64 protein-coding genes and 1 pseudogene (1 of these 65 running past the window's edge) are annotated in these 54,898 nt (G+C 63.4%); 55 read left to right on the forward strand and 10 right to left on the reverse strand.

The window, feature by feature from the left end; all coding sequences use genetic code 11:
- From tuf to EN862_RS22100, 38 genes and pseudogenes are all read left to right on the forward strand, one after another.
- Positions 1-134: pseudogene (tuf, locus tag EN862_RS21915) on the forward strand (elongation factor Tu); the annotation flags it as partial.
- A 68-nt stretch (positions 135-202) separates the two neighbouring features.
- The gene (gene rpsJ / locus EN862_RS21920; RefSeq protein ID WP_006205468.1) at positions 203-511 is read left to right on the forward strand and encodes a 30S ribosomal protein S10; all 309 of its coding nucleotides are present in this window, start codon (positions 203-205) and stop codon (positions 509-511) included.
- A gap of 61 nt (positions 512-572) precedes the next feature.
- Positions 573-1,292, forward strand: coding sequence for a 50S ribosomal protein L3 (rplC, locus tag EN862_RS21925; RefSeq protein WP_127867963.1), 720 nt, complete (start codon positions 573-575; stop codon positions 1,290-1,292).
- A complete protein-coding gene (gene rplD / locus EN862_RS21930) occupies positions 1,292-1,912 on the forward strand; it encodes a 50S ribosomal protein L4 (RefSeq protein WP_127230326.1) in 621 nt (206 codons plus the stop codon). The genes rplC and rplD overlap by 1 nt, the downstream gene beginning before the upstream one ends.
- Positions 1,909-2,202, forward strand: coding sequence for a 50S ribosomal protein L23 (locus EN862_RS21935; RefSeq protein WP_040983033.1), 294 nt, complete (start codon positions 1,909-1,911; stop codon positions 2,200-2,202). The genes rplD and EN862_RS21935 overlap by 4 nt, the downstream gene beginning before the upstream one ends.
- Before the next feature lie 22 nt (positions 2,203-2,224).
- Positions 2,225-3,058, forward strand: a complete 834-nt coding sequence (rplB, locus tag EN862_RS21940) for a 50S ribosomal protein L2 (RefSeq protein ID WP_126084116.1) — start codon at positions 2,225-2,227, stop codon at positions 3,056-3,058.
- Positions 3,059-3,074: 16 nt separating this feature from the next.
- On the forward strand, positions 3,075-3,353 hold the full coding sequence (gene rpsS / locus EN862_RS21945) for a 30S ribosomal protein S19 (protein WP_006205463.1): 279 nt from the start codon (positions 3,075-3,077) through the stop codon (positions 3,351-3,353).
- Between the two features lie 2 nt (positions 3,354-3,355).
- Complete coding sequence (gene rplV / locus EN862_RS21950) at positions 3,356-3,745, forward strand: 50S ribosomal protein L22 (protein WP_010909277.1); 390 nt, start codon at positions 3,356-3,358, stop codon at positions 3,743-3,745.
- Positions 3,745-4,476 (forward strand): 30S ribosomal protein S3, encoded by a 732-nt coding sequence (rpsC, locus tag EN862_RS21955; RefSeq protein WP_040983028.1) that lies wholly within the window; start codon positions 3,745-3,747, stop codon positions 4,474-4,476. The genes rplV and rpsC overlap by 1 nt, the downstream gene beginning before the upstream one ends.
- A 27-nt stretch (positions 4,477-4,503) precedes the next feature.
- Positions 4,504-4,917: a 50S ribosomal protein L16 gene (gene rplP / locus EN862_RS21960; protein WP_027170364.1), complete on the forward strand. Its 414-nt coding sequence runs from the start codon at positions 4,504-4,506 to the stop codon at positions 4,915-4,917.
- A 12-nt stretch (positions 4,918-4,929) separates the two neighbouring features.
- Entirely contained in the window at positions 4,930-5,130 is a 201-nt protein-coding gene (gene rpmC / locus EN862_RS21965; protein WP_042642190.1) for a 50S ribosomal protein L29, read from the forward strand.
- Positions 5,131-5,134: 4 nt separating this feature from the next.
- A complete protein-coding gene (rpsQ, locus tag EN862_RS21970; protein WP_042642192.1) occupies positions 5,135-5,374 on the forward strand; it encodes a 30S ribosomal protein S17 in 240 nt (79 codons plus the stop codon).
- A gap of 86 nt (positions 5,375-5,460) precedes the next feature.
- Entirely contained in the window at positions 5,461-5,829 is a 369-nt protein-coding gene (rplN, locus tag EN862_RS21975; RefSeq protein WP_006205457.1) for a 50S ribosomal protein L14, read from the forward strand.
- Between the two features lie 12 nt (positions 5,830-5,841).
- Positions 5,842-6,156, forward strand: a complete 315-nt coding sequence (gene rplX, locus EN862_RS21980; RefSeq protein WP_042642195.1) for a 50S ribosomal protein L24 — start codon at positions 5,842-5,844, stop codon at positions 6,154-6,156.
- Positions 6,149-6,727, forward strand: a complete 579-nt coding sequence (rplE, locus tag EN862_RS21985) for a 50S ribosomal protein L5 (protein ID WP_112129140.1) — start codon at positions 6,149-6,151, stop codon at positions 6,725-6,727. The genes rplX and rplE overlap by 8 nt, the downstream gene beginning before the upstream one ends.
- Positions 6,728-6,753: 26 nt before the next feature.
- Complete coding sequence (gene rpsN / locus EN862_RS21990) at positions 6,754-7,059, forward strand: 30S ribosomal protein S14 (RefSeq protein WP_112129141.1); 306 nt, start codon at positions 6,754-6,756, stop codon at positions 7,057-7,059.
- 12 nt (positions 7,060-7,071) lie between these two features.
- A complete protein-coding gene (gene rpsH, locus EN862_RS21995) occupies positions 7,072-7,470 on the forward strand; it encodes a 30S ribosomal protein S8 (RefSeq protein WP_040994628.1) in 399 nt (132 codons plus the stop codon).
- Positions 7,471-7,560: 90 nt separating this feature from the next.
- Positions 7,561-8,094 carry a 50S ribosomal protein L6 gene (gene rplF, locus EN862_RS22000; protein ID WP_127867964.1) on the forward strand — a complete coding sequence of 178 codons (534 nt, stop codon included), beginning with the start codon at positions 7,561-7,563 and terminating at the stop codon, positions 8,092-8,094.
- Between the two features lie 88 nt (positions 8,095-8,182).
- Positions 8,183-8,542: a 50S ribosomal protein L18 gene (gene rplR, locus EN862_RS22005; protein WP_040994632.1), complete on the forward strand. Its 360-nt coding sequence runs from the start codon at positions 8,183-8,185 to the stop codon at positions 8,540-8,542.
- 76 nt (positions 8,543-8,618) lie between these two features.
- Positions 8,619-9,188: a 30S ribosomal protein S5 gene (rpsE, locus tag EN862_RS22010; RefSeq protein WP_027046810.1), complete on the forward strand. Its 570-nt coding sequence runs from the start codon at positions 8,619-8,621 to the stop codon at positions 9,186-9,188.
- 25 nt (positions 9,189-9,213) lie between these two features.
- Positions 9,214-9,411: a 50S ribosomal protein L30 gene (gene rpmD, locus EN862_RS22015; RefSeq protein ID WP_027170355.1), complete on the forward strand. Its 198-nt coding sequence runs from the start codon at positions 9,214-9,216 to the stop codon at positions 9,409-9,411.
- Positions 9,412-9,433: 22 nt separating this feature from the next.
- Positions 9,434-9,907 (forward strand): 50S ribosomal protein L15, encoded by a 474-nt coding sequence (gene rplO / locus EN862_RS22020; RefSeq protein WP_127868120.1) that lies wholly within the window; start codon positions 9,434-9,436, stop codon positions 9,905-9,907.
- A gap of 257 nt (positions 9,908-10,164) precedes the next feature.
- Positions 10,165-11,505 carry a preprotein translocase subunit SecY gene (gene secY / locus EN862_RS22025; RefSeq protein WP_095818133.1) on the forward strand — a complete coding sequence of 447 codons (1,341 nt, stop codon included), beginning with the start codon at positions 10,165-10,167 and terminating at the stop codon, positions 11,503-11,505.
- Positions 11,502-12,092: an adenylate kinase gene (locus tag EN862_RS22030; protein ID WP_127867965.1), complete on the forward strand. Its 591-nt coding sequence runs from the start codon at positions 11,502-11,504 to the stop codon at positions 12,090-12,092. Before secY ends, EN862_RS22030 begins: the two co-directional genes overlap by 4 nt.
- A 206-nt stretch (positions 12,093-12,298) precedes the next feature.
- Positions 12,299-12,667, forward strand: coding sequence for a 30S ribosomal protein S13 (rpsM, locus tag EN862_RS22035; protein ID WP_027170351.1), 369 nt, complete (start codon positions 12,299-12,301; stop codon positions 12,665-12,667).
- 124 nt (positions 12,668-12,791) lie between these two features.
- Complete coding sequence (rpsK, locus tag EN862_RS22040) at positions 12,792-13,181, forward strand: 30S ribosomal protein S11 (RefSeq protein WP_006205444.1); 390 nt, start codon at positions 12,792-12,794, stop codon at positions 13,179-13,181.
- Positions 13,182-13,278: 97 nt separating this feature from the next.
- Entirely contained in the window at positions 13,279-14,289 is a 1,011-nt protein-coding gene (locus tag EN862_RS22045; protein ID WP_040994640.1) for a DNA-directed RNA polymerase subunit alpha, read from the forward strand.
- Between the two features lie 104 nt (positions 14,290-14,393).
- Positions 14,394-14,825: a 50S ribosomal protein L17 gene (rplQ, locus tag EN862_RS22050; RefSeq protein WP_127867966.1), complete on the forward strand. Its 432-nt coding sequence runs from the start codon at positions 14,394-14,396 to the stop codon at positions 14,823-14,825.
- A gap of 193 nt (positions 14,826-15,018) precedes the next feature.
- Complete coding sequence (locus EN862_RS22055) at positions 15,019-16,506, forward strand: DegQ family serine endoprotease (protein WP_127867967.1); 1,488 nt, start codon at positions 15,019-15,021, stop codon at positions 16,504-16,506.
- Positions 16,507-16,630: 124 nt separating this feature from the next.
- Complete coding sequence (locus EN862_RS22060) at positions 16,631-17,941, forward strand: replication-associated recombination protein A (protein WP_127867968.1); 1,311 nt, start codon at positions 16,631-16,633, stop codon at positions 17,939-17,941.
- A gap of 203 nt (positions 17,942-18,144) precedes the next feature.
- Positions 18,145-18,972, forward strand: a complete 828-nt coding sequence (locus EN862_RS22065) for an aspartyl/asparaginyl beta-hydroxylase domain-containing protein (RefSeq protein WP_127867969.1) — start codon at positions 18,145-18,147, stop codon at positions 18,970-18,972.
- Between the two features lie 246 nt (positions 18,973-19,218).
- Positions 19,219-20,187 (forward strand): GAF domain-containing protein, encoded by a 969-nt coding sequence (locus EN862_RS22070; RefSeq protein WP_245519665.1) that lies wholly within the window; start codon positions 19,219-19,221, stop codon positions 20,185-20,187.
- 141 nt (positions 20,188-20,328) lie between these two features.
- The gene (gene adh / locus EN862_RS22075; RefSeq protein WP_127867971.1) at positions 20,329-21,846 is read left to right on the forward strand and encodes an aldehyde dehydrogenase; all 1,518 of its coding nucleotides are present in this window, start codon (positions 20,329-20,331) and stop codon (positions 21,844-21,846) included.
- Positions 21,847-21,920: 74 nt separating this feature from the next.
- Positions 21,921-22,277, forward strand: a complete 357-nt coding sequence (locus EN862_RS22080; RefSeq protein WP_127867972.1) for a DUF779 domain-containing protein — start codon at positions 21,921-21,923, stop codon at positions 22,275-22,277.
- 125 nt (positions 22,278-22,402) lie between these two features.
- Positions 22,403-23,383: an RluA family pseudouridine synthase gene (locus EN862_RS22085; RefSeq protein WP_127867973.1), complete on the forward strand. Its 981-nt coding sequence runs from the start codon at positions 22,403-22,405 to the stop codon at positions 23,381-23,383.
- 2 nt (positions 23,384-23,385) lie between these two features.
- Positions 23,386-24,303, forward strand: a complete 918-nt coding sequence (locus EN862_RS22090) for a DMT family transporter (RefSeq protein ID WP_245519666.1) — start codon at positions 23,386-23,388, stop codon at positions 24,301-24,303.
- 10 nt (positions 24,304-24,313) lie between these two features.
- Positions 24,314-25,105, forward strand: coding sequence for an ATP12 family chaperone protein (locus tag EN862_RS22095; protein WP_127867974.1), 792 nt, complete (start codon positions 24,314-24,316; stop codon positions 25,103-25,105).
- A 185-nt stretch (positions 25,106-25,290) separates the two neighbouring features.
- Positions 25,291-27,177, forward strand: coding sequence for an MFS transporter (locus EN862_RS22100; RefSeq protein WP_127867975.1), 1,887 nt, complete (start codon positions 25,291-25,293; stop codon positions 27,175-27,177).
- A gap of 83 nt (positions 27,178-27,260) precedes the next feature.
- Here the strand turns inward: EN862_RS22100 and EN862_RS22105 are convergent, their stop codons facing one another.
- Positions 27,261-27,452 (reverse strand): DUF2735 domain-containing protein, encoded by a 192-nt coding sequence (locus tag EN862_RS22105; protein WP_127867976.1) that lies wholly within the window; start codon positions 27,450-27,452, stop codon positions 27,261-27,263.
- A gap of 307 nt (positions 27,453-27,759) precedes the next feature.
- Here EN862_RS22105 and EN862_RS22110 point away from each other — a divergent pair, with 307 nt between their 5' ends.
- Complete coding sequence (locus tag EN862_RS22110) at positions 27,760-28,797, forward strand: glutamine synthetase beta-grasp domain-containing protein (RefSeq protein ID WP_127867977.1); 1,038 nt, start codon at positions 27,760-27,762, stop codon at positions 28,795-28,797.
- Between the two features lie 275 nt (positions 28,798-29,072).
- On the opposite strand, the gene glnA is transcribed toward EN862_RS22110, so the two are convergent.
- Positions 29,073-30,482 (reverse strand): type I glutamate--ammonia ligase, encoded by a 1,410-nt coding sequence (glnA, locus tag EN862_RS22115; protein WP_042642240.1) that lies wholly within the window; start codon positions 30,480-30,482, stop codon positions 29,073-29,075.
- Positions 30,483-30,542: 60 nt separating this feature from the next.
- On the reverse strand, positions 30,543-30,881 hold the full coding sequence (locus EN862_RS22120; RefSeq protein ID WP_018428041.1) for a P-II family nitrogen regulator: 339 nt from the start codon (positions 30,879-30,881) through the stop codon (positions 30,543-30,545).
- 346 nt (positions 30,882-31,227) lie between these two features.
- On the opposite strand from EN862_RS22120, the gene EN862_RS22125 reads away from it, so the two are divergent.
- Together EN862_RS22125 and EN862_RS22130 are read left to right on the forward strand one after the other, a co-directional pair.
- Positions 31,228-32,745 carry an NAD(P)H-hydrate dehydratase gene (locus EN862_RS22125; protein WP_127868122.1) on the forward strand — a complete coding sequence of 506 codons (1,518 nt, stop codon included), beginning with the start codon at positions 31,228-31,230 and terminating at the stop codon, positions 32,743-32,745.
- Entirely contained in the window at positions 32,742-34,748 is a 2,007-nt protein-coding gene (locus EN862_RS22130) for a hypothetical protein (RefSeq protein WP_127867978.1), read from the forward strand. Before EN862_RS22125 ends, EN862_RS22130 begins: the two co-directional genes overlap by 4 nt.
- Before the next feature lie 2 nt (positions 34,749-34,750).
- On the opposite strand, the gene waaF is transcribed toward EN862_RS22130, so the two are convergent.
- Genes waaF through EN862_RS22145 form a run of 3 tightly spaced genes read right to left on the reverse strand, consistent with a single transcriptional unit; the run spans position 34,751 to position 38,359 of the window.
- Positions 34,751-35,770: a lipopolysaccharide heptosyltransferase II gene (waaF, locus tag EN862_RS22135; RefSeq protein ID WP_127867979.1), complete on the reverse strand. Its 1,020-nt coding sequence runs from the start codon at positions 35,768-35,770 to the stop codon at positions 34,751-34,753.
- 60 nt (positions 35,771-35,830) lie between these two features.
- Positions 35,831-36,772, reverse strand: a complete 942-nt coding sequence (locus EN862_RS22140) for a glycosyltransferase (protein WP_127867980.1) — start codon at positions 36,770-36,772, stop codon at positions 35,831-35,833.
- Between the two features lie 54 nt (positions 36,773-36,826).
- Complete coding sequence (locus tag EN862_RS22145) at positions 36,827-38,359, reverse strand: acyl-CoA carboxylase subunit beta (RefSeq protein ID WP_127867981.1); 1,533 nt, start codon at positions 38,357-38,359, stop codon at positions 36,827-36,829.
- Positions 38,360-38,748: 389 nt separating this feature from the next.
- Here EN862_RS22145 and EN862_RS22150 point away from each other — a divergent pair, with 389 nt between their 5' ends.
- Entirely contained in the window at positions 38,749-40,206 is a 1,458-nt protein-coding gene (locus EN862_RS22150; protein ID WP_127867982.1) for a DEAD/DEAH box helicase, read from the forward strand.
- A gap of 112 nt (positions 40,207-40,318) precedes the next feature.
- Here the strand turns inward: EN862_RS22150 and EN862_RS22155 are convergent, their stop codons facing one another.
- Positions 40,319-41,308: an alpha/beta fold hydrolase gene (locus EN862_RS22155; RefSeq protein WP_127867983.1), complete on the reverse strand. Its 990-nt coding sequence runs from the start codon at positions 41,306-41,308 to the stop codon at positions 40,319-40,321.
- 83 nt (positions 41,309-41,391) lie between these two features.
- Positions 41,392-42,240: an SDR family oxidoreductase gene (locus EN862_RS22160; RefSeq protein WP_127867984.1), complete on the reverse strand. Its 849-nt coding sequence runs from the start codon at positions 42,238-42,240 to the stop codon at positions 41,392-41,394.
- Between the two features lie 191 nt (positions 42,241-42,431).
- Between EN862_RS22160 and EN862_RS22165 the strand changes: the two genes are divergently transcribed.
- The 6 genes from EN862_RS22165 to EN862_RS22190 all read left to right on the forward strand — a co-directional run bounded on the left by EN862_RS22165 (position 42,432) and on the right by EN862_RS22190 (position 47,096).
- Positions 42,432-43,466 carry a cysteine synthase A gene (locus EN862_RS22165; protein ID WP_127867985.1) on the forward strand — a complete coding sequence of 345 codons (1,035 nt, stop codon included), beginning with the start codon at positions 42,432-42,434 and terminating at the stop codon, positions 43,464-43,466.
- Positions 43,466-44,209 (forward strand): alanyl-tRNA editing protein, encoded by a 744-nt coding sequence (locus EN862_RS22170; RefSeq protein WP_127868123.1) that lies wholly within the window; start codon positions 43,466-43,468, stop codon positions 44,207-44,209. Before EN862_RS22165 ends, EN862_RS22170 begins: the two co-directional genes overlap by 1 nt.
- A 93-nt stretch (positions 44,210-44,302) precedes the next feature.
- The gene (gene sseA / locus EN862_RS22175) at positions 44,303-45,154 is read left to right on the forward strand and encodes a 3-mercaptopyruvate sulfurtransferase (RefSeq protein WP_127867986.1); all 852 of its coding nucleotides are present in this window, start codon (positions 44,303-44,305) and stop codon (positions 45,152-45,154) included.
- A complete protein-coding gene (locus EN862_RS22180) occupies positions 45,154-45,717 on the forward strand; it encodes a GNAT family N-acetyltransferase (protein WP_127868124.1) in 564 nt (187 codons plus the stop codon). The genes sseA and EN862_RS22180 overlap by 1 nt, the downstream gene beginning before the upstream one ends.
- A gap of 109 nt (positions 45,718-45,826) precedes the next feature.
- Positions 45,827-46,384, forward strand: a complete 558-nt coding sequence (locus EN862_RS22185) for an OmpA family protein (RefSeq protein WP_127867987.1) — start codon at positions 45,827-45,829, stop codon at positions 46,382-46,384.
- Between the two features lie 244 nt (positions 46,385-46,628).
- Positions 46,629-47,096 (forward strand): DUF1203 domain-containing protein, encoded by a 468-nt coding sequence (locus tag EN862_RS22190; protein WP_127867988.1) that lies wholly within the window; start codon positions 46,629-46,631, stop codon positions 47,094-47,096.
- Positions 47,097-47,558: 462 nt separating this feature from the next.
- Here EN862_RS22190 and ald read toward each other — a convergent pair whose 3' ends face one another.
- Positions 47,559-48,674, reverse strand: a complete 1,116-nt coding sequence (gene ald / locus EN862_RS22195) for an alanine dehydrogenase (protein WP_127867989.1) — start codon at positions 48,672-48,674, stop codon at positions 47,559-47,561.
- 214 nt (positions 48,675-48,888) lie between these two features.
- Here ald and EN862_RS22200 point away from each other — a divergent pair, with 214 nt between their 5' ends.
- The gene (locus EN862_RS22200; protein WP_040994689.1) at positions 48,889-49,362 is read left to right on the forward strand and encodes an Lrp/AsnC family transcriptional regulator; all 474 of its coding nucleotides are present in this window, start codon (positions 48,889-48,891) and stop codon (positions 49,360-49,362) included.
- A 31-nt stretch (positions 49,363-49,393) separates the two neighbouring features.
- Entirely contained in the window at positions 49,394-49,744 is a 351-nt protein-coding gene (locus EN862_RS22205; RefSeq protein ID WP_127867990.1) for a hypothetical protein, read from the forward strand.
- Here the strand turns inward: EN862_RS22205 and EN862_RS22210 are convergent.
- Positions 49,741-50,400, reverse strand: coding sequence for a 5-formyltetrahydrofolate cyclo-ligase (locus tag EN862_RS22210; protein WP_127867991.1), 660 nt, complete (start codon positions 50,398-50,400; stop codon positions 49,741-49,743). The two genes, EN862_RS22205 and EN862_RS22210, sit on opposite strands and share 4 nt — an antisense overlap.
- Before the next feature lie 174 nt (positions 50,401-50,574).
- Here EN862_RS22210 and EN862_RS22215 point away from each other — a divergent pair, with 174 nt between their 5' ends.
- The 5 genes from EN862_RS22215 to EN862_RS22230 all read left to right on the forward strand — a co-directional run.
- On the forward strand, positions 50,575-51,840 hold the full coding sequence (locus EN862_RS22215; protein ID WP_127867992.1) for an NAD(P)/FAD-dependent oxidoreductase: 1,266 nt from the start codon (positions 50,575-50,577) through the stop codon (positions 51,838-51,840).
- A 163-nt stretch (positions 51,841-52,003) separates the two neighbouring features.
- Positions 52,004-53,992, forward strand: a complete 1,989-nt coding sequence (locus EN862_RS22220; protein WP_127867993.1) for a bifunctional 2',3'-cyclic-nucleotide 2'-phosphodiesterase/3'-nucleotidase — start codon at positions 52,004-52,006, stop codon at positions 53,990-53,992.
- 52 nt (positions 53,993-54,044) lie between these two features.
- Positions 54,045-54,173, forward strand: coding sequence for a hypothetical protein (locus tag EN862_RS37425; RefSeq protein WP_278161972.1), 129 nt, complete (start codon positions 54,045-54,047; stop codon positions 54,171-54,173).
- A gap of 101 nt (positions 54,174-54,274) precedes the next feature.
- Positions 54,275-54,565, forward strand: coding sequence for a Dabb family protein (locus tag EN862_RS22225; RefSeq protein WP_042642267.1), 291 nt, complete (start codon positions 54,275-54,277; stop codon positions 54,563-54,565).
- Positions 54,566-54,635: 70 nt separating this feature from the next.
- Positions 54,636-54,898, forward strand: the beginning of a protein-coding gene (locus tag EN862_RS22230; RefSeq protein ID WP_127867994.1) for a VOC family protein. It continues 613 nt past the right edge of the window; only the first 263 of its 876 coding nucleotides appear in the window; the start codon lies at positions 54,636-54,638; its stop codon lies off the right edge, out of view.

The raw sequence follows: 54,898 nt of genomic DNA on the forward strand, positions 1-54,898 counted from the left end.
TGATGCCCGGCGACAACATCACCGTCGACGTCGAGCTGATCGTGCCGATCGCGATGGAAGAGAAGCTGCGCTTCGCCATCCGTGAAGGCGGCCGCACCGTCGGTGCCGGCATCGTCGTCACCATCAAAGAGTAATTGGACTGAAACGGATCTGTCGCGGGCGCGGGAGCTGCCCGCGCCGCGCCAGAACAAGGAATTGACGCATGAACGGACAGAATATCCGCATCCGCCTTAAGGCGTTTGACCACCGGGTGCTCGACGCCTCGACGCGCGAAATCGTGTCGACCGCCAAGCGCACCGGCGCCAACGTCCGCGGCCCCATTCCGCTGCCGACGCGGATCGAAAAATTCACGGTCAACCGGTCGCCCCACGTCGACAAGAAGAGCCGCGAGCAGTTCGAGATGCGCACGCACAAGCGTCTGCTCGACATCGTCGATCCGACCCCGCAGACGGTCGATGCTTTGATGAAGCTCGATCTGGCCGCCGGTGTCGACGTCGAGATCAAGCTCTAAGGGATTGAGAGCGCGGTAAGGGGCGCTGCCCCTGGCCCGGAACTCTAAAGGAATTGAACCGATGCGTTCAGGTGTGATTGCAAAGAAGGTGGGAATGACCCGCATCTATAACGATGCCGGGGAACACGTTCCCGTCACCGTTCTCCAGATGGAGAACTGCCAGGTCGTGGCTCAGCGCACGCAGGAGAAGAACGGCTACACCGCCGTCCAGCTCGGCGTTGGCCTTGCCAAGGTGAAGAACACGTCGAAGGCGCTGCGCGGCCATTTCGCCGCCGCCTCCGTCGAGCCGAAGGCGAAGCTCGCCGAGTTCCGCGTCTCCGCCGACAACATGATCGACGTCGGCGCCGAGCTGACCGTCGAGCATTTCGTCGCCGGCCAGAAGGTCGACGTCACCGGCACCTCGACCGGTAAGGGTTTCCAGGGCGTGATCAAGCGGCACAACATGGGTGGTGGCCGCGCGACTCACGGTAACTCGGTCTCGCACCGCACGCATGGTTCGACCGGTCAGCGCCAGGACCCCGGCAAGGTGTTCAAGGGCAAGAAGATGGCCGGCCACATGGGTGACACCCGCGTGACCACGCAGAATGTCGAGGTCGTCTCGACCGACGCCGATCGCGGCCTGATCCTGATCCGCGGCGCGGTTCCCGGCGTCAAGGGCGCCTGGATCCTGGTTCGCGACGCCGCCAAGGTTGCGCTGCCGGCCAACGCGCCGAAGCCCGCCGCGATCCGTGCTGCCGCTGCCGCCAAGAACGAAGCCCCGGCCACTGAGGGAGCGGAATAATGGACCTCAAGATCACAACGCTCGGCGGCAAGGACGCCGGCAAGGTGAAACTCTCCGAGGAGATTTTCGGCCTCGACCCGCGCGAGGACATCCTGCAGCGCGTCGTGCGCTGGCAGCTCGCCAAGAAGCAGCAGGGCACGCACAAGGCCAAGGGCCGCGCCGAAATCGCGCGCACCGGCGCCAAGATGTACAAGCAGAAGGGTACGGGCCGCGCCCGTCACCATTCGGCTCGCGCTCCGCAGTTCCGCGGCGGCGGCAAGGCGCACGGCCCGGTCGTGCGCAGCCATGAGCACGAACTGCCGAAGAAGGTGCGCGCCCTTGGCTTGAAGCATGCTCTCTCGGCCAAGGCCAAGAGCGCTTCGCTCATCATCATCGACGAGCTGAAGCTTGCCGAAGCCAAGACTAAGGCGCTGGCGGCGAACCTCGAAACGCTGGGGCTGACCAACGCCCTGGTGATCGGCGGCGCCGAGCTTGACCAGAACTTCAAGCTGGCGGCGACCAACATTCCGAACATCGACGTGCTGCCCATCCAGGGCATCAACGTCTACGACATTCTGCGCCGCGGCACGCTGGTCCTTTCGAAGGCCGCCGTCGAGGCTCTCGAGGAGCGCTTTAAATGACCGACCTCCGTCACTACGACGTGATCGTCTCGCCGGCGATCACCGAAAAGTCGACCATGGCTTCCGAGCAGAACCAGGTCGTCTTCAACGTCGCCAAGAAGGCGTCGAAGCCGGAAATCAAGGCTGCCGTGGAAGCTCTCTTCGGCGTCAAGGTGACGGCTGTGAACACGCTCGTCCGCAAGGGCAAGATCAAGCGCTTCCGCGGCACCGTTGGCCGCCAGGGCGACGTCAAGAAGGCGGTTGTGACGCTGGCCGACGGCCAGTCGATCGACGTCGCGACGGGTCTCTGAGCAAGGCCGCGAGGACAGGACAATGGCACTTAAGAAATTCAACCCGGTAACGCCGAGCACCCGCCAGCTGGTCATCGTCGACCGCTCGGGCCTCTACAAGGGCAAGCCCGTCAAGGGCCTGACCGAAGGCCTGACCAAGTCGGGCGGCCGCAACAATTACGGCCGCATCACGGCCCGCTTCATCGGCGGTGGTCACAAGCGCTCGTACCGCATCATCGACTTCAAGCGTAAGAAGTATGATGTCGTCGGCACAGTCGAGCGTATCGAATACGATCCGAACCGCACCGCCTTCATCGCGCTGATCAAGTATGACGATGGCGAGCTGTCCTACATCCTGGCCCCGCAGCGCCTTGCTGCCGGCGACAAGATCGTGGCTGGCGAAGCGGTCGACGTGAAGCCGGGCAACGCGATGCCGCTGGCCTCGATGCCGGTCGGCACGATCGTCCACAACATCGAGCTGAAGCCGGGCAAGGGTGGCCAGGTCGCCCGTTCGGCTGGCGGTTACGCCCAGCTCGTCGGCCGCGACCAGGGCATGGCGATCCTGCGCCTCAACTCGGGCGAGCAGCGCGTCGTGCATGGCTCCTGCATGGCCACCGTCGGCGCGGTGTCGAACCCCGACCACGGCAACATCAATGACGGCAAGGCCGGTCGCACCGTTTGGCGCGGCAAGCGTCCGCACAATCGCGGCGTGGCCATGAACCCGGTCGACCATCCGCATGGCGGCGGCGAAGGCCGCACCTCGGGTGGCCGTCATCCGGTTTCGCCTTGGGGCAAGCCGACCAAGGGCAAGAAGACGCGGTCCAACAAGGCGACCGACAAGTTCATCCTGCGCTCGCGCCATCAGCGCAAGAGCTAAGAAGAGGTAACGCCAAGTGACTCGTTCGATTTGGAAAGGCCCCTTCATCGACGGCTACCTTCTCAAGAAGGTGGACAAGGTTCGTGAAGGCGGTCGCAATGAGGTGATCAAGATGTGGAGCCGTCGCTCCACCATCCTGCCGCAGTTCGTCGGCTTCACCTTCGGTGTCTACAACGGCCAGAAGCACGTCCCGGTCTCGGTGAACGAGGACATGGTCGGCCACAAGTTCGGTGAATTCGCTCCGACCCGGACCTATTACGGTCACGGCGCGGATAAGAAGGCGAAGAGGAAATAATCATGGGCAAGGCCAAAGCTCCGCGCAGGCTTGCTGATAATGAGGCGCGTGCCGTTCTGCGCACGATCCGTATCAGCCCGCAGAAGCTCAACCTGGTTGCCGCGCTGATCCGCGGCAAGAAGGTCGCGACCGCGCTTTCCGACCTCGAATTCTCGGCCAAGCGGATTTCCGGCACGGTCAAGAAGACGCTGGAATCGGCGATCGCCAACGCGGAAAACAATCACGACCTCGATGTCGATGCGCTGGTGGTGGCGGAAGCCTATGTCGGCAAGTCGATCGTCATGAAGCGTTTCCACGCTCGTGGCCGCGGTCGCGCCAGCCGTATCGAAAAGCCGTTCTCGCACCTCACGATCGTCGTTCGTGAAGTCGAGGAAAAAGGGGAGGCCGCATAATGGGCCAGAAAGTCAATCCGATCGGGCTGCGTCTCGGCATCAACCGCACCTGGGATTCGCGCTGGTTCGCGAACACCGGCGAGTACGGCCAGCTGCTGCATGAGGACCTCAAGATCCGCAAGTATCTTGAGAAGGAACTCAAGCAGGCCGCGATCTCCAAGGTCGTGATCGAGCGTCCGCACAAGAAGTGCCGCGTCACCATCCACGCCGCGCGTCCGGGCCTGATCATCGGCAAGAAGGGCGCCGACATCGAGAAGCTGCGCAAGAAGCTGACCGAGATGACGAAGTCCGAGACGCACCTCAACATCGTTGAAGTGCGCAAGCCGGAGATCGACGCCACGCTGATCGCCCAGTCGATCGCCCAGCAGCTCGAGCGCCGCATCGCATTCCGCCGCGCCATGAAGCGTGCCGTTCAGTCGGCCATGCGTCTCGGCGCCGAAGGCATCCGCATCAACTGCTCCGGCCGTCTCGGCGGCGCCGAAATCGCGCGCATGGAGTGGTACCGCGAAGGCCGCGTGCCGCTGCACACGCTGCGCGCCGATGTCGACTACGGCACGGCCGAGGCTAACACGGCTTACGGCATCTGCGGCGTCAAGGTGTGGGTGTTCAAGGGCGAGATCCTCGAGCATGACCCGATGGCTTCCGAGCGCCGTGCAACCGAAGGCGATGCCGCGCATGGCGGCGGTGCTGGTGGCGAGCGCGAACGCGGCCGTCGTCGCGAGAACGCCTGAGACATTTGAGAATTTGGAGTTAGAACGATGCTGCAGCCAAAGCGCACAAAGTTCCGTAAGCAGTTCAAGGGCCGTATCCACGGTACCGCCAAGGGCGGCACCAACCTGGATTTCGGCGGTTTCGGGCTGAAGGCGCTTGAGCCGAACCGCGTCACCGCGCGTGAGATCGAGGCGGCCCGCCGCGCGATCACCCGCGAGATGAAGCGTGCCGGCCGCGTCTGGATCCGGGTGTTCCCGGATCTGCCGGTCACCTCGAAGCCGACCGAAGTCCGCATGGGTAAGGGCAAGGGCGCCGTCGACTACTGGGCGGCGCGCGTCAAGCCCGGCCGCATCATGTTCGAGATCGATGGCGTCAGCGAGGAGACCGCGCGTGAGGCGCTGCGTCTCGGCGCCGCCAAGCTCTCGGTCAAGACGCGCTTCGTGCAGCGCATCGCAGAATAAGGACAGCCGATCATGAAAGCCGAAGACATCCGGACAAAGACCCAGGATCAGCTGACCGACGACCTGGCCGCGCTGAAGAAGGAGCAGTTCAACCTGCGCTTCCAGAAGGCCACCGGCCAGCTCGAGAAGACCGCGCGCGTGAAGCAGGTCCGCAAGGACATCGCGCGCATCAAGACCATCGCCGCGGAAAAAGCCGCGGCCAAGAAGGGTTAAGACCATGCCGAAGCGTATCCTGCAGGGCACCGTCGTCAGCGACAAGAACGAGAAGACGGTTGTCGTCAAGGTCGAGCGTCGCTTCACGCATCCGGTGATGAAGAAGACCGTGCGCATGACCAAGAAGTACAAGGCGCACGACGAGAACAACGCCCACAAGGTCGGCGACCAGGTGTTCATCCAGGAATCGAAGCCGATTTCGAAGGACAAGCGCTGGGTCGTGGTTACCTCGGACCAAGCCTGATCTCTGGGCGTAAACAAACGAATTTTGGACAGACCGGGGAGGGGTGAAAGCACCCGTCCCGTTAGAAAAGAAGAAGGCGGCCAGTCATGATTCAGATGCAAACAAACCTCGACGTCGCGGACAATTCCGGCGCCCGTCGTGTCATGTGCATCAAGGTGCTGGGCGGCTCGAAGCGGAAGTACGCCTCCGTCGGCGACATCATCGTGGTGTCGATCAAGGAAGCCATTCCGCGCGGCCGCGTTAAGAAGGGCGATGTGATGAAGGCGGTCGTGGTTCGCACGGCCAAGGACATCCGCCGCCCCGACGGCAGCGTGATCCGTTTCGACAAGAACGCGGCCGTTCTCGTCGACAATAAGAAAGAGCCGATCGGCACCCGTATCTTCGGACCGGTTCCGCGCGAGCTGCGCGCCAAGAACCACATGAAGATCATCTCGCTCGCGCCTGAAGTGCTGTAAGGAGCCGGACCAATGCAAAAGATCAAAAAAGGCGACAAGGTCGTCGTGCTTGCCGGCAAGGACAAGGGCCGTTCGGGCGAAGTCCTGTCGGTGCAGCCGAAGGAAGACACCGCGGTTGTCCGCGGCGTGAACCTCATTCGCCGTCACCAGAAGCAGACCCAGTCCCAAGAGGGCGGGATCATCACCAAGGAAGCGCCGATCCACCTGTCGAACATCGCGCTGGCCGACCCCAAGGACGGCAAGCCGACCCGCGTCGGCTTCACCATCCAGAAGGACGGCAAGAAGGTGCGCGTCGCCAAGCGCTCGGGAGAAGTCATCAATGGCTAAGGCTGAAACCAAGCAGGCGGCTGCCAAGAACGAGCCGCGCCTCAAGAAGGTCTATCAGGAGACCATCCGCAAGGCGCTGCAGGAGCAGTTCGGCTACGACAACGAGATGCAGGTTCCGCGCATCGACAAGATCGTGCTGAACATGGGTGTCGGCGAAGCAACCGCCGATTCCAAGAAGCCCTCGGTCGCGGCCGAGGATCTCGCGCTGATCGCCGGCCAGAAGGCCGTCGTGACCCGCTCGCGCAAGTCGATCGCGGGCTTCAAGGTGCGCGAGAACATGCCCATCGGCGCCAAGGTCACGCTGCGCAAGGAACGCATGTACGAGTTCCTCGACCGCCTCGTGAACATCGCGCTGCCGCGCGTTCGCGACTTCCGCGGACTGAACCCGAAGAGCTTTGACGGCCGTGGCAACTACGCCATGGGCATCAAGGAGCACATCGTGTTCCCAGAGATCAACTACGACAAGGTCGATCAGGTCTGGGGCATGGACGTCATCGTTTGTACGACGGCGAAGACGGATGACGAGGCCAGGGCTCTGCTCAAGGCCTTCAACTTCCCCTTCCGCCAGTAACGGCAGCGAAAAAGGAAAAATCTGAAATGGCAAAGACCAGCTCAGTCGAGAAGAACAACCGGCGGCGCAAGCTCACCGGTCAGTACGCCGCCAAGCGCGCCGCGCTGAAGGCCATCATCATGGATCAGTCCAAGCCGATGGAAGAGCGTTTCCGCGCCCAGTTGAAGCTTTCGGCGCTGCCGCGCAACTCGGCCAAGATCCGCATCCGCAACCGCTGCGAAGTCACGGGCCGTCCGCGCGCCTACTATCGCAAGCTCAAGCTTTCGCGTATCGCGCTTCGCGATCTGGGCAATACCGGCCAGATCCCGGGCCTAGTCAAGTCGAGCTGGTAAGGAGACACTGAGATGTCATTGAGCGATCCTCTCGGCGATATGCTGACCCGTATCCGCAACGCCTATGGCCGCAAGAAGTCGAGCGTTTCGACCCCGGCCTCGCGTCTGCGCGCCCGCGTTCTCGACGTGCTGAAGTCGGAAGGCTACATCCGCGACTACAGTCAGACCGACTTCGAAAACGGCAAGTCGGAAATCGAGATCGAGCTGAAGTATTTCGACGGCGCTCCGGTCGTGCGCGAAATCGAGCGCGTCTCGAAGCCCGGCCGCCGCGTCTATGTCTCGGCCAAGTCGATCCCGCAGGTCGCCAACGGCCTCGGCATCGCCATCCTTTCGACGCCGAAGGGCGTCATGGCCGACCATGAAGCGCGCGAGCAGAATGTCGGCGGCGAGATCCTCTGCCAGATCTTCTGATCGGCCAAGAGATTGATGAATGGGCTTCGGTTCTCGGGATCGCGCCCGGGAACTGGAACCTGAAACCAAAGAAGTGACGAGGACAACATAATGTCTCGTATCGGAAAGAAACCCGTTTCGCTGCCGCAGGGCGTGACCGCGACCGTCAACGGCCAGACCGTGACGGCGAAGGGCCCGAAGGGCGAGCTGAAGTTCGTGGTGAACGACGAAGTGCTGGTGAAGATGGAGAACAACGAAATCTCCGTCGAGCCGCGCGACCAGACCAAGACCGCCCGTTCCAAGTGGGGCATGTCGCGCACGCAGATCGTCAACATCCTGCAGGGCGTGAAGGACGGCTTCGAGAAGAAGCTCGAGATCACCGGCGTCGGCTATCGTGCTGCGTTGCAGGGCAAGAACCTGCAACTGGCGCTTGGCTTCAGCCATGACGTGATCTACCAGACGCCGCAGGGCATCACCATCACCGTGCCGAAGCCGACCGAAATCACGGTCTCGGGCATCGACAAGCAGCAGGTCGGCCAGGTCGCCGCCGAGATCCGCGAATATCGCGGTCCGGAGCCGTACAAGGGCAAGGGCGTGCGCTATGCCGACGAGCGCATCGTGCGCAAGGAAGGCAAGAAGAAGTAAGAAGTGTAACGCCGCGGGGAGCGGCCGCGGGAGGCCTGGCCTACCGCACAAGGTTGCCCCCGTTTTCTGAAGGCAGGGAACTGACAGTATGAGCACGAAAGAAGCCACCCAGCGCCGCGCGCAGCGCATCCGCCGCCAGATCAAGAAGGTCGCCGGCGAGCGCCCGCGTCTGTCGGTGCATCGCACATCGAAGAACATCTACGTCCAGGTGATCGACGACGCCAAGGGCCACACGCTGGCCGCCGCCTCGACGCTGGAGAAGGACCTCAAGGGTTCGCTCAAGACCGGCGCCGACACCGCGGCCGCCGCCGCCGTCGGCAAGCTGATCGCAGAGCGCGCCGCCAAGGCCGGGGTCAAGGAAGTCGTCTTCGATCGCGGCCCGTACATCTATCATGGCCGCGTCAAGGCGCTGGCCGAGGCTGCCCGCGAAGGCGGTCTCAGCTTCTGATTTTAAACCGTCGGCGACCGAAATGCGGCGTCGGCAAACAGCAACCGTGCTTCCGGAAAAGAACAAGGAACAGGATATGGCACAGGAACGTAGAGAAGGCGGCCGCGGCCGCGAGCGTGAACGCGAAGAGCGTGACGACGGCATGGTGGACAAGCTTGTCCACATCAACCGCGTCGCCAAGGTGGTGAAGGGCGGCCGTCGTTTCGGCTTTGCCGCTCTCGTCGTCGTCGGCGACCAGAAGGGCCGCGTTGGCTTCGGCCACGGCAAGGCGCGCGAAGTGCCGGAAGCGATCCGCAAGGCGACCGAATCGGCCAAGCGCGACATGATCTTCGTGCCGCTGCGTTCGGGCCGCACGCTGCATCACGACGTCGAGGGCCGCTGGGGCGCCGGACGCGTTCTGCTGCGCGCCGCCAAGCAGGGTACCGGCATCATCGCAGGCGGCCCGATGCGCGCCGTCTTCGAGACGCTCGGCATGCATGACGTGGTCGCCAAGTCGATGGGTTCGTCGAACCCCTACAACATGGTTCGCGCCACCTTCGACGCGCTGAAGAGCCAGATGCATCCGAAGGATGTGGCTGCCGCGCGCGGCATCAAGTACTCGACCCTTCAGGCCCGCCGCGGCACCGCCGTTGCGGCTGAAGAATAGTCGACGCTGACCAGGGATTTCGACCATGGCCAAGAAAGCTACCAAGACCATCACCGTCGAGCAGATCGGCTCCCCGATCCGCCGGCCGAAGGAGCAGCGCGCGACGCTGGTCGGCCTCGGCCTGAACAAGATGCACAAGCGGCGCACGCTGGAAGATACCCCTTCGGTGCGCGGCATGATCGCCGCCGTCCAGCACCTCGTCCGCGTCGTGGACGAGGCCTGAACGGAAGCGCAGGAGAAGAATGATGAAACTCAACGATCTGCGTGACAAGGACGGCGCCACGCATTCCAGGAAGCGCCTCGGTCGCGGCATCGGCTCCGGCTCGGGCAAGACCGCCGGTCGCGGCGTCAAGGGCCAGAAGGCCCGTTCGGGCGTTGCCATCAACGGCTTCGAGGGCGGCCAGATGCCGCTCTACCGGCGCCTGCCGAAGCGCGGCTTCAACAACCTCTTCGGCAAGAGCTTCGCGGTCGTGTCGCTGGCCAAGATCCAGGCGGCGATCGACGCCAAGAAGCTCGACGCCAAGGCGGCCGTGACGGCCGAGGCCCTGGTTGCCGCCGGTGTCATCCGCCGCGCCAAGGACGGCGTCCGCGTGCTGTCCGACGGCGAGCTGAAGGCCAAGCTCTCCTTCGACATCGCCGGCGCCTCCAAGGCCGCGATCGAGAAGATCGAGAAGGCCGGCGGTTCGGTGAAGTTGCCGGAAGCGGCCGCCGCCGAGTAACGGCGATTTGAAGCGCGGCCGAGCGGGATGACTTCGCATTTTCCCTCGAACCGCGCTTTGACCAGATGAATTGGGCGGCCGCGTCAACGCGGCCGCTTGCATGTTTAAGGTCCGGAGCTTATCTCGTGAGCTTCGGTGACACGCGCCGCCTGAGCTGGGGGCGTCGAGCGTGACACGAAAATCAATGAAGTAGAGCAGGCTGTTGTCCGAAAACCGCTCCACACTTTTCGGCATCATGCTCTAGCGGAGAATCAGGCATGGCTTCGGCTGCTGAACAACTAGCCTCCAATCTGAATTTCGCGGCCTTCGCCAAGGCCGAGGATCTCAAGAAGCGCATCTGGTTCACCATCGGCGCGCTGCTCGTCTACCGCCTCGGCACCTACATCCCGCTTCCCGGCATCAATCCCGACGCTTTCGCCCAGGCCTTCTCCTCGCAGAGCAAGGGCGTGCTCGGCATGTTCAACATGTTTGCCGGCGGCGCCGTGCAGCGCATGGCGATCTTCGCGCTGGGCATCATGCCCTACATCTCCGCCTCCATCATCATGCAGCTGATGACCTCGGTCATCCCGTCGCTGGAAGCGCTGAAGAAGGAAGGCGAGCAGGGCCGCAAGATCATCAACCAGTACACGCGCTACGGCACCGTGCTGCTCGCGCTGATCCAGGCCTACGGCATTTCGATCGGTCTCGAGGGCGGCAACGGCATCGTCAACGATCCCGGCATGTTCTTCCGCATCTCGACCGTCGTCACGCTGGTCGGCGGCACCATGTTCCTGATGTGGCTCGGCGAGCAGATCACCGCGCGCGGCATCGGCAACGGCATTTCGCTGATCATCTTCTCCGGCATCGTCGCCGGCCTGCCGCGGGCGATCTCCGGCACGCTGGAGCTCGGCCGCACCGGTGCGCTGTCGACGGGCCTCATCCTCGCGATCATCGTGCTGGCCATCGTCGTCATCGCGCTCATCGTCTTCTTCGAACGCGCGCAACGCCGACTGCTCATCCAGTATCCGAAGCGCCAGGTCGGCAACCGCATGTTCCAGGGCGATACCTCGCATTTGCCGCTGAAGCTCAACACTTCGGGCGTCATCCCGCCGATCTTCGCGTCCTCGCTGCTGCTTTTGCCGGCAACCGTCGCGGGCTTCTCGCAGGCGACGAACCTGCCGGCCTGGGCAAGCACCATCCTGGCCTCGCTCGGTCACGGCCAGCCGCTGTACATGATCTTCTATGCGGGCATGATCGTCTTCTTCGCCTTCTTCTACACGGCGATCGTCTTCAACCCGAAGGACACGGCCGACCAGCTCAAGAAGCATTCCGGCTTCATCCCTGGCTATCGTCCGGGCGAGCGCACAGCCGAATATATCGACTATGTTCTGACGCGTATCACCGTCATCGGCGCCATCTACCTGGTGCTGGTCTGTCTGCTGCCTGAGTTCCTGATTTCAGCGACTGGCGTACCTTTCTACCTCGGTGGCACATCGCTTCTGATCGTGGTCAGTGTCACGCTCGACACGGTGGCGCAGATTCAGGGTCACCTGATCGCGCACCAGTATGAGGGCCTGATCAAGAAGTCGAAGTTGCGTGGGGGGAAGAGGAGCAGATGAGGCTGATATTGCTTGGGCCGCCAGGGGCGGGCAAGGGGACGCAAGCACAAAGACTGGTAGAACAACACGGCATCCCACAGCTCTCGACGGGAGACATGCTGCGTGCCGCCGTCCAGGCCGGAACCGAGGTGGGCAAGCGCGCCAAGGCGGTGATGGATGCCGGCGAACTGGTCTCTGACGCAATCGTCAACGCCATCGTCGCCGAGCGCATCGATCAGCCGGATTGCGCCAAGGGCTTTATCCTCGACGGCTATCCGCGCACGCTGGTCCAGGCGGACGCGGTCGAGGCGATGCTTGCCGAGCGCGGCATCGCGCTCGACACCGTCATCGAGCTTGTCGTGGACGACAAGGCGCTGGTCGGGCGAATCGTCAAACGCGCCGAGGATGCTCAAGCGGCCGGCCAGCCGGTGCGCAAGGACGACAACCCGGCGGTGTTCGAGGAACGCCTGCGCGAATACTACAAGAAGACGGCGCCGCTGACCGGCTACTACTACGCCAAAGGCAAGCTCAGGACCGTCGACGGCATGGCCAGCATCGATGCCGTGACCGACGAGATCGGAAAGGTGCTCGCGGCCGCGGCGAAGTAGCTCGCGCCGACAATTGAAGATTGCGCTTGACGGGAACGGGCCGTTGGGGTATGGCGGCCCGTCTTCCTATCAGGCATGGACTTTGCTTGCCCTTGCGGGCAAGGCATCCGCTTTGAACCAGGAAACTCCCGCAAGGGCCGGCCTCCACCGGACGCGGGATAACTTGAACGCCGGCTCGTCCGGCCTACATGGAGAAAGAGAAGAACATGGCTCGTATAGCCGGCGTCAACATTCCGACCAACAAGCGCGTCGTCATTGCGCTTCAGTACATTCACGGCATCGGCAAGAAGTTTGCCCAGGAGATCGTCGACAAGGTCGGCATCCCGGCGGACCGCCGCGTCAACCAGCTGACCGACGCGGAAGTGCTGCAGATCCGCGAGACGATCGACCGCGACTACCAGGTCGAAGGCGACCTGCGTCGCGAAGTCTCGATGAACATCAAGCGGCTCATGGACCTCGGCTGCTACCGCGGCCTGCGTCACCGCCGCTCGCTGCCGGTCCGCGGCCAGCGCACGCACACCAATGCGCGCACCCGCAAGGGCCCGGCCAAGGCGATCGCCGGCAAGAAGAAGTAATTGAGCGAATAGCGAGTAGTCATTAGCGAGTAGGGCTCTATTCGCTACTCACTACTCCCTACTCGCTTCCTAAGGTGGAGCCGCTGGCATTACGGCGGTGTAGAGATCAACTGAAAGGACTACCATGGCCAAGGAAGCCGCTCGTGTTCGCCGTCGCGAACGCAAGAACATCTCGTCGGGCGTTGCCCACGTCAATTCGACCTTCAATAACACCATGATCACCATCACCGACGCGCAGGGCAATTCGATTGCCTGGTCGTCGGCCGGTGCGCAAGGCTTCAAGGGTTCGCGCAAGTCGACCCCGTTCGCCGCCCAGATGGCTGCCGAGGACGTCGCCAAGAAGGCGCAGGAACACGGCATGCGCATGCTCGAGGTCGAGGTCTGCGGACCCGGCTCCGGCCGTGAATCGGCCCTTCGCGCGCTGCAGGCGGCCGGCTTCACCATCACCTCGATCCGCGACGTGACGCCGATCCCGCACAATGGCTGCCGCCCTCGCAAGAAGCGCCGCGTCTGATTTTTAAGCGCCGCGCGAACGCCACGGCGTTCCTCCGCGGTTTTCCGTGTCGCCCGCCACGATTGGATGGTGGCGGGGCAAAGGAAGGAAGACATTTATGATCCAGAAAAACTGGCAGGAACTGATCAAGCCGAACAAGATCGAGTTCTCGTCGAAGAAGAAGACGCTGACCACGCTGGTGGCCGAGCCGCTCGAACGCGGCTTTGGCCTGACGCTGGGCAACGCGCTGCGGCGCGTGCTTCTGTCTTCGCTGCGCGGCGCGGCCGTCACCGCCGTGCAGATCGACGGCGTGCTGCATGAATTCTCGTCCATCGCCGGCGTGCGCGAGGACGTGACCGACATCGTGCTCAACATCAAGGAAATCGCCATCCGCATGGAAGGCGATGGCCCCAAGCGCATGGTCGTGCGCAAGCAGGGCCCGGGCGCCGTGCTTGCCGGCGACATCCAGACCGTCGGTGACGTCGAGATCCTCAACCCCGACCACGTCATCTGCACGCTGGACGAGGGCGCCGAGATCCGCATGGAGTTCACCGTCGACACCGGCAAGGGCTATGTGCCGGCAGAGCGCAACCGCGCCGAGGACGCGCCGATCGGCCTGATCCCGGTCGACTCGCTCTACTCGCCGGTCAAGAAGGTCTCCTACAAGGTCGAGAACACCCGCGAGGGCCAGGTGCTCGACTATGACAAGCTGACCATGACCATCGAGACCAACGGCTCGATCTCGGGCGAGGACGCGGTCGCTTTCGCCGCCCGCATCCTGCAGGACCAGCTCGCGCTGTTCGTCAACTTCGACGAGCCGCAGAAGGAAGTTGCGACCGAGGCCGTCACCGAGCTCGCCTTCAACCCGGCGCTGCTCAAGAAGGTCGACGAGCTCGAACTTTCGGTGCGTTCGGCCAACTGCCTGAAGAACGACAACATCGTCTATATCGGCGACCTGATCCAGAAAACCGAAGCCGAGATGCTGCGCACCCCGAACTTCGGCCGCAAGTCGCTGAACGAGATCAAGGAAGTGCTGGCGGCCATGGGTCTCCATCTCGGCATGGAAGTGCCGGACTGGCCGCCGGAAAACATCGAAGACCTCGCAAAGCGTTACGAAGACCAATATTGAGCATGAATTCCAAGGATCGGCGGCGCGAGCCGCTCGATCCGACGGTCATGCAGAAAACCATCAGAGGCCGTGGCCTCTTGAACAACTGAAGAAGGAAAAGAGCCATGCGCCACGGTTTCAAAGGCCGTCGTTTCGCCCGCAGCATCAGCCATCGCAAGTCGATGTTCGCCAACCTCGCCGTGTCTCTGATCGAGCACGAGCAGATCGTCACCACCCTGCCGAAGGCGAAGGACCTGCGTCCGATCGTCGAGAAGCTCGTCACGCTCGGCAAGCGCGGCGACCTGCACGCCCGTCGTCAGGTCATCGCCCAGATCGGCAATGAAGGCGTCGTCAAGCGCCTGTTCGAGACCCTCGCTCCGCGCTACGCAACCCGCAACGGCGGCTATCTGCGCATCATGAAGGCGGGCTTCCGCAAAGGCGACAACGCCGCCATGGCGGTCATCGAATTCGTTGACCGCGACACCTCGGCCAAGGGCGCCGCCGACCGCGCCCGCCTCGAGGCGGAAGGCACCAATGAGGAAGCCGCGGCCGCCTGAGGACCGGGTTTTCCTCAATGACTTCAAGGGGCCTTCGGGCCCCTTTTTGCATTTGGAGCAGGTTGAGTCGAGTGAGCGGATATTTCACGTCCAGGCTCAAGCTTTTGCGCGACAAGTGTCGCATTTGTGTGCATTAGCCTTTCATTCTGCACAATCGTCGGGACAATGGCACCCGATCTGGAGGGATTCGAAAATGCACCTCAAACGACTGTTTCTTGTTGCCGCGCTGGCCGTCTTCGCCGTGGCACCGGCCGCAAGACAGGCTTTTGCCGAGGACGCCGCCAAGCCGGCAGACCCGGGCCTCTCCGACGTGCTGACCGACCTGCTGCATGGCGTCGAAGGCGAGAACGGCACGTCCGGACCCGACAAGCGCGTGCCGTTCGGCCGCGAGGAGGTGCAGCTATCCTTCGCGCCGCTGGTCAAGCAGACGGCGCCTGCCGTCGTCAATGTCTACGCCTCGCAGACCGCCAAGGTGACGTCACCTTTCGAGGGCGATCCCTTCTTCGAGGAGTTCTTCGGCCGCGCCCAGCCGCGCGCGCAGTCTTCGCTGGGCTCGGGCGTGCTGGTCGATCCGAGCGGCGTCATCGTGACCAACTTCCACGTCATCAAGGACGCCGATGAGGTGAAGGTCGCGACAGCGGACGGGCGCGAGTTCACCTCCAAGGTCATGCTCAAGGACGAGACGCTCGATCTCGCCGTGCTCAAGATTTCGGCCGACAAGCCGTTCCCGGTGATCGCCATCGGCGATTCCGACGCGCTGGAGGTCGGCGACCTAGTGCTGGCCATCGGCAATCCGTTCGGTGTCGGCCAGACCACCACCAGCGGCATTGTCTCGGCGCTCGCCCGCAGCCATATCGGGGTTTCGGATTCGGGCTACTTCATCCAGACCGACGCCGCCATCAACCCCGGCAATTCCGGCGGCGCGCTGATCAACATGGGCGGCCAGCTGGTCGGCATCAACACGGCGATCTACAGCCGCAGCGGCGGCTCGATCGGCATCGGCTTCGCCATTCCCTCGAACATGGTGCGCGCCTTCGCCGACGCGGCCAAGGCCGGGCTCGACTTCTTCGAGCGGCCCTATATCGGCGCCGAGTTCGAACTGGTGACGCCGCAGATCGCCGAATCGCTCGGGATGGAAAAGCCGACCGGCGCATTGGTCTCATCGGTCGAAGGTTCCGGCCCCGCCGGCAAGGCCGGCCTGAAGCCCGGCGACGTCATCCTGTCGCTCAACAACACGCCGGTCGAAAGCATCGAGGCGCTCGACTATCGCATGGCGACGCTCTCGATCGGCACCAAGGCGACCTTCGGCGTGCTGAGCAAGGGCCAGCAGGCGACGCTGGAAATCCCGCTGGAGCGCGCGCCGGAAGGCGCCAAGCCCAGCGAGGTGACCTTGCGCGGCCGCAGTCCCTTCGCCGGCGCCAAGGTCGCTGAACTGTCGCCCAGGCTTGCCCAGCGGCTTGGCCTTCGCACCGATCTCAAGGGCGTCACCGTCATCGATATCAGCCGCGATTCGCCGGCCGCCGATTTCGGCTTCCAACCCGGCGATATCGTGCGCGAGGTGAACGGAACCAGCATCGACACCGCGGCAACGCTGGCGCAGATTGCCCAACAGGACACGCGCTGGTGGCGCTTTACCGTCGAGCGCGGCGGGCAGATACTGCGCCAGGTGTTGCGTTATTGAGGCGGTCTGCCCATTTAGAGCATGATCCCGAACCGAAGGCCCGCTTGGCAGAAAACGGGAACCGGTGTTCGGACAGGATCATGTTCTCAAATGAGCTGGATCGCGTTTCAACCAAAAGATTTGCATGGCCGATCTGTTCAGTTCCGATGAGCCGGAGAGAGCGCCGCCCGGGCGGCCGCTGGCCGATCGGCTGCGCCCCAAAAACCTCGGCGAGGTCGTCGGCCAGGAGCACCTGACCGGTCCGGACGGCGCGCTGACCCGGCTGATCGATTCCGGCTCGCTCGGCTCGATGATCTTCTGGGGTCCGCCCGGCACCGGCAAGACGACGGTGGCGCGGCTGCTGGCCGGCGAGACCAACCTTGCCTTCGAGCAGATCTCGGCGGTGTTTTCCGGCGTCGCCGACCTCAAGAAGGCCTTCGAGGCGGCGAAGCTCAGGCGCGCCAACGGCCGCCAGACGCTGCTCTTCGTCGACGAGATCCATCGTTTCAACCGCGCCCAGCAGGACGGATTTCTTCCGGTGATGGAAGACGGCACCGTGGTGCTGGTCGGCGCCACCACGGAGAACCCGTCCTTCGAGCTCAACGCGGCGCTTCTGTCGCGAGCGCGCGTGCTGGTGTTCCGTTCGCTGGGCGAGGAAAGCATCGCCAAGCTACTGGTGCGGGCGGAAGAAACCGAGGGCAGGGCACTGCCGCTCGACGATGAGGCGCGCGCGATGCTGATCCGCATGGCGGACGGCGACGGCCGCGCCTCGCTGACGCTGGCCGAGGAAGTCTGGCGCGCCGCCAAGAAAGGCGAGGTCTTCGGTCCGGAAGGCCTGCAGCGCGTCATCCAGCGCCGCGCGCCGATCTACGACAAGGGCCAGGACGGCCATTACAATCTGATCTCGGCGCTGCATAAATCGGTGCGCGGCTCCGATCCGGACGCGGCGCTCTACTATCTTGCCCGCATGTTCGACGCCGGCGAGGATCCGCTCTATCTCGGCCGCCGGCTGGTGCGCATGGCGGTGGAGGATATCGGGCTCGCCGATCCGCAGGCGCTTGTCGTCGCCAACGCGGCCAAGGACGCCTATGACTATCTTGGTTCGCCCGAGGGCGAGCTCGCCTTCGCTCAAGCCACCGTCTATCTCGCCACCGCGCCGAAATCGAACGCTGTCTACACCGCCTTCAAGGCTGCGACCGCGGCGGCCAAGGAGTTCGGCTCGCTGCTGCCGCCCAAGCACATCCTCAATGCGCCGACCAAGCTGATGAAGCAGGAGGATTACGGCGCCGGGTATCGTTACGACCACGACGAGCCGGACGCGTTTTCAGGCCAGGACTATTTTCCGGAGAAGATGGGCCGGCATACTTTCTACGACCCGCCGGAACGCGGGTTCGAGCGCGACATCCGCAAGCGCCTGGAATACTGGGCGAAGCTGCGCAGCGAACGGAACGGCTGATTTGCGCGGCCCTGCGGTCGGCGCGCTCGGAACCTGTCGGCTGAGCGTTGGAGTTGTGACTCCAAATATTTATGTTGGCCGGCTGACGGGTCCGCGCGACGGCATTGTGCCGGGAAGCAAAAAACCTTATCAAGGCGCACGGCTGACGGGGGTTGCCGTGATTTTGTCCATGGAACAGGATCGCGCCTCCCGCGCGAAAGGCAATGAAAAAGAAAACCGTCAAGTCGCTCCGCAAGGTCGCCATCGCGGTCGCGGTTCTCGCGCTCGCCTTCTACTTCATCCCGATCCTGACCGCGATCTGGGTCGTCTGCGGCCTGATCGACGTCATGCGCAACGATCAGAAGGACTGGAAGCTTTTCGACCGCTACTTTCTCGGCAATGGCCTGTTCACCTGGCTGCTGTCGCCGTTCAACCTGATTGTCGACCTTCTCTGCTACCGCAACCCCGGCGTCTGGAAGCCCGAGCAGTTCCCTGAGGACTATCAGCGCGAGATCAACGAGGTCCTGGGCGTCTTCAAGGCCCGCAAGGACGAGATCATCGCCGACATCGACGCCAATTTCGGCGCCGGCCGGCGCGGCATGTACGTCTACCAGTGGTACGGCAAGCACAAGATCGACAACGTTCCCGAATTCAACAAGGACTACAAATACATCAAGACGATCGCCGTATCCGTTTTCAGCAAGCGCGAATCCACGTCCTGGCATTTCGGTCCGCTGCGGCTCAGCCTGCGCATCCTCTACAATCTGATCCCGGTGCAGGCGGAGATCTTCGTCCAGTGCGGCAGCAAGAAGAACTACTGGTACGACAATCCCTTATTCATCTTCGACGACACGCTGTTCCACCGCTCGGTCAACGAATATGACGGCCGCCGCTACTGCGTCTTCGTCGACATCATCCGCCCGTCCCCGTTCCCAAAACTGATCGCGCGCCTTCTCTCAGTCGTCTCGGTCAGCGTGGAGCGCATCAATTCCGTCTTCTACAAGAACTGGAAGATGATCGGCTCGTCCAAGCCGAAGGCCACCGCCAACTGATCGCGGCAAAACTCCGGGGTTCCCGCCCGTTAAACCAACGTCCTATGGCGCTGACGCGCCGCGGCCTTTAGAACTCCTGAGCAATTCCAGGCGACGCGTAGCGATTTTCTGCGTGGATTTGCTTGAAATCAAATACGTGTGCGGTCGGCAATTGTATCCAAGGCCGAACCGCTTTGGATTGTCGGCTATGTTCTTGCGGGCATGGCGACCGAGCGGAAGGAGGTTCCGCTCACCGGGAGGACAGGGTTGATCGGACGGCAAACCGCCGTGCATGCGGATTTGGTCCAGGCTTCGATCGCAAAGAGCGACGCGGCCCATTCGGCATTGGTGGCCTCATGGCGGCGCTCGCTGCAACTGCACCATCTCGATCCGGCCGAGCGCAAGGCGCCCAAGCGGCTGACCGAAGGTGAGTTGAGAGAAGCCCGGCAGCGCATGGAGCGAATGATCCGCGCCGCCGAGACGAGCCTCAACCGGCTCTATCAGGCAGTCGGCGGTGTGGGTTGCTGCGTGATGCTGGCCGATCGCGAGGGCATCCCGGTCGAGCGCCGGGGCGCGGTCGCCGACGACGAGACCTTCGACGAATGGGGCCTGTGGACCGGCACGGTCTGGAGCGAAGACAGTGAAGGCACCAACGGCATCGGCACCTGCCTTGCCGAGCAGCGGGCGCTGACCATCCATCGCGACCAGCATTTCTTCTCGCGCAACACGCTCATGAGCTGCACCACGGCGCCGGTCTTCGACCATGAAGGCAACCTGGCAGCCGCGCTCGACGTATCGTCCTGCCGTTCTGACCTGACGGAAGGCTTCGTCCAGCTTATCTCGGTCGCGGTGGGCGACGCCGCGCGCCGTATCGAGGCCGAGAATTTCCGTATGGTCTATTCCAATGCCCGCATCCTGCTTGCACCGGTTGCCGAGCGCAGCGCCGGCGCACTGATCGCCGTCGATCAGGATGATCTGGTGATCGGCGCGACGCGGTCTGCGCGCCTCGCGCTTGGCATAACGGGCGAAGCCCTGGCCCGGGGTTTGCTGGCTGCCGACATCCTCGGCGACCATGCGAAGGTAAAGGAAGACCTCGACAACGCCGAGCGCGGCGCGCTGCAACGGGCAATGGCGCGGGCCGGCGGCAATGTCTCGGCGGCCGCCCAAAACCTCGGCATTTCGCGCGCGACGCTGCATCGCAAGCTTGCCCGTTTCGAAATCCGCCGCCCGCATTGATTTCTCGACGTGACCTGTCGCAGTTCTGCGACACTCGGCGGCCACGATCCGTTCTCCCGGGGATGACACGCTAAAGAGCATCGGCAAGTGTTTCCAGCGACGCGCCACATTCCGTGACGCCGTTTTGCTGGGAGGCAGACAATGAACAAGGTTGAGTTCTCACGCACGGCCAAGGTCCCCTTCGCCAAGCGCTATGACAACTTCATCGGCGGCCGCTGGGTCGCTCCGCATGCCGGAAAATACTTCGACAACATCTCGCCGGTGACCGGCCGGCCGCTTTGCGAAATCGCAAGGTCCGACGCGCAGGACGTCGAAGCCGCACTCGACGCCGCGCATAAGGCGAAGGACGCCTGGGGCAAGACCAGCCCGGCGGCCCGCGCCTTGATCCTCAATCGCATTGCCGACCGCATGGAAGACAATCTCGACCTGCTGGCGCTCGCCGAGACCTGGGACAACGGCAAGCCGATCCGCGAGACGACGGCGGCGGACCTGCCTCTGGCCATCGACCACTTCCGCTATTTCGCCGGCGTCCTTCGCAGCCAGGAGGGCAGCCTTTCCGAGATCGACCACGACACGGTCGCCTATCATTTCCACGAGCCGCTGGGTGTCGTCGGCCAGATCATTCCTTGGAACTTCCCGTTGCTGATGGCCTGCTGGAAGCTGGCGCCCGCGCTCGCCGCCGGCAATTGCGTGGTGCTGAAGCCGGCCGAGCAGACGCCCGCCACCATCATGCTGTGGGCCGACCTTATCGGCGACCTTTTGCCGGAGGGCGTGCTCAACATCGTCAACGGCTTCGGCCTCGAGGCCGGCAAGCCGCTGGCATCGTCGAACCGCATCGCCAAGATCGCCTTCACCGGCGAGACGACGACCGGCCGCCTGATCATGCAGTATGCCTCGCAGAATCTCATCCCCGTGACGCTGGAGCTCGGCGGCAAGTCGCCCAACATCTTCTTCCAAGACGTCGTTGCCGAGGACGACGACTTCTTCGACAAGGCGATCGAGGGCTTCGTCATGTTCGCGCTCAACCAGGGCGAGGTCTGCACGTGCCCGAGCCGCGCGCTGGTGCATGAGAAGATCTACGACAAGTTCATGGAGCGCGCGCTGAAGCGCGTCGAGGCGATCGTGCAGGGCGATCCGCTCGATCCAGCGACCATGATCGGCGCGCAGGCGTCGAGCGAGCAGCTGGCGAAGATCCTCTCCTACTTCGAAATCGGTCGCCAGGAAGGAGCCCAGGTGCTGACCGGCGGCGAGCAGAACCATCTGCCGGGCGATCTTGCCGGCGGCTACTACGTGAAGCCGACCGTCTTCAAGGGTCACAACAAGATGCGCATCTTCCAGGAAGAGATCTTCGGGCCGGTGGTGTCGGTGACGACCTTCAAGGATGATGACGAGGCGCTGTCGATCGCCAATGACACGCTGTACGGCCTCGGCGCCGGTATCTGGAGCCGCGACGCGAACCGCTGCTACCGCTTCGGCCGCGCCATCCAGGCGGGCCGCGTCTGGACCAACTGCTATCACGCGTATCCGGCGCATGCCGCCTTCGGCGGTTACAAGCAGTCCGGCATCGGCCGCGAGACGCACAAGATGATGCTCGACCACTATCAGCAGACCAAGAACATGCTGGTCAGCTACAGCCCGAAGAAGCTCGGCTTCTTCTGATCCTCCCGGGCCGTAGGGAGGGGAGGGCGCGCCTGTCGTGCCCTCCCGCTCTTGAAGGAGGAATGATGGACAAGATGTCCTTGGACAAAGTCTCGGCCACGCCGGAGGCCGAGGCGCTTCTTGCCGAGATCATAGCCGATCACGGCCCGGTTCTGTTCCACCAATCCGGCGGCTGTTGCGACGGTTCTTCGCCGATGTGCTACCCGCGCGGCGATTTCATCGTCGGCGACAGCGACGTCAAGCTGGGCGAGATCGGTGACACGCCGGTCTTTATCAGCGCCTCGCAATATGAAGTTTGGAAGCACACCGATCTCATCATCGATGTCGTGCCGGGCAGGGGCGGCATGTTCTCGCTCGACAATGGCCGCGAGAAGCGGTTCCTGACGCGCTCGACGGTTTGCGCGGTGTCGCCGCCATCTTCCACCGACTGAGTGAACGGAACCAGCCCGCCGTCAGCGCCTCGATTGGGGTAATCGTCGGGCTTTGTTGGGTCTTTGGCTCGCAACCGCTTCGCCTTAGTGCTATGGCGCCGCTTTCGAATTGGAAAAGCGAAGTCATGGCAGGTGTTGAACAGATCACGGTGGAAGCCGGCGAGGCGGGCATGCGGCTCGACCGCTGGTTCAAGGTCCATTACCCGGGCCTCGGCTTTGGCCACCTGCAAAAGCTGTTGCGTTCGGGCCAGGTTCGCGTCGACGGCGGACGGGTGAAGGCCGACACGCGCGTCGAGCCCGGCCAGTCCGTCCGGGTTCCGCCACTCGACGTCGACAAGAAGGGCGAGGCCTCGCTCACCGGCCACTCGATCCGTAACCAGGGCGATGCCGACGTGCTCGCCAAGATGCTCCTGCACGAGGACCCGAAGGTCTTCGTCTTCAACAAGCCGGCCGGCCTGGCGGTGCAGGGCGGCTCGGGCGTCACCCGCAATGTCGACGACATGCTGGAGGCCTGGCGCAACCAGAAGGGCGAGAAGCCCCGGCTTGTCCACCGCCTCGACCGCGACACGTCGGGCGTGCTGGTGGTTGCCCGCACGCGTCTTGCCGCGATGAAGCTCTCGGAAGCGTTCCGGGCGCGCGAGACGAAGAAAACCTACTGGGCGCTGGTCAAGGGCGTTCCGCCGAAGCGCGAGGACAAGATCTCGACCTGGCTGGTCAAGGAGGCGACGCCGGACGGCGACCGCGTGCGCATCGCCAAGCATGGCGAGAAGGGCGCCGACCATGCCGTTTCCTATTATCGTGTGGTCGAGCAGGCGGCGCAGTCGCTGTCCTGGCTGGAGATGGAGCCCTATACCGGCCGCACGCATCAGCTGCGCGTCCACGCCGCCCATATCGGCTGCCCGATCATCGGCGACCCGAAATATTTCGAGGCCGATACCAATTGGGAGTTTCCGGGCGGCATCCAGAACCGTCTGCACCTCCATGCACGCCGCATCGTCATCCCGCATCCGGACCAGGGCGTCATCGACGTGACGGCGCCGATGCCGCCGCATATGCGCCAGAGCTGGAACCTGCTCGGCTTCGACGAACAGAGCGCGGAGGACTGAGATTGAGCGTTGCGCCCGCACTGGATCGCCGTGACGCGGTCGACGTGGCGGCAGCGGCCATCATGGTCGGGCTGACCTTCTCGTGGGGGCTGAACTACGTCGCCGCCAAGATCTCCTACGCAGGCTACGACCCCGTCTTCGTCTCGATCGCCCGTTCGCTCCTCGGTGGGCTCTGCGTGCTTGGCTGGTGCCGGCTGCGCGGCGTCAAGCTGTTCGAAGAGGATGGAACGCTGGCCGCCGGCATTGTCGTCGGCATGCTTTTCGGCGTCGAGTTCCTGTGCCTCTATATCGGCCTCGAACACACCACCGTCGCCCGCAACACGCTGCTGGTCAACACCATGCCGTTCTGGGTGCTGATCGGCGGTCATTTCCTGCTCGGCGAGCACATCAACGCGCGCAAGCTTGGCGGGCTTGTTCTGGCCTTCTGCGGCCTGGTGGCCGTGTTCTCGGACGGCATTGTCGCAGGCACCGACACGACCCTTCTGGGCGATCTGCTCAGCCTGGGTTCCGGAGTCCTGTGGGCAGCGACCAGCATCGTCATCAAGCGCTCGAAACTGGTCGCGACCAGCGCCGAGAAACTGCTGCTCTACCAACTGGCCGGCGCCGCCGTCGTCGGTGTCATGGTGATGCCCTTGGCCGGTCCGCCCATCCGCGCGGTGGCCGCCTTGCCGACGCTGGCGCTGCTCTTCCAGTCTTTCTATATCGTCGCGTTCACCTATGTATTGTGGTTCTGGTTGCTTCGGCGCTACCCCGCGTCCGGCCTGTCGAGCTTCGCCTTCCTGTCGCCGGTGTTCGGCGTCTTGTGCGGCGCGGTGGTCCTTGGTGAAGCGCCGACGACCAGGATATTCCTGGCTCTGGCCCTGATCGCCGCGGGCCTCATCATCGTCAACCGGCCGGCGCGCAGGCAGCCAACAGTTTAGGGAGTTCGACATGCGCGACATCCTCGAAGACCTCGAAGCCGGAAAACTGCTTTCCGACCCCGATCCCGTGCGCCGCGCCCAGATCCAGATGAAGACGCCGCTGCCGAAACGTTTCTACAAGGCGGTTTCGGTTGTCCCGGTGGAAAACGGCTTTGCCGTGCATCTCGACGGCAGGCCGGTGCGCACGCCGGGCAAGGCCGTGATGGTGCTGCCGACCGAAAAGGCCGCCGCGCTGGTTGCTGGCGAGTTCGGCGCGCAGGGTGAGATCATCGACCCCGTGACGATGCCGGTCATGCGCCTCGTCAACACCGCCATCGACGGCGTCGCCTCCGACCCGCAGGCGGTGCTGGAAGATGTATTGCGCTTCGCCTCGTCCGATCTGCTTTGCTACCGCGCCGACGGTCCGCAAGGTCTGGTCGATCGTCAGAACAAGCTGTGGGATCCGGTGCTGGACTGGGCACGCGGCAGCCTCGGCGCGCGCTTCAACCTTGCCGAAGGCATCATCCATGTCGAGCAGCCGCGCGAAGCGATCGCCATCCTCGGCGCGTATCTCGGCGAGCGTGCCGAGCCGATGCGGCTGGCCGCGATCCATGTCATGACGGCGCTGACCGGCTCGGCGCTGCTGGCGCTGGCCGTCGATTTCGGCGAGCTCGACGCCGAGGAAGCTTGGCTTGCGGCCCACGTCGACGAGGACTGGCAGATCGAGCACTGGGGCCAGGACGCGGAGGCTGTCTCGCGCCGCTCGGCCCGCAAGCGCGACATGATGGCGGCGGTCAGCCTGCTCGAGGCACTGCAGGGCTGAGCACTGCGCCGCTCCCGCAGCGCACCTAATACCAAAGTCATAATCCCATCGTCGCGGTGCCTTTCAGCCGTCATTTCTGTCATTTTTTGCTTCGTTGGCTGTGTCTTGAGTCCGCTTTCGGAGGAACGCGAACGGTGGCGCGCAGCCAATAAAGGACAGACGGGATCTCACGGGAGGATATTCAAATGGCAATGGCATCGGCCGCCGGCGGAACCAGCCGCGGCATGACGCGGGAGGAGAAGAAAGTCATCTTCGCCTCATCGCTCGGCACCGTTTTCGAATGGTATGATTTCTATCTTTACGGCTCGCTGGCAGCCTTCATCGGCTCGACCTTCTTCAGTCCGGCGATCCCGGAGGCGACGCGCAACATCTTCGCGCTGCTGGCCTTTGCCGCCGGCTTCCTGGTGCGCCCGTTCGGCGCGCTGGTGTTCGGCCGCATCGGCGACCTCGTCGGCCGCAAATACACCTTCCTCGTCACCATGACGATCATGGGCCTGTCGACCTTCCTGGTCGGCCTGCTGCCCGGCTATGCCAGTTGGGGCATCGCGGCTCCGGTGATCCTGATCGGGCTGCGCATGCTGCAGGGCCTGGCGCTCGGCGGCGAATATGGCGGCGCCGCGACCTATGTCGCCGAGCATGCGCCCGACGATCGCCGTGGCTACTACACGTCATGGATCCAGACCACGGCGACGCTCGGCCTGTTCCTGTCGCTCATCGTCATCCTGATCGTGCAGGCCTCGCTCAGCAAGGAAACCTATACAAGCTGGGGCTGGCGCATTCCCTTCATCGTTTCCTTCCTGCTGCTGGCCGTTTCGGTCTGGATTCGGCTTTCGCTGTCGGAATCGCCGACCTTCCAGCGTATGAAGGACGAGGGCAAGGGCTCCAAGGCGCCGCTGACGGAGGCTTTCGGCCAGTGGAAAAACGCCAAGATCGCCCTTCTGGCGCTGCTCGGCCTTACCGCCGGCCAGGCCGTGATCTGGTACAACGGCCAGTTCTACGCCCTGTTCTTCCTCACCAACGTGCTGAAGGTCGACGCGCAGTCGGTCAACATCATGATCGCCATCGCACTTGCGATCGGCTCTATCTTCTTCGTCGTGTTCGGCTGGCTGTCCGACAAGATCGGCCGCAAGCCGATCATCATGGCCGGACTGGCTTTGGGCATCGTCTGCACCTTCCCGCTGTTCAAGGCGTTGACTTCTGCCGCCAACCCGGCTCTGGCCACCGCCCAGCAGAACACCCGCGCGACGGTGACGGCAGCGCCCGGCGACTGCAGGTTCCAGTTCAACCCGGTCGGCACGGCGAAGTTCACGACATCCTGCGATATCGCGACCTCGTTCCTGACCAAGAACTCGGTGCCATACGACGTTGTCACGACGGCCGCGCCTGGAACTGCGGCCACGGTCAAGATCGGCAACGAGACGGTGGAGTCTTATGACGCCGTTGCCGCCGGCGATCAGGCCAAGGCCAAGGAGGGGGTCTTCCAGAAGGCGGTGAACATGGCGCTGAAAGACGGCGGCTATCCGCTGAAGCGCGCGGCGGCCAAGGTGGCGGACCAGAAGCTCGACGCCTTCATCGCGGCCAATCCGGAACTGAAGCTCGACGCTGCGGCCATTCGCGGCGGCGAGAAGGCGACGGTCCCGACCGAGCAGGCGATCGCCGACAAGATCCTGACCAAGGATGAGGCGGCCGGCGCGACGGAAGTCACGGTCTACACCATACCGGGCGGCGGCGCGTTCGCCATGTTCGCCGACCCGGCTGCCATCAACTGGCCGATGACGATCGGCATCCTGTTCATCCTGGTGCTGTTCGTGACCATGGTCTATGGGCCGATCGCCGCTATCCTGGTCGAGATGTTCCCGACCCGCATCCGCTACACCGGCATGTCGTTGCCTTACCATATCGGCAACGGCTGGTTCGGCGGCCTGCTGCCCGCGACCGTGTTCGCGCTCAGCGCCTATAAGGGCGATATCTACTACGGTCTCTGGTACCCGGTGATCATCGCGGCGATGTCGCTGATCATCGGCATGATCTTTGTCAGGGATACGCTCGGCACCGATCTGCACGCCAAATAGCCACCGATCGATCCACTGCAACAAAAGCCCGGCGCGAGCGATCGCGCCGGGCTTTTTCGCCCATGAAAACTAAGGGGCGATGATCAGCTCTTGCTCTGATTTTCTTCCTCGACAGCGGCCTCGTGGTACCAGCCGTCAAAGTCGGCGTGCTCGCCACGAAGCGTCGCAAGCTCTGCCGCGAATTTCGCCTTGGCGCCTAAATTTGAGGCAGACTTGCGTCCTGCCAGCGGGAACATCAGGATTTTTGCCGACGGACGGGCGGAGACGATCTCCATTGCCGGTCTCCTTTCTTTTTAAGAGGCTTTTCGATTCACCTTCCCGCAATGTAGGTTCTGCGATTCATTTAGGCAATATGCCTATCAAAAGATCAATATTTGCATATTATTTAGGCATAACGTAGCTCTGATTGATCTCATCGCAGCGCTGAGACGGCTCAGCAAAACCAACACAATCTCGTGACCATTTTGCCGCACCCGGCCATGGGGGTGTGGCATACGATTTGCATTTTAACGACCGGCAGGCCGGCTCGCTCGGCCATGCGTCGACACCGCGTGCGGTGATCAAGCAACGAGAGGCTCTAGAATGACCAAATACAAGCTCGAGTATATCTGGCTCGACGGATATGTCCCGACCCCCAGCCTGCGCGGCAAGACCCAGATCAAGGAGTTTGCCGAGTTCCCGACGCTGGAGCAGCTGCCGCTGTGGGGCTTCGATGGCTCGTCCACCAACCAGGCAGAAGGCCACAGCTCCGACTGCGTGCTGAAGCCCGTCGCCGTCTATCCGGATCCGGCCCGCACCGACGGCGTGCTGGTCATGTGCGAAGTCATGATGCCCGATGGCGTGACGCCGCACGTCTCCAACAAGCGCGCCACCATCCTCGACGACGAGGGCGCCTGGTTCGGCTTCGAGCAGGAGTATTTCTTCTATAAGGACGGCCGTCCGCTGGGCTTCCCCGAGAGCGGCTATCCGGCACCGCAGGGCCCGTACTACACCGGCGTCGGCTACAGGAATGTCGGCGATGTCGCACGCAAGATCGTCGAGGAGCATCTCGACCTTTGCCTCGCCGCCGGCATCAACCATGAAGGCATCAACGCCGAAGTGGCCAAGGGCCAGTGGGAATTCCAGATCTTCGGCAAGGGCTCCAAGAAGGCCGCCGACCAGATGTGGATGGCCCGCTACCTGCTGCTGCGCCTGACCGAGAAATACGGCATCGACATCGAGTTCCACTGCAAGCCGCTGGGCGACACGGACTGGAACGGCTCGGGCATGCACGCCAACTTCTCGACCGCCTATATGCGCGAAGTCGGCGGCAAGGCCTATTTCGAGGCGCTGATGGCCCAGTTCGACAAGAACCTGATGGACCACATCGCCGTGTATGGCCCGGACAACGACAAGCGCCTGACCGGCAAGCACGAGACCGCGCCGTGGAACAAGTTCTCCTACGGCGTCGCCGACCGCGGCGCCTCGATCCGCGTGCCGCACTCCTTCGTCAAGAACGACTACAAGGGCTATCTGGAAGACCGTCGCCCGAACTCGCAGGGCGACCCCTACCAGATCGCTTCGCAGATCCTGAAGACGATCTCGGAGGTTTCAACCGCTGCCGTTTCGGCCGCCGCCTGATCATCCAGGCGCGGGCCTCGCCTGCGCCAGATGAGCTTCAATTGTCGAAAGCCCCGGCGTTCTACGTCGGGGCTTTTTTGCATCCAAATGCCGCGCGATGGAGCGCCGCGACCACTTCGGCATGACTGCTGCTTCCTGCAGCGGCGGACCGGCCGGACGCTGCATGGCTCCGATCGTTTGCGGGAGGGCGATAGCCCTCCAATGGACTGCCCACGCGAAAACCCCGGCGAAACGCCGGGGTCCGTCTTCGTCGCCGATGCGGAGAAGTTCGGTCGTCAGACCGAGTAGTACATGTCGTACTCGACCGGATGCGGGGTCATTTCGAAGCGCATCACCTCGGCCATCTTGAGCTCGATATAAGCGTCGATCTGATCATCGTCGAAGACGCCGCCGGCCTTCAGGAATCCGCGATCCTTGTCGAGATTCTGCAGCGCCTCGCGCAGCGAGCCGCAGACGGTCGGGATCTTCTTCAGCTCCTTCGGCGGCAGGTCGTAAAGATCCTTGTCCATCGGCTGTCCGGGATGGATCTTGTTCTTGATGCCGTCGAGGCCGGCCATCAGCATGGCGGCGAAGCCGAGATAGGGATTCGCGCCCGGATCGGGGAAGCGCACCTCGACGCGCTTCGACTTCGGCGAGGAGCCGAACGGAATGCGGCAGGAAGCCGAGCGGTTGCGCGCCGAATAGGCGAGCAGCACCGGCGCCTCATAGCCCGGCACCAGACGCTTGTAGGAGTTGGTGAGCGGGTTGGTGAAGGCGTTGATCGCCTTGGCGTGCTTGATGATGCCGCCGATGTAATAGAGGCAGGTTTCCGAGAGGCCGGCATATTCGTTGCCGGCAAAAGTCGGCTTGCCGCCCTTCCAGATCGACTGGTGCACATGCATGCCCGAGCCGTTGTCGCCAAACACCGGCTTGGGCATGAAGGTGGCCGTCTTGCCGTAGGCATTGGCGACCTGGTGCACGACATACTTGTAGATCAGCATCTTGTCGGCGTTGCGCACCAGCGTGTCGAACTTGATGCCGAGCTCGTGCTGGGCGGCGGCGACCTCATGGTGATGCTTTTCGACGCGCACGCCCATTTCGGCGAGCACTGTCAGCATTTCGGAGCGCATGTCCTGCGCGGAATCGATCGGCGGCACGGGGAAGTAGCCGCCCTTGATGCGCGGACGGTGGCCGAGATTGCCGGTCTCGTAGTCGGTGTCGTCATTGGACGGCAGTTCGGTGGAGTCCAGACGGAAGCCGGTGTTATAGGGGTCTGCCTTGTACTTGACGTCGTCGAAGACGAAGAACTCGGCTTCGGGGCCGACATAGATGGTGTCGCCGATGCCTTCGGACTTCATGTAGGCTTCGGCCTTCTTGGCGGTGCCGCGCGGGTCGCGGTTGTAGGCCTCGCCGGAGATCGGATCGAGGATGTCGCACAGGATGACCATGGTTGACTGCGCGAAGAACGGATCCATGTGGACGGTATCCGTGTCGGGCATCAGCACCATGTCGGACTCGTTGATTGCCTTCCAGCCGGCGATCGAGGAGCCGTCGAACATGACGCCGTCGGCGAACATGTCTTCCTCGACCTCGACGACATCCATCGTCACATGCTGCAGCTTGCCGCGCGGATCGGTGAAGCGCAGGTCGACGAATTTCACGTCGTTGTCCTTGATCTGCTTCATGATGTCTTTGGCTGTCGTCATGTCATGTATCCCTGTGTGATGACGTGTTTTTGATGATGACGTTGCAGAAAGATGGTGACGTCAGATGGCGTCGATGCCGGTCTCGCCGGTACGGATGCGCACGACTTCCTCTATGTTGGAAACGAAGATTTTTCCATCGCCGATACGGCCAGTTTGCGCCGCCTTGCGGATGGCCTCGATGGCGCCTTCGACGGCTTCGTCACCGAGCACCACCTCGATCTTCACCTTGGGCAGGAAGTCGACGACATATTCGGCGCCGCGATAGAGCTCGGTGTGCCCCTTCTGGCGGCCGAAACCCTTGGCCTCGGTGACGGTGATGCCTTGCAGTCCGGCCTCCTGAAGCGCTTCCTTCACTTCGTCCAGCTTGAATGGCTTGATGATCGCTTCGATCTTTTTCATGTAAAAAATGGCCTCCACTGCCAAGAAGACGGGTTGTGTACCCCGCTTGCGCCTCCATCTAGCACGAACCGTGCCAATCCAGGGGAATGGAGACGGTACAGGGCGTTTTCGATACCGCATCGCGCCCGGATGCAAATTCGCGTCATCCGCTGCGTCGGATGCGGCATGGACGCCCAAACCCTATACATCGCCCCTCCTCAATCCTGCGTAAAAAATGGGCAGGAAGCGCAATTGGCAGGCAGACCCCTCTCGAATGCGACCGCGTTTGCAAACGATGCGCGGCTGCGGTGGTTTGCTTCGAACCGAAAACTGGACAATGCTTGATCGCACGGAGATCGGCAATCCCATGCGCAATGAACTTCTATCCACGGCCGAGATGGCCGAGGCGGACAGACTGGCGATCGCGGCCGGGCCGCTCGACGGCTACGGACTGATGCAGCGCGCCGGCGAGGCCGTCGCGGCCGTCGTGTTGGCGCGCTACCCGGCGGCCAAAAAGGTGCATGTGCTATGCGGCCCCGGCAACAATGGCGGCGACGGTTATGTCGTGGCGTGGCTGTTGGCCGAGGCCGGCGTCGATGTGGCTCTGTGGACATTGGGCGAACCGCGGGCAGGCAGTGACGCCGCGCTCGCGGCGGCCACCTGCACTCTGAAGCGACGCCCGCTGTCGGCTCTCACGGCCGAAGCCGGTTCGCTGGTCGTCGATGCGATCTATGGCGCAGGCTTGTCGAAGCCTCTCACCGGAGACGCCAAGGCCGCGGTCGAAATCGTGACAGGGATGAACCTGCCGGTGGTCGCGGTCGACCTGCCTTCGGGCGTTTCCGGCGATAGCGGCGAAGTCCTCGGCTCGGCATTTCGCGCGGTTCTCACCGTGACCTTCGCGCGAAAGAAGCCCGGGCACCTGCTGCTGCCGGGCCGAGAGCGATGCGGCGAGATCGTGTTGGCCGATATCGGCATTCGCAACGAGATCATCGACGAGATCGCGCCAAGGACCTTTGAGAACCGGCCCGGGCTCTGGATCGCGAACTTTCCTGCGCCGGCCGTGGACGCGCACAAATACAAGCGCGGTCATACGAGCGTCTTTTCCGGCGGACCATCCGCGACCGGCGCGGCGCGCCTCTCAGCGTTGGCGGCCGCAAGAAGCGGGGCCGGGGCCGTCACCGTGCTCTCGCCGGCAAACGCCATGCAGATCAACGCGGCGCATCTCACCTCCATCATGCTGCGCAAGGTCGACGCGATCGAGGACGTGCATGACCTGATCGGTGATCGCCGGCCGTCCACCTTTGTCCTCGGTCCCGGCTTCGGCATTGGCGATAAGGCGCGCGATTTCACGCTCGCTGTGCTCGCCAAAAACCGCCAGGACGGCGGCGTCGAGGGCCTGGTGCTCGACGCCGACGGCATCACGTCTTTCCGCAATGCGGCCTCGACGCTGTTCGAGGCAGCCGGCAGGCCGGACGCGCCGGCGTTGATCATGACGCCGCATGAGGGTGAGTTTGGCAGGCTGTTCGCGGACATTGCAGGCAATAAGGCGTTGTCGAAGCTGGCCAAGGCGCGCGCCGCCGCGCAACGCGCCAACGCCGTGGTCGTCTACAAGGGGGCCGATAGCGTGATCGCCGCGCCGGACGGCCGCGCGGCGATCAACGGCAATGGCGCGCCGTGGCTCGCAACCGCCGGTTCGGGCGACGTGCTGGCAGGCATCATCGCGGGCTTGCTTGCCCAAGGCATGTCGGCCTTCGAAGCGGCTTGCGCCGGGGTCTGGATCCATGCCGAGGCGGGCAGCCGCTTTGGGCCGGGCTTGATAGCCGAAGACCTGCCCCTGGCCATGGTGCCGGTTCTTCGCGACCTGACGCAGAACACTATCCGATGAACCGACTGGGACTCACGATCGCGCTCTTTCTCCTGACTGCTATGGCTGCGCAATTTGCGCATGCCGCCGGTCATCCGGTCACCATCGTTGATAACCCGCGCGTCCTCGCCGAACTCGACGCCAAGGGATACGGTTTCGCCGGCCTCTTCGGTGTTGACGGAAAGGATGACCTGAAGACCCTCTACGACTCCGCGCCGGCCTATCATGCCATCGTTGAGACAGTCGCGGCCGACGTTGCAGCGCTTCGCGCCGACATGAAGGCCGGCGGTCGTACCCTCTATGAGGTGACCGACGGCAATGTCGGCCGCATCATCGACATGCGCTGGCTGAAGACGAACGCGGCGCGCTTCAGACTTGTCGGCGTCGTCAACCGGCTCGACCGGCGCGATTTTTCGGCGCTTGGCCACGACACGAGCTGCGGCGAGGTGCGGTTCATCTATCGCCTTGCATACTCGTTCAAGAAGAACGGCAAGCAACTGGCCTCGCGCCTGCCATTCAACTTCAGCGCGATATACCGCGTCGCTCCGGATGCCGACGGCAGCTGCGCGGGCGCGGCCGGCCGTTGGACGCCGCAGCTCGACGAAACGGTCGATGCCGGCTGGCTGACCGGCGGACCGCTCGAAAAGGCCTCGCTATCCTTCAAGCAGATCGAGCTCAATGCGCAGGTCGTGCGCTTTCCTTCCGGCCAGGAAACCGAGTTCGGCGGGCAGGCGGCTTACCTGATGCGCATCTTCAGCATCGCCGGCGCGACGGTTGCAGAGAAGCCTCTGGAAAATACGCCGGACACGGCACGGCTCACCGACGATGCGGCCCTGAAGGCGCGGCTTGCCGACTATGTCCGCGCCAATGCCGCTGCGGTCGATCTCGGCGTCTATCAAATCCCGAACGAGTTCCTGGCGAGAAAAGTCATCTCCTGGTCAACCTTCGGCAGCGCAAGGCAGGCCAATCATCCGTTCACGCCGTTGCTCGATCCCAAGGCGTTCGCCGCGCTCGACTATTCGAAATTTTCATTGGTCAGCACGCCGGAAGCCCTGGTCGAGCGCCTCGACAACGGCGCCTGCCAGGGCTGCCATCAGGCCGGTTCGACCGCCGGCTTCCATTTCATCGGCCTCGACGACGCGGCGACCTCGCCGCTCAACCGGCTCGAGGTCGGCATCTCGCCGCATCTCCATGCCGAGATCCCGCGCCGCGAGGCCTGGCTGCAGGCGACGGCCGAGGGCAGGGAGCCCATCCGCTTTCGCCCGCTCTCCTTCGCCCCGCCCGCCGCCTGGAAGGACAGTGGCGAGGTCGCCTATGCACCGGCCGAAACGGCGATGCCGTGCCTGATGCCGGAGGACGCCGCTCGCTTCGGCAGCACCTGGCAATGCGGCGGCGGCACGGTATGCACGCCGATCGCCACCGCCTCGGGGGTGAGGATCAAGCTGGCGCAGTGCCTGCTCCCGAAAGACAGTCCCGCGATGTTTTCCGGCCACCCATGCCTGACCGGCTCCATCGCCAGCAATGCGGCGCAGCCGTTCAACGACCGCTACAGGATTACCGGCCAGTTCGCCGCCCATGCGCCAACGATTTCGCGGACCGCCTATACCTGCCGTCCACCCAAGATCGGCGTTCCAGGAGGCTTTGCCTACCGCGCCTGCGACGACAAGGACCGCGCCTTCTCCGACTTCAAACCGGGCAAGCCGATGCCAAGTGAAATCTGCGGCCTGGTCGGCGGCAAGAAGTTCGACATCTGCGTGGCCACCAACAATTTCGACCAGTGTCTTGGCGGCGCGGTCAATCGCGGCAACCGTCCAGCCTGCTCGGCCGATCATTTCTGCCGCGAGGACTATATGTGCCAGTCGCTGCCCGCGGATACGCCTGGCGCAGCCAAGGTCAAGGGCATCGGCTTCTGCTCGCCGACCTATTTCATCTTCCAGATGCGCATCGACAACCACGCCACGCCATGGGCGACCACGGCCCGCGCGAGCATGGGCGCCGGCTTCGGCGCCGCAGCCGAGGAATAAGGTCAGGCGAATTGCGGTGCGTGTTTTCGGATTGCTGTCGCCAGCGCCTCGCGAACCCGGTCTTCGCTGACGGCGCGCGTGTTCTCCACCCACCCCGGTGTCGAAATCGGCGGCTCGAGAAAGATCACCTGTTCGTTCACCGGACCATGCACATAGGCCCGATTCGAGCCGTATATGAGCACGCACGGGCCGCCAAGCGCGCCGGCGGCGTGGGAAATGCCGCCGTCGACACCGAGGAAAATTGTCGAGGCCGCGATCTGGCACATGGCCTCCGCGATATCGGGCGTCGAGGTGAAGTCGATCGCCTCCGGCAAATGAGCCTTTATTTCCGCCGCGGCCTGCCGCTCCCGCGGTCCGCCGACAAGCCAGACCGACCAGCCGCGGCCAGCATAATCGCGCGCGACCGAGACGAAGCGCTCCATCGGCCATGAGCGTTTGTTGGCAAACTCGGACGTGTAAAGGGCAATCGCCGGCCTGGCCGGGTCGATGCCATTGCGCTGGCGCCAGCCGGCAAGTTCCTCAGGAGAAACAACAAGCTGCGGCGCCGGCAATGGTCTTTCTTCAGCGGGCCTTTTGCCGAGCCACGCGATTGCGCAGACCTGTTCGGCCAGCCGTGTCTTGCGCGGGCCGAATGCAATCATCGATTTCAGCCAGCCGGCAGGCAGGCGGTTGACCATGCCGAACTGGAACTCGCGCGGATAGCCGATGCGCTCCGGTATTGCGGCCAGCCACGGAACCAGGGATGCCTTGGTACTGCTGGTGAGCATATAGGCCGCCTGATAATTCTCCTCGCGCAGTTTTCGCGCGAGTGCTGCTCGCTCTTTCAGCCCCGGCTTCCAGTGCTTCTCCGCTATCCAGACCTTGCGAACATGCGGCATCAGCCGCGCCAACGGCGCGGCGATCCTCGAGGTGATGATATCGATCGGCTGTCCGGGAAATCTCCCGGCGATGATCTGGATGGCCGCGTGGCAGCGGATGAAATCACCGATCGCCGGCAGGCAAAAGACCAGGATGGGGCGCAATGCGCGATACCTTTTCGATCCGGAACAGCCGCCGTTGACAGGAAGCGCTTGCGTGATGTCTCACGGAAGCGCTTCGCCATCAAGGATGCGGCGGTAGAGCTCCAGATAGGCTTTTGCGGCCTTCTGGATCGGGAACCGGTCTGCCGCGGATTCGCGGCATCTTTGCGCCGACAAACCGCCGATTTCGCCAAGGCCGCGCGCGAACTCGTCATCCGTATCGAAGAAGCGGCCGGTTTCCGCGTCGACCGTTTCGGGCAGCGCGCCGCGCGCCGTCGTCAGGACGGGCGTGCCGCACAGCATGGATTCGACCGGCGCGTTGCCGAAAGGCTCTTCCCAGGAAATCGGGTTGAGAAAGGCCCTGGTCTCGCCCAACAGCCGCACCTTCGGTTCGCCGTCGACCATCCCGTGGTAGCGGAATCGTGACGACAGGCTCTTGAAGAAGACGCCCTCGCGGCGCGTCTTGCTGCGGCCGAGCAGCTTCCAGCGCGAGCCGCCGGCGATATCGAGCTTGAAATCGTATTTTTTCGCCAGGTCCACCGCCCGGTTGAGGCCCTTTCCGGCCCGCGCAATGGCCGCCATGAAGAACAGATGGTCGTTCTTCGACGGCGCCAGCCGATAGGCGTCCACCGGAAAACCGTTGTAGACGAACGTCTTGCGGCCATGCAGCTCGGCATGGCGGGCGCTGATGAAGCTCCAGTTCGGCTGAAGCCTCGGATAGTCAGGCAGGTGGCCGCGCTCGGTATTGAGCGTCGGAAAGCGAACTTCGACCTTCCAGGCGTGGAGATGGACGATATCGGTGTCCTTGGGCACAGCCGCGCGGCATTCGTCATTGGTGACCGCGTGGCGGACCTCGCACATCGGATGCGACGACCCCGGGCCGGCGATCAACGTCACCCGATGCCCCATCTTGACCATTTCCGTGGTCAGCCATTCGACCTGCCGCTGGATGCCGCCATAGCCCTTGCACGGAATAAGGCCCTGGGCCGCGAGTGTTATACGCATGTCGTCTCCGCGCTCATTTAGCGGTGGTGGTCCTTTCGGCGGACGGAGGTCTGCTCACAACGGAATGTTGTCGTGCTTCTTCCAGGGGTTCTGCATGTCCTTGTTGCGCAGCATGCGCAACGCGCGCGCCACGCGGCGGCGGGTCGAATGTGGCATGATCACCTCATCGACATAGCCGCGTTCGGCGGCGACGAAGGGCGATAGGAAGCGATCCTCGTAAGTCTTTGTATGGGCGGCGATTTTCTCCGGATCGCCGATGTCTTTGCGGTAGATGATCTCGACCGCGCCCCTGGCGCCCATCACGGCGATCTGCGCCGTCGGCCAGGCATAGTTCATGTCGCCGCGCAGATGCTTCGACGCCATGACGTCATAGGCGCCGCCATAGGCCTTGCGGGTGATGACGGTGATCTTCGGCACAGTCGCTTCGGCATAGGCGAAGAGCAGCTTGGCGCCATGCTTGATCAACCCGCCATATTCCTGCGCGGTGCCCGGCAGGAAGCCCGGCACGTCGACGAATGTGACGATCGGAATCGAAAAACAGTCGCAGAAGCGCACGAAGCGCGCCGCCTTGCGGCTGGCGTCGGAATCGAGCACGCCGGCCAGCACCATCGGCTGGTTGGCGACGAAGCCCACCGTGCGGCCCTCGACGCGGCCGAAGCCGGTGACGATGTTCCTGGCAAAGCTCTGCTGGATCTCGAAGAAATCGCCTTCGTCGGCGACCTTCAGGATCAGTTCCTTGATGTCATAAGGCTTGTTGGCGTTGTCGGGGATCAGCCGGTCGAGCGACAGGTCATGGTCCGTCACCGACTGGTAGCACTCGATCTCGGGAATCTCGGCCGTGTTCGACGCCGGCAAAAGATCAACCAGCCGGCGCATCTGCAAGAGCGCCTCGACATCGTTGTCATACGCGCCGTCGGCAATCGAGGATTTGGTGGTGTGCACACTGGCGCCGCCGAGGCTTTCGGCGGTCACGGTCTCGTTGGTCACCGTCTTCACCACGTCCGGTCCGGTGACGAACATGTAGGAGGTGTCGCGCACCATGAAGATGAAATCAGTCATGGCCGGCGAATACACGTCGCCGCCGGCGCAGGGGCCCATGATCAGCGAAATCTGCGGGATGACGCCGGATGCGAGCACATTGCGCTGGAAAATCTCGGCATAGCCGCCGAGCGCCGCCACGCCTTCCTGGATGCGCGCGCCGCCGGCATCATAGAGGCCGATGATCGGCGCGCGGTTGCGGAGCGCCATCTCCTGCACCTTGATGACCTTTTCTGCATGCGCCTCCGATAGCGAGCCGCCGAACACGGTGAAATCCTTGGCGAAGATATAGATCGGGCGGCCGTTGACGGTGCCCCAGCCGGTGACGACGCCGTCGCCGGCGATCTTGGTCTTCTCCATGCCGAAATCGGTCGAGCGGTGTTCGACATACATGTCGAACTCCTCGAACGAGCCTTCATCGAGAAATATCTCGATACGCTCGCGCGCGGTCAGCTTGCCCTTCTTGTGCTGCGCCTCGATGCGGTCCTTGCCGCCGCCCATGCGGGCAATCTCGCGGCGGCGCTCGAGTTCCTTCAGCACGTCTTTCATCGCTGGTCCCCAAAACGGATAAGTGATTTGTGGTAATGGCGAGGGCAGGAGAGCGCAAGCGCCCTCGTTTTGCTGCATCGCAACATGACCCCTTGCATTTTGGACCGGACTCGGCCATATGCGGCGGCATAGGCGCTTGGGCCGGCCTGTCCGGCTTTCTCCACGAATGAGACTGGTTGCGTCTGTTTTCCCTCTTTCAAGTCGGCCTCGGTCGATCGGCAAGACGGCGAAAAAGCCCCGGGGCATGAAGTCCGCGGGCACGACAGCGCAGCCGCGCGGACGTTTCCCGTCCGCCGCCTTGTCGTTTCCTGATGAATTGTTTCGACGGCAGGTTGCGCCCTGCCGCCATTGACGTTTGCGGCGATTGCGCCGCTTGAAAGAAGATAAATTTGACCAACGAAAACACTCTCCCCAACAGCGACGCTGGGGAACTCTCCGGTTTCGCGGCCCTTGGCATTGGCGGCGCGCTGCTGAAGGCCACGCTTGCCGCGGGCTTCACCGAGCCGAAGCCGATCCAGGTGCAGGCGATCCCGCCGCAGCTGGAAGGCCGCGACATTTTCGGCATCGCCCAGACCGGTTCGGGCAAGACGGCTGCCTTCGCGCTGCCGATCCTGTCGAAGATCATCGGCCTCGGCAGCAAGCGCCGGCCAAAGACGGCGCGCGCACTGATCCTGGCGCCGACGCGCGAGCTTGCCGTGCAGATCGAGGACACCATCAAGCTGCTCGCCAAGGGCGCGCATATCTCGACCGCGCTGGTGCTCGGCGGCGTCTCGCGTTTCAGCCAGGTTAAGAAGATCGCGCCCGGCGTCGACATCCTGATCGCCACGCCTGGACGATTGACCGATCTGGTGCGTGAAGGCGACCTTATCCTTGCCGACACCAAATGGCTCGTCCTCGACGAGGGCGACCGCATGCTCGACATGGGTTTCATCAACGACGTCAAGCGCATTGCCAAGGCGACCGCGCCGGACCGCCAGACGGCGCTGTTCTCGGCAACCATGCCGGATGAGATCGCCGAGCTTGCCAAGGGCCTCCTGAAGAATCCGGTCCGCGTCGAGGTCTCGCCGCAGAGCACGACGGCCGCCGAGATCGTGCAAAGCGTGGTGCTCGCCCGCACAAGGCAGAAGCGCCAGGTGCTGTCCAAGATGCTGGCCGACGAGGCGATGCGCACGGTGATCGTGTTCTCACGCACCAAGCATGGCGCCGATCGTGTCACCAAGGACCTTGTGCGCGACGGCTTTGAAGCCGCCGTCATCCACGGCAACAAGTCGCAGAACGCCCGTCAGAAGGCGCTCAACGATTTCCGCGACGGCTCGGTCCGCATTCTGGTCGCAACCGATATCGCGGCGCGCGGCATCGACGTGCCCGGCATCAGCCATGTCGTGAATTTCGACCTGCCGGACGAAGCGGAAAGCTATGTCCATCGCATCGGCCGTACCGGCCGCAACGGCAGGGACGGCATCGCGATCACGCTTTGCGATCCCTCGGAGAACGCCAAGCTGCGGCAGGTCGAGCGCATCATCCGCATGAAGCTGCCGGTTATTGCCGATCATCTCGGCAGCCCGGATCCGCAGCGCGACCCCAGGGAAAAGACTGAGCGCCATTTCGAGCCGGCCAACGACCGCGAGCATCATGGCGGCCGTCGCGATGGCCGCCGCCCGGGCAATGGTGGCGACAAGAAGCGTTTCGGCGGCAAGCCCAGTGGCGAGCGCGCTCCCAAGCCGCAGGGCGAACGCCCGGCTGCCGCCAAGCCGAATGGCTCGGGCAAGCCCGACGGCTTCAAGCGCTTCAAGGGCAACAACAAGCGCCGCTTTGGCGGCAAGCGTCCGGCGAACCGGGCCGCTTGAGCCCGTCAAGGCGATGCAAGAAGAAACGGCCGGGGCGATGCTCCGGCCGTTTTCATTTCACCGGCCCCGTTTTATTGGCCTGATTTCACCGGCTCGATTTAACCAGCCGATTTCACTGGCCTGCCTGCTGCTGCATCAGCGCCTTCACCCACACCACGATACGCTGGGTGAGGAAGGCCGTGGTCTGCGGCGACAGCACATCGCCGGCGATGACGTGATTGTCCGGATCGCCGGTATCGTCGACCGGCACCAGCTCGTGCGGACCGCCCCAGCGCCCGGCGATCTCGCGTGTGCGATCCGGCCGCACCACCTTGTCGGAATCCGAGAAGACGAACAGGGCAGGGATCTTTGCCTTCTCGACCGGCGCCCCATAGGCAAGCTCGGTGAGCGCAGCCATCGGCAACACCGCTTTCATCGGGTATCTGGTGGTCCAGAATTTTTCGTGGAGCGCATTGCGTGCAGGGAAACTGCGCTCCTTGCCGCCGACAAGCTCGGCGATCTGTCCGCCCCAGGGCATGGTCAGCAACTCCGCGCCGGAGGCCTTGACGCCGAAATTCGGCGATATGAACGCGATTGCCGCGACACCGTCCGAAGCACCCGGCTGCGTCGCTGCCCATGCTGCCAGCGAGCCGCCGGTCGACGTCCCGATGACGATCACCTTGTCGCCGATTTCGCGGCCGATGGCCAAAGCCTCCTCATAGTCGTTGATCCAGGCATTGACGCTGCCTTGCGCCATGGCCGCGCCGTCCTGGCCGTGGCCGGTCAGCCGCGTGTAGAAGAGGTTGGCGTCCAGTTCATCCGCAATGTCGTCCGGCAAGGGGCGGACCTCGCCCTTCGAGGCGGAAAAGCCATGGACGTAGACAATGGCCAAAGGCGTCTTGGCGTGGACCATCGGGTTTGCCCAGATAATCTCCTTGTCGAGCCCGTCGCGGATGTTGGGCACGGCAGCCTCTTCCCGCGCCAGGTAGGCCTGCGGATCGTCGCCGATCACCGACGGATTGAACTTGATCGTGGTATCGACCGGCACGCGGGGGCCGAGGAAGAAGCCGGCGACCAGGATGACTGCAAGACCAAGCACCGCCAGCACGATCCGCCGCCCCATTCCAGTCTCCAAGCAATGATTCTCAACCTATGGCCGTCCCCGCCGGCAGGCAATCGCCGTTTCGCCGGCTTATGTTGCGGCGGTTATGCCGCCTCGTCGCGGGATGTGGCTTTTTTGCCCGCCGGCCTGCGATCGAAATGCAACGGCCGCCCCCACCAGTGGGTGGTGAGCCCGATGACAAAGCGGCCGATCGGCCGCGGCAGCAGGCCGAGCAACTTCAGCGGCCAGCTTATGTGATAGGGGAAGGTGACTTCGAAGCCGCCTTTCTTGATGCCGCGGGCCATCCGGCGCGAGGCGCGATGCACAGGCATGAGACCCGGCATCGGCAGCTTGTTCTTTTCGGTCAGCGGCGTGTCGATGAAGCCCGGATTGATGACCTGGACGCGGATGTTCATCTTGTCGAAGTCGTATTTCAGCGACTCCGCCAGGATGTTGATCGCGGCCTTGGTGCCGCCATAGGCTGCCGTCGTCGGCCAGCCGGAATAGGCGGTGACCGATCCGACAAGAACGACATGGCCGCGTCCGCGCACCCGCATGCGCTCGACGACAGGCACCACGCCGTTGACGATGCCGAAATAGTTCACGGCGAAGGAACGATGGAAATCGCGCACCACCAGATTCTCGCCGGGGGTGGCGATGTAGTTGCCGGCATTGAAGACGGCCAGCACGATCGGGCCCATCTGCTCCTCGATCGCGGCGGCCGTGCGCGCCATGCCGTGCTCGTCGGTGACGTCGCAGGGAAAGGACTTCACATGCCCGGACATCTGCGCCGTTTCGACGATCAGCGTGTCGGCTGGATCTTCCGGCAGCGACGTCACCGCCACGGCATAGCCTTGATTGGCGAGATCCTTGGCCAACGCGCGACCAAGCCCGCTGCTGCCGCCCGTGATCCAGGCAACGCCGTCTTTCGGATTGGCCCGGTAGAGTGTCATGGGGTGTCCTGCGGATGTTCCGGTTTGCTCTAGCGGCGGAGAAATCGGTTGAAAAGAGCGGTTTTGCACCTGTCACCGAAATGATCGCGTGCGTTGCACCATCCGGAATGCGACTGGACCAGGCAAAATCTTGCCTTGAAACCGCGGCGTCCGGTTTTTAGGGTCTCGCCGCACACATGAAGGAATCCCGCATGCCCCGTTCTGTGATCGAAGCGATCGGTAACACGCCCCTGATCCGGCTCAACAAGGCTTCGGAAGCGACCGGCTGCGAAATCCTGGGCAAGGCCGAGTTCATGAATCCTGGGCAATCAGTGAAAGATCGCGCCGGCCTGTTCATCATCCGCGATGCCGAGCAGCGCGGCCTGCTCAAGCCCGGCGGGCTCATCGTCGAAGGCACTGCCGGCAACACCGGCATCGGCCTGACGCTGGTCGCCAAGGCGCTCGGCTACCGCACCGTGATCGTCATCCCCGACACGCAGAGCCAGGAAAAGAAGGACACGATCAAGATCCTGGGCGCGGAGCTCATCGAAGTGCCGGCCGTGCCGTACAAGAACGCCAACAATTACATAAAACTGTCGGGCCGCCTTGCCGAGCAACTGGCGCGCTCCGAACCCAACGGCGCGATCTGGGCCAACCAGTTCGACAATGTCGCCAACCGCGACGGCCATGTCCGCACGACCGCGCAGGAAATCTGGGCCCAGACCGGCGGCAAGATCGACGGCTTCGTTTCGGCCGTCGGCTCCGGCGGCACGCTCGCCGGTGTCGCTCTCGGGCTCAAGGGCAAGAGCAAGGACGTCAAGATCGCGCTCGCCGATCCGCTGGGCGCCGCGCTCTACAGTTTCTACACCAGCGGCGAGTTGAAATCCGACGGCAACTCGATCACCGAGGGCATCGGCCAGGGCCGCATCACCGCCAATCTCGAAGGCTTCACGCCGGACTTCTCCTACCAGATCCCGGACGAGGAAGCGTTGCCGATCATCTTCGACCTGATCCAGGAAGAGGGACTCTGTGTCGGCGGCTCGACAGGCATCAACATTGCCGGCGCCATCCGGCTGGCGCGCGAGCTCGGACCCGGCCACACCATCGTGACGATCCTTGCCGACTACGGCACACGCTACCAGTCCAAGCTCTTCAATCCGGAGTTCCTGCGCGGCAAGAATCTTCCGGTGCCGGGCTGGATGGAAGAGAAGGCCGACATTTCCGTGCCGTTCGAAAAGGTAGCATGATGGCGCACAAGACCGAGGCGCTGTTTCGCGACGACGCCTATCAGACGACGGCCGAGGCCGAGGTCGTCGCCATCAACGATCGCGGCGGCATCCTTCTCGACCGCACAATCTTCTATGCCACCTCCGGCGGGCAGCCGGGCGATACCGGGTTGTTCGAGCGCGCCGACGGCAGCCGCATGGCGATTGCCGCGACGATCACCGGCGAGACCAAGGACGAGATCATCCATGTCCCGGCGCCGGAGCAGCCGCTGCCCGCGGTCGGCGAAAAGCTGAAGCTTCTCATCGACTGGGAGCGGCGGCACTTGCTGATGCGCATGCATTCCGCTTGCCACTTGCTGACCGTGGTCTGTCCATTTCCGATCACAGGAGCGTCGGTCGCCGAGGACGACAGCCGCGTCGACTTCGACATTCCCGACGCCGGTTTCAGCAAGGAGGATGTGACGGCGCGGCTGATGGAGCTGGTGCGCGCCGACCATCCGATCTTCACCCGGTTGATCACCGACGACGAGCTCGCCGCCAATCCCGGCCTGGTCAAATCGAAGAACCTCCGCCCGCCGGTCGGCACAGGAAAAATCCGCCTGGTCTGCATCGGCGAGAACGGCTCGGTCGACAGCCAGCCCTGCGGTGGAACGCATGTGAAGTCGACCGGCGAGGTCGGCGAGATCCATATCGGCAAGATCGAGAAGAAGGGCCGCGAGAACCGGCGCTTCCGTATCCGCTTCGGGCCAATGCCGGCGAATTGATGCTCGAAGTTATGACGCATGATGTCGCCCGAAAACCGCTTCGCACTTTTCGGCATCATGCTCTAAACCGAGGCGGCCCAGGGAGATAACAAAATGGCGCAGGACAGTCCCTTCATCGTCGACGCCGACTGGCTGGAAAAGCAACTTGGCGAGCCCGGCCTCACCATCATCGACGCCTCCTGGTATCTGCCGGCGCAAAAGCGAGACGCCCGCGCCGAATACGATGCCGCGCACATTCCCGGTGCGCGCTTCCTCGACCAGGATGCGGTTTCCGATCCGGATTCGAAATTGCCGCACACCTTGGCCTCGCCGCAGCATTTTGCCCAGTATGTCGGCGCCATGGGCGTTACGGCTGATGACACAATCGTCGTCTATGACGGGCCTGGTCTGTTCTCGGCGCCGCGCGCCTGGTGGATGTTCCGGGTCATGGGCGTTTTCCAGGTCTATATTCTGAACGGTGGCTTCGACCGCTGGAAGGCCGAGGGGCGGCTAGTGACTTCCGAGCCGACCAAGATCGCGCCGAGCGTCTTCCATGCCGATTTCGACGAGGGCCGGGTCGTCGGCCTCGACGAGATGCGCAGGATCGTCGACGGCCGCAAGAGCCAGATCGCCGACGCGCGCTCGGCCGGCCGTTTCGCCGGAACCGATCCGGAGCCGCGTCCCGGCGTCCGTTCGGGCCATATGCCAGGCGCGCACAACGTCCCGATCACGGCGCTTGCCGAGAATGGCGAGCTGCTGCCCAAGGACCGTTTGCGCAAGGTGATCGAGGATGCCGGCATCGATTTGTCGAAGCCGGTCGTCACGTCCTGCGGCTCGGGCATCACGGCGGCGGCGATCACGCTTGCGCTGGAGACGCTCGGCCATACCGACAACCGGCTTTACGACGGATCCTGGACGGAATGGGGCGGTCTGAGCGACACACCGGTGGTGACGGGGAAAGAATGATGGAAAACGGCGCGCCGCAAGATATCGATGTCACGGTCACGTTCCTGGAGATGCACGCGACGCCGGCGGTTTCGCCGCCGATCCCCTACAACCGGCAGATCGCGCTGCTGAAGACCAAGGACATCCCGCTCCATTTCTACCGCTATTTGATAGATCGCGTCGGGCGCAAATGGCACTGGGTCAATGTGCTGCGGATGAGCGACGAGGAACTGGCCGCTGGCCTGCACCGCGAGGACCGCGACGTCAGGGTGCTCTATCTCGACGGCGCTCCCGCCGGCTTCTTCGACCTCAAGCCGCATCTTCCGGACGAAGTGGAGCTCGCCTATTTCGGCATGATGGAACATGCGCACGGCCAGGGCCTCGGACGCTGGTTCCTCGGCGCGGCGATCTCGGCGGCCTGGGCATATGGGCCAAAATTCGTCTCCGTGCAGACCTGCACGCTCGACCATCCGGCGGCTCTGCCGCTGTACCAGAAACTCGGCTTCACGCCTGTGGCGCAGAAGAAGGAAGTCGTCCACCCGCTGACCTTCGCCGAGCGTTCAGCCAGCGTCATGCGAGGCTAAGCCGTTCCCTTGAATTGCCTTGGGCCTGAACATCCCGTTCATCGCCGCTTCAGACTGTCTTTGCCATGGTCCGGCCGCATTACGAGGCCGAGCTTATAGGAGAAAAGACATGTTGACCCGACGTATGTTTGCCGTCGCCGCGATCGCTGCAATTGCCATGCCGAGCCTGGCATTCGCTCAGGCGACCACGCCTTCGGCCGCGACGATCGAGCGGCAGCTCGACGCCGCGCCCAGGAAGAAGCTGCGCCCGAACGAGCGTGTCACCATTCGCGAGTTCAAGCGCCGGCCGGATCTGCGGCGCATGGCGCGTTCGATCGATATCCAGTCGATCAATTTCGAGTTCGGCTCGGCCGCCATCGCCTCTTCGCAATACGGCAAGGTCGAGATCATCGCCGACGCGCTCCATCGCATCCTGCGCCGCGACCGTGGCGCCCGCATCCTGATCGAGGGCCACACCGACGCCGTCGGCTCCTTCGAGTCGAACCAGGTCCTGTCCGAGCGCCGTGCCCGCTCCCTCAAGCGGACCCTGGTAGGCGAGTTCGGCGTGCCCTCATTCGCGCTGGAAACCGTTGGCTATGGCGAGGAATTCCTGCTCGTGCCGACCCAGCAGGAGAACTGGCGCAACCGCCGCGTGACGCTGCGCCGCTTCGACGACTTCGTGCGGTAACGCTCGGCCCGACAATGCCGATGGTCAAGAGCTCGGTTGCATAAGCAGCCGGGCTCTTCATGTGCGCGCCGCTAGAGCAATTCCAGGAAAAGTGTGAACAGTTTTCCGTCCCGGAATTGCGTAAAAACAAAGAGTTAGAGCGGTTCGCCCTTTCCGTCAAACGGTGAAACGCTCTCGTCAGGAATCGGGTGGGAGACACTACCGCCAAGGCATAATTTCCGGACATCGCCACCGGAGATTTGCCATGAGCATCCAGTTCAAAGCTTTGCCGACCGAAGCCGTGCGCGCCTTGCAGCGGGGAGGGCCCGACGCCTATGGCCTTGCCCCGGAACACCGGATCTCCGAAGGCGACGGCGTGCCCTGCAGGCACTGCATGAAAAACGTCGCCGCGGGCGACGGCTATCTCATCGTGGCCTACAGGCCGTTCCCGGAACTGCAGCCCTATGCCGAGACCGGCCCGATCTTCCTGCACGCCGAGGAATGCGAACGCGCCGCCGACGGGGAGGCGCTGCCGGAAATGCTCGCAAGCAGCGACTATATCGTCAGGGGCTATGGCAAGGACGATCGCATCGTCTATGGCAGCGGCGCGGTCACGCCGACAGACGACATCGCCGCTCGCGCGACGACACTGCTTGAGCGCGATGACATCGCCTACATCCATGTCCGCTCGGCGCGAAACAATTGCTATCAATGCCGCATCGAGAGGGCCTGATCCCAAACCGGCCCGATCGCAAACGAACATGCCCCCAGAAAAAAAGCCCGCCGATAGTCAGGCGGGCCGTTGGAGGGTCTGACAGAAGCTGTCGGCAAGTGCTGCCAGGCCGGGATTATCCGAACCCGGCAAGCAGCACAGACCGCCAGTAGCACTGCGTGTCTAGGCATCTTTCCCGCCGGGCGAATGTGAAGCACTTCACACAGGCGGCACAACGGCCGGTAAGATGGAAACCGAGCGTTTCAAGACTGTCGTATTCCCGTCGTACTGCTGCGCTAAAAAGCAATGGTTGATGATCAGTCGACCGCGGATGGACCGGCGGCAGATCGCAACCTCGAGGAAGCGGGGCTTTTGCTCCGCTTTTTTGTTGCCCGGATTTCCTGTCGAGAGCCTTGCTTGCGCGCAAGAAAAAGCCCGCCGGAATGACCCGGCGGGCGTGACAGGAGGAATTCTTGACGGATGTCAGGCGGCAAGCACTGCCTTCGGCTCGACCATTTCGTAGCCGAGCGCTTCGGCGACGGCGCGGTTGGTGATCTTGCCCTTATGGACATTGAGGCCGTTGCGCAAATGATGGTCGTCGACCAGCGCCTTGAGGCCCTTGTCGGCAAGCTGCAGGCCATAGTGCAGCGTCGCGTTGTTCAGCGCATGCGCCGAAGTGACCGGCACGGCGCCTGGCATGTTGGCGACGCAATAGTGGATCACGCCGTCGACCTCATAGGTCGGATCGGCATGCGTCGTGGCATGCGAGGTCTCGAAGCAGCCGCCCTGGTCGATCGCGACATCGACCAGCACCGAGCCCTTCTTCATGCCGGACAGCATTTCGCGGGTGACGAGCTTGGGCGCCGCGGCGCCCGGGATCAGCACGGCGCCGATGACGACGTCGGCCGAGAAGCACTCCTCTTCCAGCGCCTCGACGGTCGAGTAACGGGTGTGGACGCGGCCGCCAAAGATGTCGTCGAGCTGGCGCAGGCGCGGGATCGAGCGGTCGATGATGGTGACGTCGGCGCCGAGGCCGGCCGCCATCTTGGCCGCATGCAGGCCGACGACGCCGCCGCCGAGCACGGTGACCTTGCCGGGCAGCACGCCTGGCACGCCGCCAAGCAACACGCCGCGGCCGCCATTGGCCTTCTGCAGCGCCGTCGCGCCGGCCTGGATCGACAGGCGGCCGGCGACTTCCGACATCGGCGCGAGCAGCGGCAGGCCGCCGCGATCGTCGGTCACGGTCTCATAGGCAACAGCGGTGACACCCGAAGCGAGCAAACCCTTGGTCTGATCCGGATCCGGAGCCAGGTGGAGATAGGTATAGAGGATCTGGCCATCGCGCAGCTGCACCCATTCATTGGGCTGCGGCTCCTTAACCTTGACGATCATGTCTGACTTGGCGAACACGTCGGCCGCCGTCTTGGCGATGATGGCGCCCGCGGCGCGATAGGCGTTGTCGTCGGCGCCGATGCCGGCGCCCGCGCCTGTCTCGACCAGCAGTTCGTGCCCATGCGCGACATATTCGCGGACCGAGCCAGGCGTCAGGCCGACGCGATATTCATGGTTCTTGATTTCCTTGGGGCAGCCGACACGCATCTTTCTTCTCCTGTCCGCGCCCTTTCAAGGGGCGCTCTCCCTGTCGTTGGTGCATGCCACCAGCTCCGGAACGCCACGCGATTTGGAGGCGACACGCAATAATCGCAGTCAACCACGAATCGTTCCGTATGTGTTTGCGAATGCACTTGCGGCAACGACCGCTCTTCGATAATCGTTGCGCAAAACAGCCGGAAATTCGCAGGAACCACGAAAAATGCCGCTCGACAGGATTGATATCGCCATTCTGGAGACTTTGCAGAAGGATGGGCGGATACCCAATGCGGCGCTTGCCGAGAAGGTCGGCCTTTCGCAATCGGCCTGTTCGCGCCGGCTCGACAACCTCGAAAAGTCCGGAACCATCCGCGGCTATCACGCCAGGCTGTCCAATTCGGCCCTCGGCCACCAGATGACGGCGATCGTGCACATATCGCTGTCGGGGCAATTCGAGAAGACGCTGTCGGATTTCGAGGCGGCGATCAAGCGCTGTCCGAACGTGCTCTCCTGCCATCTGATGTCGGGCGAATACGACTACATCCTTCGCATCGCGGCGAAGGATCTCGTCGACTATGAGCGTATCCACAAGGAGTGGCTGTCCGCCATGCCGCATGTGACGAAGATCAACTCGTCCTTCGCGCTGCGCGAGATCGTCGATCGCACGGCTGTCGGCTTGAGACCGGAGATGGCTTAGGTACTCATAACCAGCAGGAGGCAGCGGCGATATGACAGAAAGAATCACCTTGCCCGAGTCATTGCCGGCAACCGCCGTCGTTCGCGTCTCGCGCGCCAGCTACGACCCGAGCCGCTTTGCGGAAGTCGATGCCGCGAGCAAGAAGACCTCGCAGTACATAATCCCGGCTATCAGACGGCTGCCGGGGCTCCTTCACTTTTATGCCGGCGTCTCGCCGAAAGGCTCGATCGTGCAGGTCAGTGTCTGGGACACCGAAGAGCATGCGGCGCAGCTCGACACTCTGAAGGAGATGGTCGTCGACGGCCGCAGGGATATGGAGGCGGTCGGCGTGACGTTCACCCCGATTTTCAACTATCCGATCGACTGGACCTGGACCGTCTAGGCAGTCGCGGTCTCCGTAACCACAGTCGTCATCGGTATGTCGTGCGGCTGCGGATAGATGGTCGGGATGCGCTGCAATTCATAGCCGACGCCGATCACTAGCGGCCTGAACGGTATGGCCGCCAGCGTGCGGTCGTAGAAGCCGCCGCCATAGCCCAGCCGATACTTGCCTGGATCGATGCCGACGATCGGCGAAATCACGATGTCGGGCAGGACCGGATCGCCCTCGGCCGGAATCGGGATATTCCAGACGCCTTTTTCCAGCCGGTCGCCCGGCTTGTAGGCGCGAAACACCAGCGGCTGCCCCTTCTCGATGACGACAGGCAGCGCGGTGCGGCCGCCGCGCTCATTGACCGAGGCCATCCAGCCGCGCAGATCCGGCTCACCGCGAAACGGCCAGTAGAGGCTGACCATCCGGCCATCTATGTCGCCGATCAGCGCGTCGAGGCCATCGGCGATACGCGCCGACATGGCGGCGCGTGCATCGGCTGAGACGGCGAGGCGGGCATTGATGAGCCGTTCGCGCTCGGCCTTGCGCCATCGCTTCACATCCGTCCAGTCGGAGAGCGGCTCGCGGTATTCCGGGTCGAGTTCGTGCAGGAAGCAGGGCGGTGAGGCGTATTGCGCCGGTCCTTCATCGTCGCGGTCGTCAGCCATGATAGGCTCCTGTCGTGGTGCCTCACGCTATACCCGCGGGAGTGCGCGTTACATGTGCAATCACGACGCCGCGCGACGACTCTGGGGCATATTTCCCAGCCGGCAAGATGTTGTTGCAGCGCACAAAATACCTACATCTCTATGTGGTAGTTTTACGCCGCGAGGTAGATCGAAATGAGCGAAGCCAGGCATCATGTCGTGGTCGTCGGCGCCGGGTTCGGCGGGCTCGAACTCACCCGCGCGCTGGCGGGTGCGCCCGTGCGCATCACCATGATCGACAAGCGCAATCACCACCTTTTTCAACCGCTGCTTTACCAGGTTGCGACGACGTCGCTGGCGACTTCGGAGGTGGCCTGGCCGATCCGTCATCTCTTACGCCGGCGCAAGGACGTGACGACGTTTCTCGGCAATGTCACCGGCGTCGACCGCGCCGGCAAACGCGTGCTGCTCGAAGACGGCGGCTCAGTTCCCTACGACACGCTGGTGCTGGCGACCGGCGCGCGCCACGCCTATTTCGGCCATGACGAATGGGAACCCTTCGCGCCGGGCCTGAAGACGCTCGAAGATGCCACCACGATCCGGCGTCGCATCCTGCTCGCTTTCGAGCAGGCGGAACGCGAAACCGATCCGGCAAAGCGCCAGGCGCTGCTGACGCTGGTCATCGTCGGCGGCGGCCCTACGGGCGTCGAGCTCGCCGGCACCATCGTCGAGCTTGCGCATGACACGCTGCGCGGCGAGTTCCGCAGCATCGACACCCGCCAGGCGCGCGTCGTGCTGATCGAGGCCGGCGACCGCATCCTGGCCAATTTCGCGCCGCAACTTTCCGACTACGCCCGCAAGGCCCTGGAACGGCTCGGCGTCACGGTCGAGCTCGGGCGCCCCGTCACCAGACTCGACGCCGAGGGCGTCGTCTTCGGCGACAAGCAGCTGCCGGCAAGGACCATCATCTGGGCGGCCGGCGTTGCCGCTTCGCCGGCGGCCGAGTGGCTCGGGACGCCGGCCGACCGGGCCGGCAGGGTGCTGGTCGAACCCGATTTGACCGTGCCGGGCAACCCGGAGATCTTCGTGATCGGCGACACCGCGCATGTGCTGCGGCCGGATGGAAAGCCGGTGCCGGGCGTGGCGCCTTCGGCCAAGCAGGAGGGCAAGCATGTCGCCGCGACGATCAAGGCGCGGCTTGCCGGCGACACGGCCACGCGTCCCTTCCTGTACCGGCATTCCGGCGATCTGGCGACGATCGGCAAGCGTGCCGCCGCGATCGATTTCGGCTGGATCAAGCTCACCGGCTGGCTCGCCTGGTGGCTCTGGGGCATCGCGCACATCTATTTCCTGATCGATTTCCGCAACCGCCTGGCGGTCTCGCTTAGCTGGCTATGGATTTATTTCACGGGCCAGCGCAGTGCCCGGCTGATCACGCAAGGCGACGACGACAAGAGCTGAGCGCCTCGCCGCCGTCCGTTTCATCGACGCGTGACCCTTTGGTGATCGCGGCGCGTCACCTTGTCGTGATCGTAAGGCCTCCGGCAAACATGGACTCAAGGCGTCTTCAACGCCATGCTCCGGCTGGGGCAGGGGTTGCAGCATTGTCGAACAGGAGAGCACGATGTCACGACTGCCGCCCCCTCGTAGTGAATTCTCCCGCCGCGAATTCCTGGCCGGCGTTGCTGCCGGCGGCGCGCTGATCATGCTGCACCCATTCTCCGCCCACGCCGCGACCAACCAGGCGCATCTTAGGATCATGGAGACCACCGACATCCATGTGAACCTGCTGCCTTACGATTACTACGCCGACAAAGCGAACGACACGATGGGCCTCTCGCGCACCGCCTCGCTGATCGACGCGGTGCGTAAGGAAGCCACGAATTCGATGCTGATCGACAATGGCGACCTCCTGCAGGGCAGTCCGATGGGCGACTATGTCGCCTATGAGAAGGGCATGAAGGATGGCGACCTGCACCCAGTCATGAAGGGCATGAACCTGCTCGGCTATGAGTGCTCGACGCTCGGCAACCACGAATTCAACTACGGCTTGTCCTTCCTCGACAAGGTGCTGGCCGGCGCCAACTTTCCCTTCGTCTGCGCGAACCTGATCCGTGGCACCACGCTGGCCAGCAACCCTCGCGACGACAAGCTCTATCTCAAGCCCTATGTCATCCTCGACAGGAAGATCAAGGACGGGTCGGGCACCGAGCAGCCGATCAGGATCGGCGTCATCGGCTTCGTGCCGCCGCAGATCATGGTCTGGGATCTCAAGAACCTCGAAGGCAACGTCCAGACGCGCGACATCGTCGAGGCGGCCAAGGCCTGGGTGCCGCAGATCAGGGAAGAGGGCGCAGATATCGTCATCGCGCTCTCGCATTCCGGCATCGATATCAAGCAGGGCGACAAAATGGAGAACGCTTCCTTCTTCGTCGCCGGCGTCGAGGGCATCGACGCCGTCTTCACCGGCCACCAGCATCTGGTCTTTCCGGGCAAAAAAGATTTCCAGTCGCTTCAAGGCGTCGATACCGAAAAGGGCACGCTGCAAGGCAAGCCCGCGGTCATGGGCGGCTTCTGGGGTTCGCATATGGGCTTGATCGACCTGCTTCTGGAACGCGACGGCTCGAAATGGCGGGTCGTCTCGGCTACCGCCGAGGCGCGGCCGATCTATGAGCGCGTCGACAACATGAACAAGGCGAAGGTCGGCGACGACAAGCGCATCATCGCCGCGCTCGAGCAGGACCACCAGGCGACGCTTGCCTATGTCCGCCGCCCGGTCGGCAAGACATCGGCGCCGCTCTATTCTTATTTCGCGCTGGTCGCAGACGATCCGTCCGTGCAGATCGTCAACCAGGCGCAGAGCTGGTACCTCAAGGACATACTGAAGAGCACGAAGTGGAAGGACGTGCCGCTGCTGTCGGCTGCAGCACCTTTCAAGGCCGGCGGCCGCAACGGCGCCGACTACTATACCGACGTTCCCGCGGGCGACATCGCCATCAAGAACGTCGCCGATCTCTATCTCTACCCGAACACGGTCCGTGCCGTCGAAATCGCCGGCGCCGAGGTGAGGGAATGGCTGGAGATGTCGGCTGGCATCTTCAACCATATCGAGCCGGGCAAGGCGGACCAGCCGCTCATCAACACCGATTTCCCCTCCTACAATTTCGACGTCATCGATGGCGTCACCTACAAGATCGACCTGTCGCAGCCGCCGAAATACGACGCCAAGGGCAGCGTCGCGAATGCCGGCTCCAACCGTATCGTCGATTTGAAATTCGACGGAAATCCGATCGATCCGGCAGCGAAATTCGTCGTCGCCACCAACAACTACCGTGCCGGCGGCGGCGGCAATTTCCCCGACATCAACGCTTCCAGGATCATCTACGAGGCGCCCGACACCAACCGCGACGTGATCGTGCGCTATGTCGTCAGCGAGGGCACGATCAATCCTTCCGCCGACGACAACTGGTCCTTCGCGCCGATGCCCGGCGCCAGCGTCGTCTTCGAGACGGGACCGAGGGCCAAGGATTTCATCGCCGAGGTGAAATCCCTGAAGATCGAACCTGCCGGCGATGGTGAGGCTGGTTTTGCCAAATACCGCATCACGCTTTGATGCTGCTGCCGCTCCCACTGGTTCCAGCCGGCCACATGCGCTAGTTTTAGCCATGCGTTATGTAATCGTCATCGCAGCCATTGCCTTCTTCCTGATCTGGGATGGCCTCTACAATCATGGTCACTATCTCGACGTGACCGTGCGGGAAATGTCGCGCATCGTGCGCCAAGTCACCGGATAGGCCTTGCCGGTGGCGCATCGCGGGCGCGACATCGTTGCCGGTTGACGCCCGGGTGTCGCTCCCACAAAAACACCGCTGAATCGACGATCACGGAGGTTGGCTTGATCCGCCACATCGTTTTCTTCAGCGTGCGGCGCAAGGAAGATGTCGAGGCTGTGCGCTCGGGCCTGCTGGCGCTTGGCAAGATTCCGCACTCCAAGCATTTCGAAGTGACGCTCAACACCAAGGTCGATCTGTTCTCCAACGCGATCGACGTGGTCGTCTATGCCGAGTTCGAGGACGAGGCGGCGCTTGCCGCCTACAAGGCGCATCCGATTTATGCCGATACGACCAGCAAGGTGAAGCCGTTGCGTGAATTGCGCTATTCGGCCGATGTCGTTGCCGCGGCCTGAACCGGCATAGCGCGCATACTGTCGATCCCGCGCCCTTGAACCGCGGGTCGGAATGGGGCAAACCGCCGGCATGACCAAAAAATCAGCTCATCCACTCGACCATCTCGTTCTGCCGGCACAGAACCTTGATGCTGTTCGCTCGCGCCTGACGTCGCTCGGCTTTGTCGTCGCGCCCACGGGCATCCACCCCTTCGGCACGGAGAATGCCTGCGTCTTTTTCACCGACGGCACCTATCTGGAGCCGCTGGCGGTCGGAAATGAACAGACGGCGGACCTCGCCATAAGCGAAGGGAATGTCTTCGTCGCGCGCGACCATCTCTACCGTCAAACCAT

Origin of the sequence: Mesorhizobium sp. M2E.F.Ca.ET.219.01.1.1 (genome assembly GCF_004016445.2) — a bacterium.
Lineage (GTDB): Bacteria > Pseudomonadota > Alphaproteobacteria > Rhizobiales > Rhizobiaceae > Mesorhizobium.

Coding starts and splice junctions, on each gene's coding strand:
- rpsJ (WP_006205468.1), top strand. CDS start 203: ATGAACGGACAGAATATCCGCATCCGCCTTAAGGCGTTTGACCACCGG.
- rplC (WP_127867963.1), top strand. CDS start 573: ATGCGTTCAGGTGTGATTGCAAAGAAGGTGGGAATGACCCGCATCTAT.
- rplD (WP_127230326.1), top strand. CDS start 1,292: ATGGACCTCAAGATCACAACGCTCGGCGGCAAGGACGCCGGCAAGGTG.
- EN862_RS21935 (WP_040983033.1), top strand. CDS start 1,909: ATGACCGACCTCCGTCACTACGACGTGATCGTCTCGCCGGCGATCACC.
- rplB (WP_126084116.1), top strand. CDS start 2,225: ATGGCACTTAAGAAATTCAACCCGGTAACGCCGAGCACCCGCCAGCTG.
- rplV (WP_010909277.1), top strand. CDS start 3,356: ATGGGCAAGGCCAAAGCTCCGCGCAGGCTTGCTGATAATGAGGCGCGT.
- rpsC (WP_040983028.1), top strand. CDS start 3,745: ATGGGCCAGAAAGTCAATCCGATCGGGCTGCGTCTCGGCATCAACCGC.
- rplP (WP_027170364.1), top strand. CDS start 4,504: ATGCTGCAGCCAAAGCGCACAAAGTTCCGTAAGCAGTTCAAGGGCCGT.
- rpmC (WP_042642190.1), top strand. CDS start 4,930: ATGAAAGCCGAAGACATCCGGACAAAGACCCAGGATCAGCTGACCGAC.
- rpsQ (WP_042642192.1), top strand. CDS start 5,135: ATGCCGAAGCGTATCCTGCAGGGCACCGTCGTCAGCGACAAGAACGAG.
- rplN (WP_006205457.1), top strand. CDS start 5,461: ATGATTCAGATGCAAACAAACCTCGACGTCGCGGACAATTCCGGCGCC.
- rplX (WP_042642195.1), top strand. CDS start 5,842: ATGCAAAAGATCAAAAAAGGCGACAAGGTCGTCGTGCTTGCCGGCAAG.
- rplE (WP_112129140.1), top strand. CDS start 6,149: ATGGCTAAGGCTGAAACCAAGCAGGCGGCTGCCAAGAACGAGCCGCGC.
- rpsN (WP_112129141.1), top strand. CDS start 6,754: ATGGCAAAGACCAGCTCAGTCGAGAAGAACAACCGGCGGCGCAAGCTC.
- rpsH (WP_040994628.1), top strand. CDS start 7,072: ATGTCATTGAGCGATCCTCTCGGCGATATGCTGACCCGTATCCGCAAC.
- rplF (WP_127867964.1), top strand. CDS start 7,561: ATGTCTCGTATCGGAAAGAAACCCGTTTCGCTGCCGCAGGGCGTGACC.
- rplR (WP_040994632.1), top strand. CDS start 8,183: ATGAGCACGAAAGAAGCCACCCAGCGCCGCGCGCAGCGCATCCGCCGC.
- rpsE (WP_027046810.1), top strand. CDS start 8,619: ATGGCACAGGAACGTAGAGAAGGCGGCCGCGGCCGCGAGCGTGAACGC.
- rpmD (WP_027170355.1), top strand. CDS start 9,214: ATGGCCAAGAAAGCTACCAAGACCATCACCGTCGAGCAGATCGGCTCC.
- rplO (WP_127868120.1), top strand. CDS start 9,434: ATGAAACTCAACGATCTGCGTGACAAGGACGGCGCCACGCATTCCAGG.
- secY (WP_095818133.1), top strand. CDS start 10,165: ATGGCTTCGGCTGCTGAACAACTAGCCTCCAATCTGAATTTCGCGGCC.
- EN862_RS22030 (WP_127867965.1), top strand. CDS start 11,502: ATGAGGCTGATATTGCTTGGGCCGCCAGGGGCGGGCAAGGGGACGCAA.
- rpsM (WP_027170351.1), top strand. CDS start 12,299: ATGGCTCGTATAGCCGGCGTCAACATTCCGACCAACAAGCGCGTCGTC.
- rpsK (WP_006205444.1), top strand. CDS start 12,792: ATGGCCAAGGAAGCCGCTCGTGTTCGCCGTCGCGAACGCAAGAACATC.
- EN862_RS22045 (WP_040994640.1), top strand. CDS start 13,279: ATGATCCAGAAAAACTGGCAGGAACTGATCAAGCCGAACAAGATCGAG.
- rplQ (WP_127867966.1), top strand. CDS start 14,394: ATGCGCCACGGTTTCAAAGGCCGTCGTTTCGCCCGCAGCATCAGCCAT.
- EN862_RS22055 (WP_127867967.1), top strand. CDS start 15,019: ATGCACCTCAAACGACTGTTTCTTGTTGCCGCGCTGGCCGTCTTCGCC.
- EN862_RS22060 (WP_127867968.1), top strand. CDS start 16,631: ATGGCCGATCTGTTCAGTTCCGATGAGCCGGAGAGAGCGCCGCCCGGG.
- EN862_RS22065 (WP_127867969.1), top strand. CDS start 18,145: ATGAAAAAGAAAACCGTCAAGTCGCTCCGCAAGGTCGCCATCGCGGTC.
- adh (WP_127867971.1), top strand. CDS start 20,329: ATGAACAAGGTTGAGTTCTCACGCACGGCCAAGGTCCCCTTCGCCAAG.
- EN862_RS22080 (WP_127867972.1), top strand. CDS start 21,921: ATGTCCTTGGACAAAGTCTCGGCCACGCCGGAGGCCGAGGCGCTTCTT.
- EN862_RS22085 (WP_127867973.1), top strand. CDS start 22,403: ATGGCAGGTGTTGAACAGATCACGGTGGAAGCCGGCGAGGCGGGCATG.
- EN862_RS22095 (WP_127867974.1), top strand. CDS start 24,314: ATGCGCGACATCCTCGAAGACCTCGAAGCCGGAAAACTGCTTTCCGAC.
- EN862_RS22100 (WP_127867975.1), top strand. CDS start 25,291: ATGGCAATGGCATCGGCCGCCGGCGGAACCAGCCGCGGCATGACGCGG.
- EN862_RS22105 (WP_127867976.1), bottom strand. CDS start 27,452: ATGGAGATCGTCTCCGCCCGTCCGTCGGCAAAAATCCTGATGTTCCCG.
- EN862_RS22110 (WP_127867977.1), top strand. CDS start 27,760: ATGACCAAATACAAGCTCGAGTATATCTGGCTCGACGGATATGTCCCG.
- glnA (WP_042642240.1), bottom strand. CDS start 30,482: ATGACGACAGCCAAAGACATCATGAAGCAGATCAAGGACAACGACGTG.
- EN862_RS22120 (WP_018428041.1), bottom strand. CDS start 30,881: ATGAAAAAGATCGAAGCGATCATCAAGCCATTCAAGCTGGACGAAGTG.
- EN862_RS22125 (WP_127868122.1), top strand. CDS start 31,228: ATGCGCAATGAACTTCTATCCACGGCCGAGATGGCCGAGGCGGACAGA.
- EN862_RS22130 (WP_127867978.1), top strand. CDS start 32,742: ATGAACCGACTGGGACTCACGATCGCGCTCTTTCTCCTGACTGCTATG.
- EN862_RS22140 (WP_127867980.1), bottom strand. CDS start 36,772: ATGCGTATAACACTCGCGGCCCAGGGCCTTATTCCGTGCAAGGGCTAT.
- EN862_RS22145 (WP_127867981.1), bottom strand. CDS start 38,359: ATGAAAGACGTGCTGAAGGAACTCGAGCGCCGCCGCGAGATTGCCCGC.
- EN862_RS22155 (WP_127867983.1), bottom strand. CDS start 41,308: ATGGGGCGGCGGATCGTGCTGGCGGTGCTTGGTCTTGCAGTCATCCTG.
- EN862_RS22160 (WP_127867984.1), bottom strand. CDS start 42,240: ATGACACTCTACCGGGCCAATCCGAAAGACGGCGTTGCCTGGATCACG.
- EN862_RS22165 (WP_127867985.1), top strand. CDS start 42,432: ATGCCCCGTTCTGTGATCGAAGCGATCGGTAACACGCCCCTGATCCGG.
- EN862_RS22170 (WP_127868123.1), top strand. CDS start 43,466: ATGGCGCACAAGACCGAGGCGCTGTTTCGCGACGACGCCTATCAGACG.
- sseA (WP_127867986.1), top strand. CDS start 44,303: ATGGCGCAGGACAGTCCCTTCATCGTCGACGCCGACTGGCTGGAAAAG.
- EN862_RS22180 (WP_127868124.1), top strand. CDS start 45,154: ATGGAAAACGGCGCGCCGCAAGATATCGATGTCACGGTCACGTTCCTG.
- EN862_RS22185 (WP_127867987.1), top strand. CDS start 45,827: ATGTTGACCCGACGTATGTTTGCCGTCGCCGCGATCGCTGCAATTGCC.
- EN862_RS22190 (WP_127867988.1), top strand. CDS start 46,629: ATGAGCATCCAGTTCAAAGCTTTGCCGACCGAAGCCGTGCGCGCCTTG.
- ald (WP_127867989.1), bottom strand. CDS start 48,674: ATGCGTGTCGGCTGCCCCAAGGAAATCAAGAACCATGAATATCGCGTC.
- EN862_RS22200 (WP_040994689.1), top strand. CDS start 48,889: ATGCCGCTCGACAGGATTGATATCGCCATTCTGGAGACTTTGCAGAAG.
- EN862_RS22205 (WP_127867990.1), top strand. CDS start 49,394: ATGACAGAAAGAATCACCTTGCCCGAGTCATTGCCGGCAACCGCCGTC.
- EN862_RS22210 (WP_127867991.1), bottom strand. CDS start 50,400: ATGGCTGACGACCGCGACGATGAAGGACCGGCGCAATACGCCTCACCG.
- EN862_RS22215 (WP_127867992.1), top strand. CDS start 50,575: ATGAGCGAAGCCAGGCATCATGTCGTGGTCGTCGGCGCCGGGTTCGGC.
- EN862_RS22220 (WP_127867993.1), top strand. CDS start 52,004: ATGTCACGACTGCCGCCCCCTCGTAGTGAATTCTCCCGCCGCGAATTC.
- EN862_RS37425 (WP_278161972.1), top strand. CDS start 54,045: ATGCGTTATGTAATCGTCATCGCAGCCATTGCCTTCTTCCTGATCTGG.